The organism is Hymenobacter sp. PAMC 26628, from assembly GCF_001562275.1.
Lineage (GTDB): Bacteria > Bacteroidota > Bacteroidia > Cytophagales > Hymenobacteraceae > Hymenobacter.
In genome coordinates this window covers 1,764,930-1,822,600 of the sequence record NZ_CP014304.1, presented here as the reverse complement: position 1 = coordinate 1,822,600, position 57,671 = coordinate 1,764,930, and the positions used below count along the sequence as shown (strand labels likewise).

At 64.3% G+C, this 57,671-nt stretch carries 46 protein-coding genes and 3 tRNA genes (2 of these 49 cut by a window edge); 31 read left to right on the top strand and 18 right to left on the bottom strand.

The features are described 5' to 3' along the window. Positions 1-1,269: the 3' portion of a type I DNA topoisomerase gene (gene topA / locus AXW84_RS08050; protein ID WP_068231140.1), read on the top strand. It extends 1,254 nt beyond the left edge of the window; only the last 1,269 of its 2,523 coding nucleotides appear in the window; the start codon falls outside the window, past its left edge; its stop codon occupies positions 1,267-1,269. A gap of 112 nt (positions 1,270-1,381) precedes the next feature. Here the strand turns inward: topA and AXW84_RS08045 are convergent, their stop codons facing one another. Further along, the gene (locus AXW84_RS08045) at positions 1,382-2,878 is read right to left on the bottom strand and encodes a hypothetical protein (RefSeq protein WP_068231137.1); all 1,497 of its coding nucleotides are present in this window, start codon (positions 2,876-2,878) and stop codon (positions 1,382-1,384) included. A gap of 88 nt (positions 2,879-2,966) precedes the next feature. Next, positions 2,967-3,530, bottom strand: coding sequence for a Crp/Fnr family transcriptional regulator (locus tag AXW84_RS08040; protein WP_068231134.1), 564 nt, complete (start codon positions 3,528-3,530; stop codon positions 2,967-2,969). Between the two features lie 360 nt (positions 3,531-3,890). Between AXW84_RS08040 and AXW84_RS08035 the strand changes: the two genes are divergently transcribed. After that, positions 3,891-4,577, top strand: coding sequence for an SIR2 family NAD-dependent protein deacylase (locus AXW84_RS08035; RefSeq protein ID WP_068231131.1), 687 nt, complete (start codon positions 3,891-3,893; stop codon positions 4,575-4,577). A gap of 79 nt (positions 4,578-4,656) precedes the next feature. Next, the gene (locus AXW84_RS08030; RefSeq protein WP_082773771.1) at positions 4,657-5,646 is read left to right on the top strand and encodes a Ppx/GppA phosphatase family protein; all 990 of its coding nucleotides are present in this window, start codon (positions 4,657-4,659) and stop codon (positions 5,644-5,646) included. 143 nt (positions 5,647-5,789) lie between these two features. Here AXW84_RS08030 and ppk1 read toward each other — a convergent pair whose 3' ends face one another. Further along, on the bottom strand, positions 5,790-8,126 hold the full coding sequence (gene ppk1 / locus AXW84_RS08025) for a polyphosphate kinase 1 (protein ID WP_236943281.1): 2,337 nt from the start codon (positions 8,124-8,126) through the stop codon (positions 5,790-5,792). A 125-nt stretch (positions 8,127-8,251) separates the two neighbouring features. Here ppk1 and AXW84_RS08020 point away from each other — a divergent pair, with 125 nt between their 5' ends. After that, entirely contained in the window at positions 8,252-9,088 is an 837-nt protein-coding gene (locus AXW84_RS08020; protein ID WP_068231128.1) for a DNA translocase FtsK, read from the top strand. A 303-nt stretch (positions 9,089-9,391) separates the two neighbouring features. On the opposite strand, the gene gyrB is transcribed toward AXW84_RS08020, so the two are convergent. The 3 genes from gyrB to AXW84_RS08005 all read right to left on the bottom strand — a co-directional run bounded on the left by gyrB (position 9,392) and on the right by AXW84_RS08005 (position 11,722). Further along, entirely contained in the window at positions 9,392-11,377 is a 1,986-nt protein-coding gene (gene gyrB, locus AXW84_RS08015) for a DNA topoisomerase (ATP-hydrolyzing) subunit B (RefSeq protein ID WP_068231125.1), read from the bottom strand. 179 nt (positions 11,378-11,556) lie between these two features. Beyond that, positions 11,557-11,630, bottom strand: a tRNA-Arg gene (locus AXW84_RS08010). Positions 11,631-11,648: 18 nt separating this feature from the next. Further along, positions 11,649-11,722: transfer RNA gene (locus AXW84_RS08005), tRNA-Pro, on the bottom strand. 226 nt (positions 11,723-11,948) lie between these two features. On the opposite strand from AXW84_RS08005, the gene AXW84_RS08000 reads away from it, so the two are divergent. Genes AXW84_RS08000 through AXW84_RS07995 form a run of 3 tightly spaced genes read left to right on the top strand, consistent with a single transcriptional unit; the run spans position 11,949 to position 13,707 of the window. After that, positions 11,949-12,704 (top strand): ferritin-like domain-containing protein, encoded by a 756-nt coding sequence (locus tag AXW84_RS08000; RefSeq protein WP_068231122.1) that lies wholly within the window; start codon positions 11,949-11,951, stop codon positions 12,702-12,704. Positions 12,705-12,745: 41 nt separating this feature from the next. Continuing rightward, entirely contained in the window at positions 12,746-12,886 is a 141-nt protein-coding gene (locus AXW84_RS24665; RefSeq protein ID WP_157886884.1) for a hypothetical protein, read from the top strand. Continuing rightward, a complete protein-coding gene (locus AXW84_RS07995; protein ID WP_068231119.1) occupies positions 12,883-13,707 on the top strand; it encodes a ferritin-like domain-containing protein in 825 nt (274 codons plus the stop codon). The genes AXW84_RS24665 and AXW84_RS07995 overlap by 4 nt, the downstream gene beginning before the upstream one ends. Positions 13,708-13,825: 118 nt before the next feature. On the opposite strand, the gene AXW84_RS07990 is transcribed toward AXW84_RS07995, so the two are convergent. Then, positions 13,826-13,913 (bottom strand) — tRNA-Ser (locus AXW84_RS07990). A 146-nt stretch (positions 13,914-14,059) separates the two neighbouring features. Here AXW84_RS07990 and AXW84_RS07985 point away from each other — a divergent pair. The 10 genes from AXW84_RS07985 to AXW84_RS07940 all read left to right on the top strand — a co-directional run bounded on the left by AXW84_RS07985 (position 14,060) and on the right by AXW84_RS07940 (position 26,952). Then, a complete protein-coding gene (locus AXW84_RS07985; protein WP_068231116.1) occupies positions 14,060-15,034 on the top strand; it encodes a VWA domain-containing protein in 975 nt (324 codons plus the stop codon). An 86-nt stretch (positions 15,035-15,120) separates the two neighbouring features. Next, a complete protein-coding gene (locus tag AXW84_RS07980) occupies positions 15,121-16,149 on the top strand; it encodes a hypothetical protein (RefSeq protein ID WP_068231114.1) in 1,029 nt (342 codons plus the stop codon). A gap of 70 nt (positions 16,150-16,219) precedes the next feature. Continuing rightward, positions 16,220-17,401 (top strand): acetyl-CoA C-acyltransferase, encoded by a 1,182-nt coding sequence (locus AXW84_RS07975; RefSeq protein ID WP_269465517.1) that lies wholly within the window; start codon positions 16,220-16,222, stop codon positions 17,399-17,401. A gap of 71 nt (positions 17,402-17,472) precedes the next feature. After that, positions 17,473-18,900 carry a toxin-antitoxin system YwqK family antitoxin gene (locus AXW84_RS07970; protein ID WP_068231111.1) on the top strand — a complete coding sequence of 476 codons (1,428 nt, stop codon included), beginning with the start codon at positions 17,473-17,475 and terminating at the stop codon, positions 18,898-18,900. 57 nt (positions 18,901-18,957) lie between these two features. Further along, a complete protein-coding gene (locus AXW84_RS07965) occupies positions 18,958-19,425 on the top strand; it encodes a helix-turn-helix domain-containing protein (RefSeq protein ID WP_068227630.1) in 468 nt (155 codons plus the stop codon). Beyond that, the gene (locus AXW84_RS07960; RefSeq protein WP_082773621.1) at positions 19,416-20,081 is read left to right on the top strand and encodes an IS630 family transposase; all 666 of its coding nucleotides are present in this window, start codon (positions 19,416-19,418) and stop codon (positions 20,079-20,081) included. Before AXW84_RS07965 ends, AXW84_RS07960 begins: the two co-directional genes overlap by 10 nt. Positions 20,082-20,751: 670 nt before the next feature. After that, positions 20,752-23,235, top strand: coding sequence for an outer membrane beta-barrel protein (locus AXW84_RS07955; RefSeq protein WP_068231108.1), 2,484 nt, complete (start codon positions 20,752-20,754; stop codon positions 23,233-23,235). 96 nt (positions 23,236-23,331) lie between these two features. Then, positions 23,332-24,144, top strand: coding sequence for a hypothetical protein (locus tag AXW84_RS07950; RefSeq protein ID WP_068231105.1), 813 nt, complete (start codon positions 23,332-23,334; stop codon positions 24,142-24,144). 110 nt (positions 24,145-24,254) lie between these two features. Continuing rightward, the gene (locus tag AXW84_RS07945) at positions 24,255-25,529 is read left to right on the top strand and encodes a gliding motility protein GldB-related protein (RefSeq protein WP_068231102.1); all 1,275 of its coding nucleotides are present in this window, start codon (positions 24,255-24,257) and stop codon (positions 25,527-25,529) included. Between the two features lie 88 nt (positions 25,530-25,617). Next, the gene (locus AXW84_RS07940) at positions 25,618-26,952 is read left to right on the top strand and encodes a serine hydrolase domain-containing protein (protein WP_068231099.1); all 1,335 of its coding nucleotides are present in this window, start codon (positions 25,618-25,620) and stop codon (positions 26,950-26,952) included. 219 nt (positions 26,953-27,171) lie between these two features. Here AXW84_RS07940 and AXW84_RS07935 read toward each other — a convergent pair whose 3' ends face one another. Then, complete coding sequence (locus AXW84_RS07935) at positions 27,172-28,176, bottom strand: IS701 family transposase (protein WP_068231096.1); 1,005 nt, start codon at positions 28,174-28,176, stop codon at positions 27,172-27,174. An 80-nt stretch (positions 28,177-28,256) separates the two neighbouring features. On the opposite strand from AXW84_RS07935, the gene AXW84_RS07930 reads away from it, so the two are divergent. The 6 genes from AXW84_RS07930 (at position 28,257) to AXW84_RS07905 (ending at position 36,815) form a co-directional block, all read left to right on the top strand. Beyond that, positions 28,257-30,239 (top strand): M28 family peptidase, encoded by a 1,983-nt coding sequence (locus AXW84_RS07930; RefSeq protein WP_068231093.1) that lies wholly within the window; start codon positions 28,257-28,259, stop codon positions 30,237-30,239. A gap of 177 nt (positions 30,240-30,416) precedes the next feature. Beyond that, positions 30,417-31,898, top strand: a complete 1,482-nt coding sequence (gene hisS / locus AXW84_RS07925) for a histidine--tRNA ligase (RefSeq protein ID WP_068231090.1) — start codon at positions 30,417-30,419, stop codon at positions 31,896-31,898. A gap of 31 nt (positions 31,899-31,929) precedes the next feature. After that, positions 31,930-32,709 carry an SDR family NAD(P)-dependent oxidoreductase gene (locus AXW84_RS07920; protein WP_204248435.1) on the top strand — a complete coding sequence of 260 codons (780 nt, stop codon included), beginning with the start codon at positions 31,930-31,932 and terminating at the stop codon, positions 32,707-32,709. A 141-nt stretch (positions 32,710-32,850) separates the two neighbouring features. Continuing rightward, complete coding sequence (locus tag AXW84_RS07915; protein ID WP_068231086.1) at positions 32,851-33,951, top strand: aromatic amino acid lyase; 1,101 nt, start codon at positions 32,851-32,853, stop codon at positions 33,949-33,951. Positions 33,952-33,982: 31 nt separating this feature from the next. Continuing rightward, entirely contained in the window at positions 33,983-35,992 is a 2,010-nt protein-coding gene (locus AXW84_RS26300; protein WP_068231083.1) for a gliding motility-associated C-terminal domain-containing protein, read from the top strand. 226 nt (positions 35,993-36,218) lie between these two features. After that, a complete protein-coding gene (locus AXW84_RS07905; protein ID WP_071891115.1) occupies positions 36,219-36,815 on the top strand; it encodes a TlpA family protein disulfide reductase in 597 nt (198 codons plus the stop codon). Between the two features lie 72 nt (positions 36,816-36,887). On the opposite strand, the gene AXW84_RS07900 is transcribed toward AXW84_RS07905, so the two are convergent. Further along, positions 36,888-37,784, bottom strand: coding sequence for an SMP-30/gluconolactonase/LRE family protein (locus tag AXW84_RS07900; RefSeq protein ID WP_068231080.1), 897 nt, complete (start codon positions 37,782-37,784; stop codon positions 36,888-36,890). A 202-nt stretch (positions 37,785-37,986) separates the two neighbouring features. Here AXW84_RS07900 and AXW84_RS07895 point away from each other — a divergent pair, with 202 nt between their 5' ends. The 3 genes from AXW84_RS07895 to AXW84_RS07885 all read left to right on the top strand — a co-directional run bounded on the left by AXW84_RS07895 (position 37,987) and on the right by AXW84_RS07885 (position 40,168). Continuing rightward, positions 37,987-38,325: a YbaB/EbfC family nucleoid-associated protein gene (locus AXW84_RS07895; protein ID WP_068231077.1), complete on the top strand. Its 339-nt coding sequence runs from the start codon at positions 37,987-37,989 to the stop codon at positions 38,323-38,325. Positions 38,326-38,329: 4 nt separating this feature from the next. Then, positions 38,330-39,388: a glycosyltransferase family 2 protein gene (locus AXW84_RS07890; RefSeq protein WP_236943280.1), complete on the top strand. Its 1,059-nt coding sequence runs from the start codon at positions 38,330-38,332 to the stop codon at positions 39,386-39,388. Between the two features lie 330 nt (positions 39,389-39,718). Beyond that, complete coding sequence (locus AXW84_RS07885; protein ID WP_068231074.1) at positions 39,719-40,168, top strand: hypothetical protein; 450 nt, start codon at positions 39,719-39,721, stop codon at positions 40,166-40,168. Between the two features lie 54 nt (positions 40,169-40,222). Here AXW84_RS07885 and dnaG read toward each other — a convergent pair whose 3' ends face one another. Both dnaG and AXW84_RS26195 read right to left on the bottom strand, forming a co-directional pair. Further along, positions 40,223-42,286 carry a DNA primase gene (gene dnaG / locus AXW84_RS07880; protein WP_068231072.1) on the bottom strand — a complete coding sequence of 688 codons (2,064 nt, stop codon included), beginning with the start codon at positions 42,284-42,286 and terminating at the stop codon, positions 40,223-40,225. Between the two features lie 225 nt (positions 42,287-42,511). After that, complete coding sequence (locus AXW84_RS26195; RefSeq protein WP_257722081.1) at positions 42,512-42,640, bottom strand: hypothetical protein; 129 nt, start codon at positions 42,638-42,640, stop codon at positions 42,512-42,514. 235 nt (positions 42,641-42,875) lie between these two features. On the opposite strand from AXW84_RS26195, the gene AXW84_RS07875 reads away from it, so the two are divergent. Next, on the top strand, positions 42,876-45,851 hold the full coding sequence (locus AXW84_RS07875) for a leucine--tRNA ligase (protein ID WP_068231069.1): 2,976 nt from the start codon (positions 42,876-42,878) through the stop codon (positions 45,849-45,851). Positions 45,852-46,168: 317 nt separating this feature from the next. Here AXW84_RS07875 and AXW84_RS23140 read toward each other — a convergent pair whose 3' ends face one another. The 3 genes from AXW84_RS23140 to AXW84_RS07860 form a co-directional block, all read right to left on the bottom strand. Next, positions 46,169-46,501, bottom strand: coding sequence for a type II toxin-antitoxin system RelE/ParE family toxin (locus AXW84_RS23140; RefSeq protein ID WP_071891113.1), 333 nt, complete (start codon positions 46,499-46,501; stop codon positions 46,169-46,171). Continuing rightward, positions 46,467-46,727 (bottom strand): hypothetical protein, encoded by a 261-nt coding sequence (locus AXW84_RS24660; protein ID WP_068231062.1) that lies wholly within the window; start codon positions 46,725-46,727, stop codon positions 46,467-46,469. The genes AXW84_RS23140 and AXW84_RS24660 overlap by 35 nt, the downstream gene beginning before the upstream one ends. 99 nt (positions 46,728-46,826) lie before the next feature. Beyond that, positions 46,827-48,881, bottom strand: coding sequence for a S9 family peptidase (locus tag AXW84_RS07860; protein ID WP_068231059.1), 2,055 nt, complete (start codon positions 48,879-48,881; stop codon positions 46,827-46,829). Positions 48,882-49,159: 278 nt separating this feature from the next. On the opposite strand from AXW84_RS07860, the gene AXW84_RS07855 reads away from it, so the two are divergent. Next, positions 49,160-51,766 (top strand): M14 family metallopeptidase, encoded by a 2,607-nt coding sequence (locus AXW84_RS07855; RefSeq protein WP_236943279.1) that lies wholly within the window; start codon positions 49,160-49,162, stop codon positions 51,764-51,766. Positions 51,767-51,843: 77 nt separating this feature from the next. Here AXW84_RS07855 and AXW84_RS07850 read toward each other — a convergent pair whose 3' ends face one another. The 4 genes from AXW84_RS07850 to AXW84_RS25475 all read right to left on the bottom strand — a co-directional run bounded on the left by AXW84_RS07850 (position 51,844) and on the right by AXW84_RS25475 (position 53,623). After that, positions 51,844-52,494, bottom strand: coding sequence for an NAD(P)-dependent oxidoreductase (locus tag AXW84_RS07850; protein WP_068239052.1), 651 nt, complete (start codon positions 52,492-52,494; stop codon positions 51,844-51,846). A gap of 123 nt (positions 52,495-52,617) precedes the next feature. Next, positions 52,618-53,016 carry an Rrf2 family transcriptional regulator gene (locus tag AXW84_RS07845; protein WP_236943278.1) on the bottom strand — a complete coding sequence of 133 codons (399 nt, stop codon included), beginning with the start codon at positions 53,014-53,016 and terminating at the stop codon, positions 52,618-52,620. A gap of 56 nt (positions 53,017-53,072) precedes the next feature. Beyond that, complete coding sequence (locus AXW84_RS07840) at positions 53,073-53,435, bottom strand: MmcQ/YjbR family DNA-binding protein (protein ID WP_068231050.1); 363 nt, start codon at positions 53,433-53,435, stop codon at positions 53,073-53,075. 14 nt (positions 53,436-53,449) lie between these two features. Then, on the bottom strand, positions 53,450-53,623 hold the full coding sequence (locus AXW84_RS25475) for a DUF6728 family protein (protein ID WP_170214108.1): 174 nt from the start codon (positions 53,621-53,623) through the stop codon (positions 53,450-53,452). 497 nt (positions 53,624-54,120) lie between these two features. On the opposite strand from AXW84_RS25475, the gene AXW84_RS07835 reads away from it, so the two are divergent. The 3 genes from AXW84_RS07835 to AXW84_RS07830 all read left to right on the top strand — a co-directional run. Continuing rightward, the gene (locus AXW84_RS07835) at positions 54,121-55,464 is read left to right on the top strand and encodes a dicarboxylate/amino acid:cation symporter (RefSeq protein ID WP_071891107.1); all 1,344 of its coding nucleotides are present in this window, start codon (positions 54,121-54,123) and stop codon (positions 55,462-55,464) included. A 218-nt stretch (positions 55,465-55,682) separates the two neighbouring features. Further along, entirely contained in the window at positions 55,683-55,832 is a 150-nt protein-coding gene (locus AXW84_RS24655) for a hypothetical protein (RefSeq protein WP_157886883.1), read from the top strand. 444 nt (positions 55,833-56,276) lie between these two features. Next, on the top strand, positions 56,277-57,671 hold the 5' portion of the coding sequence (locus tag AXW84_RS07830; protein WP_068231047.1) for a TolC family protein. 369 nt of this gene lie beyond the right edge of the window; only the first 1,395 of its 1,764 coding nucleotides appear in the window; the start codon lies at positions 56,277-56,279; the stop codon falls past the right edge of the window.

Genomic DNA, 57,671 nt, shown 5'->3' with positions numbered 1-57,671 from the left:
GAAAGCAGCTTCTCGCGTGGCTTGCCGCCCCTGAGCGTGGGCCAGGCCCTGCCCTTGCAGCGCCTCAGCGCCACGGAGCGGTTTTCGGCTCCGCCGGCCCGCTACACGGAAGCTTCGCTGGTGAAGAAATTGGAAGAGCTGGGCATTGGCCGGCCTTCCACCTACGCCCCTACCATCAGCACAGTGCAAAAGCGCGGCTACGTGGAAAAAGACACCCGCGAGGGCAAGGAGCGCAAGTTCCACGTGCTAACGCTGGAGGGCCCCGAGGTGCAAACGGAAGTCAAGACCGAGAACTACGGCGCGGAGAAAGCCAAGCTGTTCCCGACGGACACCGCCATGGTGGTCAACGACTTCCTGGTGGCGCACTTCCCCACGGTGGTGGACTTTCAGTTCACGGCCAAGGTGGAGGACGAGTTCGACCAGATTGCCAACGGCCACGAGGATTGGACGAAGATGCTGACCGGCTTCTACGACAAGTTCCACGCGACCATCGAGGCCGGGCAGGACATTGAGCGCAGCACCTTGGGCAGCACCCGCGAGCTGGGCGTGCACCCCGAAACGGGCGAGAAAATAACCGCCCGCCTGGGCAAATACGGCCCCTACGTGGCCCTGGGCGACCCCGACGGCGAAGTAAAGCCCGCGTACGCCAACCTGCGCAAAGGCCAGTTCATCGAGAACCTGACCCTGGAGGACGCCCTGGAGCTGTTCAAGCTGCCGCGCATCGTGGGGCAGTTCGAGGACAAGGACATGACGGCCAACCTGGGCCGCTTCGGGCCCTACGTGCGCCACGACAGCAAGTTTTTCTCCCTCACCAAGGAGCAGGACCCGCACACCATCAACGCCGAGGAAGCCGTGGCGCTGATTGAGAACAAGCGCAAAACCGACGCCGAGCGCCTTATCAAGGCCTTCCCCGAAAATCCGGACATTCAAGTGCTCAACGGGCGCTTTGGGCCCTACATTGTGGCGGGCAAGAAGAACGTGAAGATTCCGAAGGGCGAAGAGCCCACCGACCTGACGCTGGAGCGCTGCCTGGAGCTGGCCGAGGCCACGCCCGACAAGCCCGCCAAGGGCGGCCGCTTCGGCAAGAAGGCGGCCCCCGCGAAGGAGGACAAAACCGACGAGCCAGCCAAGAAAAAGCCGGCCGCCGCCAAAAAGCCCGCGGCAAAGAAGGCCTCGACGGCCAAAGCCAAGGCCACTACTGCCGCGGCGGCCAAGAAACCAGCCGCGGCCAAGAAGCCAGCCGCGAAAAAAGCAGCGGTAGCCAAGTAGCTGCTCGCCCACCCTATTATTATTTAAAAGAAGACCCGCCTGCGGCGGGTCTTCTTTTTGTTTAGGCACCGCTAGGGGCCCCACAACGCAACTCGAAAGGCTTTTTAGCCGCTCAATACCGGCCACCCTGCCGCCAGCGGCCCACTACGGCTAGCCAAAACAAGCTGCCCAGGCAAAGCCAGGCAAACCAGTCGCCCCAGGCCCGGTAGGGCGTCCACACCTTTTGCACCGGCACGGTGGCCACGAACGCCTGCACGCTGGGCAGCAGGTGGTACTGGCTGCGCACCTCTTCGCCGTAAGCCGTAGTCAGGCTGCTTTTGCCCTGGCCCGTGATGCGAAACAGCGCGAAACCGTTTTCCAGGGCCCGTGCTGCCGCCATGCGGGCGTGCAGATCCCCAATGCCGGGCCAGTCAGCCGCCGGCGCAAACACGATGTCGGCGGCCCCGGCCTGCCGGATAAGGCTGGGGTAGTCAAAATCCGCGCAGATGGCCCCTGCGTAGGCCACGGCCCCCACCCGAAATACGGTGGGCGGCTGCTGCGCACCCACGGCCGGCTCTCGCCCGCTAACCGGCTTGTTCTTCATGTAGTCGTAAACGACGAGCCCCCGCGGGGAGAAGATAGTCAGGTGGTTGGTACCGGGCCGGGCCGGGAATCCTTGGTCCACCAGGAAATAGGTGACGCCCAGGTACAGGCCGTTGGCGGCGGCGAAGATGGCGTTGCGGGTGGCAAATGCGGCAGAGTCGGGCCGGTACACGACCAAGGCCGCCTCGTTCCAGATGGCCCACTGAGGCCGGTACCGCTGCGCGTACTGCCGGGTCTGGGCCAGGTAATAGCGGTGCGCCGCCGCGGCCTTTTGCCGGATAAGCGCGCTGTCAAGGCGCAGCGTCAGGTGCCGGTTTCCTACCACGTCTCGAAACCAAGGCCACGAGCGGGCGTCCTGAAATGTGAGGCCCAGCACGCGCACGCCCGCCCGCGCCGGTGCCTGCTGCCGCACCCGCAGCCATCCCCCGCCCAGGCACATGGCGAGCAGCCCCAGCGCCACCCCCACCGGCCACCCGCCGTGCTGGCCGGCCCGCCGCTGCTGCCCGGCCGCGAACAGCAGGCTGGCGGTGGCGTACAGCACAAACGTCACGCCATAAATACCCGTCCAGGCCGTCAGCTGCAAGAGGTACAGGTTGCCCTGCGAGTACCCCACCGAGCCCCAGGTGCCGTTGGGCCCCAGCGCCAGCACGTACTCGGCGCTGACCGCCGCCAGGGGCAGCAGCAGCCAGCGGGCCGCCGGGGGCACGCGGCTTGCCATCCCCTGGCGCAGCAAAAAGGGAAGGAGGTAGGCAGCCGCAAAAGCGAGATTGGTCAGGTGAAAGGCTGCCCCGGTTAAGTTGTTGACAGTGTGCTGGGTGCTGTAAACAAGGGTGAGACCCAGCACCCCCACGGCGTAGGCCACCCAAGGCCGCGCCTGGTGAAACAACACGAGCCATAGCAGGGGGGTCGCCCAGGCCAACAGCTCCCAGCCAGGGTGCTCGCTTAGCAGGTATTCCAGGGCCCCGAGCGGCCCAATAAGCAGGAGCCAGGCCAGCCAACGGCGCCCAGCAAAACGAAGAGAAAGCATGGGGCAAAGGTGCTGCCCGGAGAGGCCCAGGCTACTTGATTGCAATCAAGAAATGCGGTGCGGGCTGTTGGTTGCCAGCTCGCTTTGGCTAGCCCTTCGCTCGAACCCGGCTGAGCGTTTCTGGGGTGATGCCCAGGTACGAGGCAACCATGCCCAGCGGCAGGCGGCCCAGAATTGGCCGGTAGTGGGCGCAGAAGTGCTGATACTTCTCGGCCGGCGAGGTGAAGCGCAGCGAATTCAGTCGTTCCGACTGCTCGATAAACTGCGCGCTCATAATAACGCGCCCGAAGCGTTCCATCTCGTGAAATCGGTCGAATAGGTAAAGCAAATCGTCCAGCCCCAGCGAGTAGGCTTCCGTGGGCTCGATGGCCGCGATGGCGTAAGCGTCGGGCTCGCCCCGCATGAAGCTGTAGGCCGAGGTCATCCACGCGTTTTCTGCTGCAAAGCCATCGGTCACGAGTTTACCATCCTTATCAAAATAAATACGCACGAGCCCCTGCTCAATCCAGTAGGTGCGCCGGCACACAGTGTCGGCCGCGTGAAGCAGCTCGTGCTTGCCGAAGTGGTGGTGCTGCGCCCGCTGGCGCAATTCCTCCACTAGTGGCGGCGAGGGCGTGGTAAACTGCGCAATGTGCTGAAGAAACGCGTGCATAGGGTAGAGACAGCGGGGCTTGAGAAGCGAAGAGCAGCGCCGGAAAGGTACAACCCACATCATCCTGCTGGGCAGTTGGGACTACCGGACAGGCTTTCTGAACTGTGTTATTGCCTTTGCATGGTCATTGACCTGCAAAAGAAAACTGGATAAATTGCCTAACATGGTGGAAGCTTTACTGGACAAACAGCCCTGTCAATCGCTGAATGCGGAATTTCAGCATTTATTACATTCGTTATCAAATCTTTAACTAAAGCCAAAGTTCGAGCTATTGCGCATGGGCCCGGCATCTACCTTCAGCCCGTGGTTCTTGCGCCTTGCTTTACCAAGTACCCTATTATTTACTCAACCATTTTTCCAATGCAACACCTCGTCGTTCTTACTGGCGCCGGCGTTTCCGCCGAGTCCGGCATCCGCACTTTTCGCGACACCAATGGGCTGTGGGAAGACCACCGCGTGGAGGACGTGGCCTCGCCCGAAGGCTTTGCCCGCGACCCCGCGCTGGTACTCGATTTCTATAACCAGCGGCGGCGGCAGGCCAAGGAAGTGCAGCCCAACGCCGCGCATAGGGCCCTGGCGGGCTTCGAGGCGCACCCCGGCTGGCGCGTGAGCATCATCACCCAGAACGTGGACGACCTGCACGAGCGCGCCGGCTCGACGGACGTGCTGCACCTGCACGGCATGCTGAACCAGATGCGCACCGTGGCCGACGAAACCACGGTGTACGATTGCCCCGATGACATTAAGCTCGGCGATTTGGGCCCCGATGGCGCCCAGCTACGGCCGCACATCGTGTGGTTTGGCGAGATGGTGCCCGCCATCGAGGAAGCGGCCGAAACCGTGGCCACCGCCGACGCGCTGCTCGTGGTGGGCACCTCGCTGCAAGTGTACCCCGCTGCGGGGCTGCTGCACTACGCCCCGGCTGCATGCCCGGTGTTTGTCATCGACCCGCACCAGCCGCCGGCCGGCCGGCGCGGCGTGCGCTACGTAGTGGCCCCAGCCAGCACGGGCGTGCCCGAGGTGTTGGCCGAGCTGGGGGCCCCGTAGCTTCCGTTGCACGGGCACAGCCGGGGTTAGCCAGCCCGCGCTACCTTTGCCCGCTTCCAATCACCCAATTTTTTTGCCTGTGGAGTTTCCGCTTTGCAAACTGGCCGTTATCGACATCGGCTCCAACGCGGTGCGGTGCCAGATTTCGGCCGTGCTCAACTACGAAGGCAAGTTTCGGCTCAAGCGCGTCGAGTACGTGCGTTACCCTATGCGGCTCGGTGAAGACGTTTTCGCCACCGGCCAGATTTCGCCCCGCAAGGAAGAGAAGTTCGTCAAGTTCCTGCACTCGCTCAAGCTGTTAATGGAGGTGCACGAAGTAGCCCACCACCTCATCTGCGCTACTTCGGCCATGCGCGGCGCCACCAACGGCGCAGCCATCGCCACCCGCGTGCGTGAAGAGCTAGGCCTGCACATCCAGGTGATTGACGGCCAAGACGAAGCCTTTTACATCAACCGCGTCATCGAGCACCTGCTGGAAGACAACAAGCACTATTTGCACATCGATGTAGGTGGCGGCAGCACTGAGTTCAACATTTACCACGACCGCCGTAAGGTGGCCGCGCAGTCGTTCGAAATCGGCTCTATCCGCCGGATGCAGCAGGAAGAAAGCGGGGGCCCCAGCACCGGCGCCCAGGACGACCTCTGGGCCCGCATGGAGGCCTGGGTGCGCGAAAATGCCCGCCGCTACCACGTCACCCGCGCCATCGGCACGGGCGGTAACATCAACAAGCTCTACACCATGTCGCCGGCCGCGCCCAACAAAGCCGTAGCTCGCCGCAGCCTCGAAACCATCCTGGCCCGCCTCGCTAGCCTCACTATGGAGGAGCGCGTGAACGTGGCCATGCTCAACCCCGACCGCGCCGACGTCATCATCCCCGCCGGCCACATCTACCTCTCGGCCATGCACTGGGCCAACGTGAGCAGCATGATCGTGCCCGACATCGGCCTGAAAGACGGCATGCTCCAGGCCCTGTTCGAGGAGCATTTCGATGAAATCAGTCCCGCCAGCGGCCACCCCGCCCACCCGCCCGTGCCCGACGTGCAGAACATGCCCGCCGGCATGGAATAGTAGGTGCTCGACAGCTATACTCCAGTCATCCAGAATATCCTGCTTAAATGCGCAAAATGTTCAGGATGACAAGGGGGTGCGGTGGCTATACTTTGATACGCGCCCCCTACGTCTCAAGGTCCTCACCGGACCACATGCCCCAATTACTCCAGCCCAGCCTGCACCGCTTCGGCCTCGGCATTCACGCCGGTCAGGTTTTCCTCGTCGCCAATGCCTTCGCCAAAAGTCGAATCAGGGCCCTGGACTTCGGTTTGCGCGGCATTTTCGGCAGCCTCAGTTTCGGCGGCGACCAGCGCGGCGGCTACTTCCAGGCGGCGGGCCGTTTGCTGGGCCAGCAGGGCCAACAGGCCCTCGGGAGTAGCCAGGGCCAGCTGGGCTTCGTCGCGCTTGTAGAAGTCCTTGTGCACGTTCACGACGGGTTCGCCAGCGGCCGGGCGCTGCCGGATGTAGGCCCCGTCTTCGCGCATCACGTAGCTATTCTGGTTGTCCAGCAGATTGAGCATCAAGATGCTGATGGCTTCGCGCCGCAGCTGCGGGTTCACAATCAAGAACAGGGCCTCGATGCGGCGGTCAAAGGATCGTACCATCACATCGGCCGAGCCGGCGTATACGCGGGCGTCGCCGCCGTTGTGGAAGTAGAACAGCCGCGCGTGCTCCAAGTACTCGCCCACGATGCTGCGCACCTCGATGTTGTCGCTCAACCCCGGCCGGCCCGGCCGCAGGCAGCAAATGCCCCGCACAATAAACCGGATGGGCACGCCGGCCCTGGCCGCTTTGTAAAATTCGTCAATCAACTCCTTGTCTTCCAAAGAGTTCATTTTCATTACAATGCCACTGGGGTGGCCTTTCTTAGCGTGCTTCACCTCCTCGCGCACCAAATGGATGAGCTGCTGACGCATGTCCTTGGGGGCCGTGATGAGGTATTCATAGTCATCGGGCTGCGAGTGGCCGGTGATGACGTTGAAGAACTCCGACACGTCGTGGCCGTAGGTGTCGTTGGTCGTCAGCAGGCTTAGGTCGGTGTAGAGGCGCGAGGTTTGCTCGTTGTAGTTGCCCGAGCCGATGTGCACGTAGCGCGTCACCTTCTCCCCTTCCTTGCGGATGATCATCAGCAACTTGGTGTGCGTCTTGTACTTGCTCACCCCGTAAATCACGAAGCAGCCGGCCTTTTCCAGCCGGGCCCCCTCGCGGATGTTCTTCTCCTCGTCGAAGCGCGCCTTCACCTCAAACAGCACCGACACGTGCTTGCCGTTTTCAGCCGCCTTAAGCAGCGCCGCGCTCACCCGTGACTCGTCAGCCAGCCGGTAAATCGTCTGCTTGATGCCCAGCACCTGCGGGTCTTCGGCGGCTTGTTCCAGCAGCCGCACCATCGGCTCAATGCTGTTGTAGGGGTGGTGCAGCAGCACGTCGTGGTGCTTGAGGTACTCGAACAGGTTGTCCTCGGCGCCGTCGGGCAGGCTCAGCGGCATCACCGGCGCCGGCGCCTTGGCGCCCTTGCCCCGGAAATTAGGATGGCGAATAATTTGCCACAGCCCTTTCATGTCGAGCAAGGCACTGATGACGAAAATGTTGCCATTGTCAATATTCCACCGCTCGCGCAAAACTTCCATCAGCAGCAGCGAGGCGTTGGGCTCCACTTCTACGCGCACGACGCGGCCGCGCTTGCGGGTTTTCAGGCCCACCTGAATTTCCTTGATGAAGTCGTTGTCGATGTCGTCGGATTCTTCCAGCGTAAAATCCCCGTTGCGGGTGATGCGCAGCAGGTCGGCCGACAGGATTTCGACGTTGCGGAACAGCCGGGGGAGGTACTCGCGCACGATTTCCTCAATGGGCACGAAAATAACGCGGTCTTTACGCTGCAACTCAAAAAACCGCGTCAGGTTCTGCGGAATCTGCACGAAGGTGATGCGCTCCTGCCCTTTCTCCGCTTCCCCGTCCAGGCCCAGGGCCCCCGGATTGCTGGCCCGCGTCACCACCCCGAAAATGAGCATCTGGTTCATAATCAGCGGGAAGCCATGGTAGGCGTCGTACACCATCGGCGTGAGTAGCGGAAACACCGTGTTTTTAAAGAAGCCGTCGGCCTTACGCGCCTCAATCTCCGTCAAGTCGCTCACCCTCAAAATACTAAAGCCATTTTTTTCAAACACCGGCTTCAACTCGTTCACGTACGTCAAGCTCTGGTCGTTGACGAAGCGGTGGGCAAAATCGAGCAGCTTGCGCCGAAACGGCAGCTCCCGCAGCCCCGAATAGTCCACTCGCTCCTTCCCGTAATCGAGGTAGTTGTAGAGCGAACCCACCCGAATCATGAAGAACTCGTCTAGGTTAGAGCTAGTGATGGCCAGGAACTTGAGCCGGTCGAATAGGCTCTTACCCGCGTCCTGGGCCTGGTCGAGCACCCGGTAGTTGAACCGCATCCAACTCAAATCGCGGCTGATGTACTTGCTCTTACGGATAAGGTCGGCGGACTTGAACAGTTTCATAGGATAGTGGATTGACGCGGATTGTGGCGCGGGCGGGCACCGGGCAGTAAAATAACAACCGTCCGCGTACCTGCCCGGGCCGGGGCCCCAAATAAAAATACAACCCTAGCTGAAAACGACACGATTTGGCGCGGTGGCTCATCACCTTTGGGGCCCTCTTCAACCACCGTCATGTTCATCCCTACCCCGCCTGCCCACGCCTTAGCCGAAACCCTATCTCGGAGTGGGAGCAGCGGCCGGGCGTCGCTTTCGCCGCCGACCCGGCTACGCGGCCGCTCACCCTGGCCCAGCTGTTGCCGCTGTACGAACTCCTGCTAGTGGTTGAGGACGTGAATGTGGACGCCGGCGATGCCCGCACCACCCTGGCCGACGCCGCCAGCTTCGGCGTGGCCACGGCTACCGCCAGCGGCCCGGGCCGCGCGGCGCGGCTGGTAGCGGCCCTCCAGTTTCATCACTACGGACCCACCCCTGCCGGCCCGGACTGTATCGGTCTGCTGAGCATTACCGCCCACTCCGACGCCGATTTGGATATGGACGAACTGACATTTATTACGGAATTCGTACAAAACGCGCTAGGAGAAAACTTCGAAATGATTTTTGGGCATGGCTACCATGATGATTCAGCGGCTTCCGAATTGCGCGTGCATTTGCTCGTCGGCTACGGGGCCCGCGCACCCGCGGTTTTTGTTCGGCCCACCGTCATCCCCAACCCACTCCCGGACGCAGGCGGGCGCGACGCCTCTGCCGAAGCCGCCCGCCTGCTCGTGCGGCACCAACGTGGTAGTAGCGGGCTCATCCAGCGCGAGTTAAAACTGGGGTACAATCGGACTTGCTGCATCATGCAACAACTGCAGCAAGCCGGCATCATCGGCGCTTCGAAGGCAGGCCAATTCCCTCCCGTATTAATTACTGACGAAACGCAATTAGCCCAGCACTTGGCGGGGCTACCCAGCCTCCACTAATCTTGCTCCTAGAACGGCGGTTTTTAACCGTTACCAACTCCTCGGCCTGTAGCGGCGCCCATCCTGAGATGCTAGTCGTGGCTTTAATTTCTACCAGCATGCACGGGTCAATCCGCGCCATTATCAGCACCATAAAAGTTACTGGCCAATCTTAGCGAACTACACGGCGCTAATTACGCGCACTGCTCAGGAGTGACCTACCACGGGCTCCCAGGGCCCCTGGGCGGGATAAGTTGCCTCTTCGTGCCCCAGTAACAAAAGAAAAGGCCCGCTTTGCAGCGGGCCTTTTCTTTTGTTACCAAACTAAACGTCCAGCTTGGCGTACTTGGCGTTTTGCTCGATGAAATCGCGCCGGGGGGCTACTTCGTCGCCCATTAGCATCGAGAACAGGTGGTCGGCTTCCACCGCCGAATCCACGGTTACTTGCTTCAGCGAGCGGGTATCGGGCTGCATGGTGGTCTGCCAGAGCTGTTCGGCGTTCATCTCACCGAGGCCCTTGTAGCGCTGCACGTTCACCGTTTCGGGTTTGCCGCGGCCGAGCTCTTCTTGGGCCCGCTGGCGCTCCTCTTCGGTCCAGCAGTAGCGCTCTTCCTTGCCGCGCTTCACGAGGTAGAACGGCGGCTGGGCGATGTAGATGTAGCCGCTGTCGACTAGGGCCCGCATGTAGCGGAAGAAGAAGGTGAGGATCAGGGTGCGGATGTGCGAGCCGTCCACGTCGGCGTCCGTCATGATGATGACCTTGTGGTAGCGCAGCTTGGCCAGGTTCAGGGCCTTGGCGTCGGCTTCAATGCCTTTCTCTGGGTCAGCGGGCGTGCCGAAGGTCACGCCCAGGGCCGTAATCATGTTACGGATTTCCTCGTTCTCCAGAATGCGGTGCTCCTGGGCCTTCTCCACGTTCAGAATTTTGCCACGCAGCGGCAGAATGGCCTGGAACGCCCGGTTGCGGCCCTGCTTGGCGGTGCCGCCGGCCGAGTCGCCTTCCACGAGGTACAGCTCGCAGATTTCCGGGTCCGATTCCGAGCAGTCGGCCAGCTTGCCAGGCAGCGAGTTCGAGCCCAGCACGGTTTTGCGCTGCACCATTTCGCGGGCCTTGCGGGCGGCGATGCGGGCCTTGGCGGCCAGAATTACTTTCTCAACGATGATGCCGGCCTCGCGGGGGTTTTCCTCCAGGTATTGTTGCAGGATTTCGCCCACCACGGTGTTCACCGCGCCGCTCACGTCGGAGTTGCCGAGCTTGGTTTTGGTCTGGCCCTCAAACTGGGGCTCCTGCACCTTCACCGAAATGACGGCCGTGAGGCCCTCGCGGAAGTCCTCGCCCGAAATCTCCACTTTGGCCCTTTCGAGCTTGCCCGACTTATCGGCGTAGTTCTTCAGGGTGCGGGTGAGGGCGGCGCGGAAGCCGGCCACGTGCGTGCCGCCCTCGATGGTGTTGATGTTGTTGACGTAGGAGTAAATGTGCTCCTGGTAATCGGAGTTGTACTGCAAGGCCACTTCCACCGGCGTGCCGCCCTTCTCGCTCACCACGTGGATGGGCAGGGGCATGAGCACCGTGCGGGCGCTATCGAGGTACTGCACGAACTCGCTGAGGCCCCCCACCGAGTAAAATTCCTCGTAGCGGAAGCCGGTGTTGTCGGCGTTCTGCTCGCGGCGGTCGGTGAGGGTGATGCGGATGCCTTTGTTGAGGTACGAAAGCTCGCGCAGGCGGGTGGCGATGGTATCGTACTTGTAAACGGTTTCGGTGAAGATGCTGTCGTCGGGTAAAAAGTCTACCTGTGTGCCGTGCTCGTCGGTGTCGCCGATTTCCTTCACGGCGTACTGCGGCACGCCAATTTTATAGTCCTGCTCGTAGATGTGGCCCTTGCGGCGCACGGTCACTTTTAGGTCGGTGCTCAACGCGTTCACGCAGCTCACGCCCACGCCGTGCAGGCCCCCGGATACTTTGTAAGAATCTTTGTCAAACTTGCCGCCGGCGTGCAGCACAGTCATCACCACTTCCAGGGCCGAGCGGCCTTCTTTGGCGTGAAAATCGACGGGAATGCCACGCCCGTTGTCGCGCACGGTCACGGAGTTGTTTTCGTTGATGGTAACCTCAATACGGTCGCAGTGGCCGGCCAGGGCCTCGTCGATGGAGTTATCGACCACTTCCCACACCAAATGGTGCAGGCCTTTGACGCCCGTGTCGCCGATGTACATGCTGGGGCGCTTGCGCACGGCCTCCAGTCCTTCCAGCACCTGAATGCTATCGGCCGTGTACTCGGCAGGGGCTTTCTTTTCTGCTATTTCGCTCATGCAAAAGGGGATTAAAGCGGCTGCAAAAACCAGCCACTAAGAGAACAACCAAAAGTACCTTTTTTATTCCATTTGGCCTACTTTTTGGCCAGATTTCCCGGACCACAAAAAAGCCCTTTCCAGGGCTGGAAAGGGCTTTTTTAGGACCTCCGAGCCGGCTGAAAAGCCGGTTCAAAAAGTGGCCCCGTTTGGATTCGAACCAAAGACCGGCTGCTTAGAAGGCAGCTGCTCTATCCAACTGAGCTACGGGGTCGAAACCGGGGCAACTATGTCGGGGTGGCAGGATTCGAACCTACGACCTTCTGCTCCCAAAGCAGACGCGATACCGGGCTACGCTACACCCCGAAAACTTCCCATAGAGCCAATGGCCGGGGCCCTATGATGGGACAAAGGTACGGCAGAAACCCAGATGCACAACCCAGGCCCCCAAGATAGATTGGGCCTGGCGCCGCAATTTATACGGATGGCCACTCCGGATAATTACTGGTTTTCGTGCGTTTATGGCTATGTCAGCGCCTAATAGCCGTAGGGTTAAATACAGTTTATTTTCCCTTTCCATTCACACTTTTTTATGTCAAATCTCCCTTCTTCCCATCCATCAGCGTCCGAAACGGACGCCCCTGGCTTGCTGGCGCCCGTGGCCCGGCGCTCCTTTCTGCGCTACTCCAGCGCTGGTTTGGCCCTGGGCAGCCTCTACCTAGCCGGCTGCTCGAAAGACGACACCACGGGCCCCAGCAGCGGCGGCCTCATCGACGTGGGCACCGGCGATATTGGCATCCTGAACTATGCTTACGCGCTGGAGCAGCTCGAGGCCGCGTTCTACACCCAGGTGGTGGCCAATTCATACTTCACGAGCGTAGCTTCGGCGGCCGAGAAAGCCATTTTTTCGGATTTGAAGGACCACGAAATCATTCACCGGGAGTTTTTCAAGGCGGCCATCGCCACGGGCCGTATCACCGACAGCCTGGTACCGGATTTTTCGGGCATTGACTTCACGCAGCGTACTACGGCGGCAGGCTCGGCGAAAATGGGCGTACTGAACGCGGCCATGGCGTTTGAAGACCTGGGCGTGGCGGCTTACAACGGGGCGGGCCGCTTCATTAACAGTGCAGATTACCTCACGCTGGCCGGCAAAATTGTGTCGGTGGAGGCCCGGCACGCCGCCGTCATCCGCGAGCTGATAACTACCAACACCTTCGTGGCCAGCGATGTGGTGGACACGACCACCACCGGCCTGGAAAAATCGAAGCGTCCGCAGGTGGTGCTGGCCACGGCCAACAACTTCCTGATGGCAGGCTCCAAACTCAGCGCCAACAACTTCGCGTAAGGCCGCGCGCTCCCTCCTCCTCACTTTGCATTCCTTAGATCATGGACTTATTTAAAATCATTGACGACATCGCCAAGGTTGACCCCGAGGTGTACGACCGGTTTGACGCACGCCGCGCGGTGTTCCGCAACTTCTTGGGCTTCGGCAAAAGGTTTCCGCCGCCGCGCTGCCCCTGGCTGTGAGCACTTTGTTTACCAAGGCCTACGGCCAAACCGCCACGCTTGACCCCGTCATCGTGGCCACGCTCAACCTGGCGTTGCAGCTCGAATACCTCGAATATTATTACTACGATACAGCTTTGAACTCCAGCGGCTTACTCACCCCCGAGCAGACAACGGCTTTCACCATCATCCGCAACGATGAAAAGCTGCACATCAGCACCTTGCTCAGTGTGTTAAAAACCGCAGCCATTCCTGACCCCACCCGGGCCGGCTACGACTACACGACCTCGCAGAACAAGACCCGCTCGCCCCTGATGCCCGCCTTTGCCTCGCTGGGCGGCACCACTTCGCCTACCACCGGCATGTTCACCGACAACGCCACCTTCCTGCTGGTGGGCCAGAACTTCGTGGACACCGGCGTGCGCGCCTACAAGGGCGGCGCGGCCAACCTCATTAGCCAGAAGGACATCCTGGAAGCGGCCCTCAACATCCACTCGGTGGAGGCCCGGCACTCGTCGCGCATCCGCTCGTTCCGGCGCGGCGGCATCCAGGGCACCACGCCCCCAAAAAGCTGGATTACGCCCGACGAGACGCCCGGGGCCCTGCTGCCCAACAACGGCGTGGCCGGTGCGCCCGCCATGGTGAGCCCGTACGCCGCCGGCGCGGACGCCACCAAATACCCCGCCGAGAACAACGTGACCCAGGCCACCCTCGCGCTGACCACTAGCGGCATTGCCTCCGCTACGGCCGGGGCCGAGGCGTTCGACGAGCCCTTGGACGCGGCCACGGTGAAGGCCATTGCCAAGAATTTTGCGGCCAATCCTGCGGCGCTGTTTAATTAAGCGTCCCGCTATGCGGCAAAAAAGAAGCCCCGCCGATTGGCGGGGCTTCTTTTTTGCCCTTGGCAGTGCCCTGAAAAACAAAAAAGCACCGCCTGCGGGGTGCAAGCGGGGCTTTCTGTGGAGAGAGGGGGATTCGAACCCCCGGTAACCTTTAGAGCTACGGCAGTTTAGCAAACTACTGGTTTCAGCCACTCACCCATCTCTCCAATTGGCTGGCCGCTTCCGTCCGAAGCGGGTGCAAATATACGGGGCCGGTTGAAAAACCCGCGCCGCGGCACCAAAAAAATTATCTTTGCTGCGCCCCGGGCCTAGGCCCGGGGCCCCGGCCACTCCTTATCCACTTCGCCACTACTTGCTTACCTGGGCCTACCCTGATTTTGGCTTGCCGCTGGCGGCGGCGGCGCTGGCCCTGCTGCTGGTGCTGGCCTACGTGCTGCGCACCGGCCGGCTGGCGCGGGCCCTGGGGCAGCGCGCCGGCCGCTTGGCCTGGAAGCTGCCACTGCGCCTGCTGGCCGGGGCCCTGCTGCTGGCGGCCTGGCTGGGCCCGGCGCGCGGCCTAAGCCCGCAGCCGGTGCGCACGGCCGGCAAAGACCTGTGGCTGGTGGTGGACGTGTCGCGCTCAATGGACGCGCCCGACGTGGCCCCCACCCGCCTGCTGCGCGCCCAGGCCGAGCTGCAAACCCTGGTGCAGCGCTTCCCAGCCGACCGCCTGGGGCTGGTGGTGTTCAGTGGCGAAGCGGCCGTGCAGTGCCCCCTCACCTACGACCAGGAAGCCGTGCAAACCTTCCTCAACACGCTTAGCACACGCCTATTGCCGCCGGGGCCTACCGCCCTACGCGCACCGCTGGAGCTGGTGCTGGCCCGGCTGGGCCCCGCCGCCAGCCCGGGCCCAGCGGGGCGGGCCACGGCCGTGGTAGTCGTGAGCGATGGCGAAGACTTTGGCGAGAACCTGGAGCCTACCCTGCGCGCCCTGGCCCGCAGCGGGGCCCGGGTGTTTGCCGTGGGCGTGGGCACGGCGGTGGGGGCCCGGCTGCCGCTGCCCGGGGGCCGGCTGGTGCGCGACGCCGCGGGCCGCCCCGTGCTCAGCCGCCTGCGCGAAGCCCCGCTGCTGCAACTGGCGGCCCAAACCGGTGGCCAGTACGTAGCCCTGAACGACCGCCAGAACGGCTTCCCAGCCCTGCTGGCCGACCTGCGCGCCGTGCAGGGCGCTACGGAACAGGTGCGCACCGTGGCCGTGGCCGACAACCAGTACCGCCTACCTCTGGCCGTGGCCCTGGTGCTGCTGGCCTTCGACGTGGCCCTGACTGTAGTAGTCATTCGGCCTTGAGGCGAACCCGCGCTGGGCCGGAACTTCCGTTATTTGGGGCCCCGGGGCCCTAAATGGGCCAGTGCAGGGGCCCTAACCATTGGCGTATGTTGAAGTCGTTGCTCCTGTTGCTCCTGTTGCTGGCCCCGCCCACGTGGCGGGCGCTGACGTGGGTGCACGACCGCAACGCCACCGTAGGCCGTGGCCAAACCGCCTACGCCCGCGGCGATGACGAGGCCGCCGCCCAGGCCTTTGCGGCCGCCGCCGCGGCGCGCCCGGGGGCCCCGGGTTCGGCCGCGCTGCTGCTCAACCTGGGCCACGCCCAGCGCCGGGCGGGGCAAACGGCCGCCGCCCGCGCCACCTACGGCCAGCTGCTCGACCCCGCCGTGCCCCCGGCCCTGGGCAGCGTGGCCCGGCAGCAGCTGGCCGTGCTGGCCGCCGCCGCCGGCGAAACCGCGCCTGCCCTGGGGCTGCTGCGCCAGGCCCTGCGGCTCGATCCCACCAACGCCGGGGCCCGCTACAACTACGAGGTACTGAGCGCCTACCTGGCCCGGCACCGCGCCGCGCCGCGGCTGGCGGCTCCCACGCCCCCGGGGCCCTCGCCGGCCAAATCTTCCGGCCCAAAACCGCCGGCGCCCACCCCGCCGGCCGCCAACCAGCCCGCGGCCGGCACCAAGGCCGGCACCGACCGCGCCGGCCAAGTACCCGACCTCAATCGGCCCGCCCCCACGGCTCCGAGCGCCCCCAAAACCCGCCCCGATGCGGCTGGCCGGCCCGACCCGGCCCAGGCTAGCGCGGCCCCGGGCGCGGCCGCTAGCGGCCGCCGCGCGCCCAAGGCTGACGGGGTCGACGCGCCCGTGCCTACTGGTGCGCAGGCCGGTGCTACCCGCGGCCTCGACGAAAACACTGGCCTTGAAGGGGCCAGCGGCCGCAGCCGCGCCGCGGGGGCCGAAGCCGCCCGGGCCACCGACGCCCAGCTGCAAACCCAGCGCGAACGCCTCCAGGCCATGGATTTATCGCCGGTCCAGACCCAGCAGCTGCTTGATGCGCTGAAGGCCCAGGAGCAGCAGTACCTGCAGCAGGTGCCGCGCCGCCGCGCCGGGGCCCCCGCCCGCCGCGGCCAGCCCACGTGGTGAGGGCCCCGGGCGTACTTTTGGGGCCAATTGATGTTGTTTTCTCTATTCCCACCCACGTTTCGTTGAAACCATGCAGATCAAGGAAGTTGTAATTGTGTCGGCGGTGCGCACCCCGATTGGCTCGTTTGGCGGGGCCCTGGCCTCGGTATCGGCCACTGAGCTGGGCGCCATTGCGTTGAAGGGGGCCCTGGAGAAAGCCGGCGTGGCCCCGTCGGAAGTGCAGCAGGTGATTATGGGCAACGTCATTTCGGCCAACCTGGGCCAGGCCCCGGCCCGCCAGGCCGCCAAAAAAGCCGGCCTGCCCGACACCGTGGAGTGCACCACCGTGAACAAGGTGTGCGCCTCGGGCTCGAAGGCCATCATGTTTGCCGCCCAGGCCATCATGCTGGGGCAGGCCGACTGCATCCTCGCCGGCGGCATGGAAAGCATGAGCAACGTGCCGTACTACCTCGACAAGGCCCGCTTTGGCGCCAAGTACGGCAACGGCCAAATGATTGACGGCCTGATGAAAGACGGCCTTTGGGACCCCTACCACGACTACGCCATGGGCGTGGCCGCCGACCACACGGCCCAGCACTACGGCATCACCCGTGAGCAGCAGGACGAATTTGCCCGCGAGAGCTATACCCGCAGCGCCAACGCCGCCAAGGCCGGCAAAAAGAAGGACGAGATTGTGCCCGTCACCATCGAAAGCCGCGGCAAAACCACCGTCGTGGACGACGACGAAGAGTACACCAAGGTGCAGTTTGAGAAGCTGGCCGGCCTCAAGCCCGCCTTCGGCAAGGAGGGCACCGTGACGGCCGCCAACGCCTCCACCCTCAACGACGGCGCGGCCGCCGTGCTGCTGATGAGCCGCGAAAAGGCCGACGCGCTGGGCATCAAGCCCCTGGCCATCGTGCGCGGCTTTGCCGACGCCGAGCAGGCCCCGGAGTGGTTCACGACCTCGCCCGCGTTGGCTATTCCGAAGGCCCTGAAGCACGCTGGCATTGACGCCAAGGACGTGGACTTCTACGAAATTAACGAGGCGTTTTCGGTCGTGTCGCTGGCCAACAACCAGCTGCTCAACCTCGAAGGCACCAAGGTGAACGTGTACGGCGGCGCCGTGAGCCTGGGCCACCCGCTGGGGGCCTCGGGGGCCCGCATCGTGACGACGCTGCTGAACGTGCTGCACAACGAGGGCGGCAAAATCGGCGTCACGGGCATTTGCAACGGCGGTGGCGGCGCCTCGGCCATCGTGCTGGAGGCCGTGTAGACCCCGGCCCCGTTTTTGACTACGCCAGCGGCCGCGCACTATTGCGCGGCCGTTTTGCGTTCTTGCGGCTTATGAAATATTTGGTTTTCCTGTTTGCCCTGTTTGCCCTCACGGCCCACGCTCAAAAAGTCAAGCGGTTCGTGACGTACTACGACTCGACCAAAACCGCTAAGCGCGAAGTATATACCGCCGTGGTAGCCGGCGATACGCTGCCCCAGGGCACCTACCGGCGCTACTACCGCAGCGGCCAGCTGGAGCAGCAAACCAGCTTCCGCGAGGGCAAGCGCGACTCGGCCTACGTCGAGTTTCACCCCAGCGGGGCCCGCCGCCTCGAAACCACCTACCGCGCCGGTGTGCGCCAGGGCCCCTTCAAAACCTACTACGCCAACGGCAAGGTGGCCCAGGAGGGCAGCTTCGACAACGACGAGCCCAGCGGCGAGCTCACCTACTACCACCCCACCGGCGAGGTGAAGCTGAAAACCGTGCTCGCCAAGGGCCAGCCCAACGGGGCCCTGCGCCAGCTCTACGCCGACGGCAAGCCCCAGGCCGACATCACTTACAAAGATGGCCAGCCCGAGGGCGCCGTAAAGTTTTACTACGCCAACGGCCAGGTGCAGAGCGAGGGCACCCTGCACCGCGGCCTGCTGGCGGGGCCCTACAAAACGTACTACCCCACCGGCCAGCTCGAAACCGAGGTGCAGGCCGACGCCAGCGGCCGCGGCGGCTACCGCAGCTACTACCCCAGCGGCAAGCTCCAAACCGAAAGCACCTACGCCCCTGCCCCGGTTGTGCAACGCGCGGTGCGCAACCCGCTCGGCGACGACCTGGCCAAGCGCGTGGCCCCCACCACCAGCGGCACCGCCAACCTCGACGGCCCCGCCACGAGCTACTACGAAAACGGTCAAATCAAAACCAAAACCACCTACCGCATGGGCGTGCCCACGGGCCACGCGCAGGAATTTTCCGAGGCCGGCAAGCTGGAGCTGGAAACCGACTACGCCAACGGCGGGCGCGACCGCAAGGTGACGCGCTACGGCGCCGCGGGGCCCCTGCCGCTGGCCGAAGAAACCTACAAGAACAACCGCGCCGCCGGCACCTGGCGCACGTTTTTCCCCAATAGCAAGCAGGTGCAAAGTGTGGCGCTGTACAACCCCGCCGGTAAGCTGGCCGGCGAGCAGCTCACCTACTTCGCCGACGGCAAGGTGGCCAGCCGGCTGGTGTACGAGAACGGCTTCGCTACCGGGCTGGGCACGGAAAACTACCCCTCGGGCAAGCTAAAGGCCGAAACCACTTACGCCCACGGCCTGAAGACGGGCCCCTACCGGCAGCTGCGCGAAGACGGCACGCTGGCCGTGCGCGGCGCCTTCCGCAATGGCAAGGAAACCGGCGTGTGGACTTACTTCGGGCCCGACGGCGTGGCCGTGGAGAGCCGCAAAACCTTTCAGAACGGCCTGGAGGTGCCGGCCGGCACCAAGCGGCCCGCGCTCCGCAAGAAGTAGCGTCAGGGGCCCTAGTAGGATAAATCTAGTATCTTGTCGGGTAAAATGACCTGACAAATGGCGAAGTATTATGTCTTAGCGCTGAGGGCCGAAGAACAGGCCTCGCTAACGGAACTCGTGCAGCAGCGGCGCGTGGCCAGCGCCCGGCTTGTGCGGGCTCAGTGCCTGTTGGCCGTAGCTACAAACGGCTTGAACTGGAGCGACACCCAGACTAGCCAAGCCTACGGCGTGAGTACGCGCACCCTGGAGCGCCTGCGCCAACGCGCCTGCGAGGCGGGCGTGGAGGCCGCCCTGCTGGGGCAGCCCCGCCAGCAGTGGCCGGCCAGTAAGTACACCGGGGAGGTGGAGGCGCACCTGGCCGCGGCGGCCTGCTCCACCCCGCCCGAAGGGTACGCCCACTGGACATTGCGCTTGTTGGCCGCTCACCTGGTCACGCTGCAGGTGCTGCCCGAGGCCAGCCCGGCGATGGTGGGGCGGGTACTAAAAAAAATGCGTTACAGCCCTGGAAGCGACAGATGTGGGTGATTCCACCCGCTCAGAACGCGGCCTTCGTCTGCGCCATGGAACGGGTGCTTGACGTCTACCAACGCCCGTACGACCCAGCCCAGCCAGTCGTGTGCCTGGATGAGTCGCCCAAGCAATTACTACGCGAAAGCCGCGTGCCACTCCCGCTGCCCGATGGCAGCACCCGCTACGACTGCGAGTACCACCGCCAGGGCGTGGCCCAGGTGTATATGCTGCACGAGCCGCTGGCCGGTCGCCGCCGGGTGCAGGTCGAAGACCGCCATGACCGACTCACGTTTGCCCGGGCGGTAGCCCGCCTGCTGGAGGAGGACTACGCCCAAGCGACGCGCGTGACGCTGGTGCTCGACAATTTGTCGGCGCACCAGCCCGCCGCTTTTTACGAGATTTTTGACCCGGTACGGGCGCACGCCCTGTTGCAGCGCGTGGAATTTGTGTTCACCCCCAAGCATGGCTCGTGGCTCAACATGGCTGAAATCGAGTTTGCCGCCCTGCTCACCCACGGCCTGCCGCAGCGCGTGCCCGACCGGCCGACGCTGGAAGCGCACTGCTACGCTTGGCAACTAGCGCGCAACCAACTGGGGGCACCCACCAACTGGCAGTTTACAACCGAGAAGGCCCGCATCAAACTCAAACGGTTGTACCCGACAACCGGCTAGATTTGACCTACTAGTGGCTGTTTAGGTTGGAAAGAGATATGTTAGAACGTCATGCTGAGCGCAGCCGAAGCATCTCTACTGCTCCACTAATCATGATTACTGCTGCGGGAAAGATGCTTCGGCTGCGCTCAGCATGACCGCTTTTACTAACTCGAACAGCTTCTCAATCATTTTTTTGCCGCCGGACTTTCGGGTCCGGCGGTTTTTTTATGCGCTTTTGGCAAAACCGCTGTAACGAATGCCCCGGGGGCCCGGTACCCCGGCGGGTGCTGCTTGCGACCAGGAATGGCTTGAGACGGCCGCAAACCCGCAAAAAGATTCGCTGCCCGGGCAACCGTGGGCCCGGTTAGCGCATCTAGAAACCCGGGCACGACGCGGCGGCGAATTTCGTTAAAATTTTTATTGCTGATTATCAACACTTAAGGTAATAATCATCTTAGTTAACGAATATTTAATATCCTAGTACCTTGTATCACAAAGTACCTAACATACCTTTGTTCTGTCGATGACCCAGTACCTGTCGACACCGGCCAGCCGAACGGGCGGGCCTCCCCCGAGAAACCCTTTCCTCCCCGGTGCCGCTGCTGGCCCCGGCCCTTGCCCCAGCGGAACCGCGGCCGCTGCCAAGCCCGGGGCCCCGACGCAGCTTAAACGCTACAACCCACTCACCATGACCTTCTTGCATACCTTTTGCCAGCCCTTGCGGGGCCTGGCCCTGCTCCTTACGGCCCTGCCCCTGGGCCTCCACGCCCAGCAAGCCGGCCCGGCCCAAGTGAGCGGCACCCTGGTGGAAGCCGCCAACGGCCAGCCCCTGCCCTTCGCCGACGTGCTGCTGCTGCGCGCCGCCGATTCGACGCTCGTGACGGGGGCCCAAACCGGCCTCGACGGCACCTTTAAGGCCGAGCACCTGGCCCTGGGGCGCTACATTTTGCGGGCCCAGGCCCTGAACTTCAAGCCCGTGCGCCGGGTGTTTGCCCTGTCGGCCGGGGCGCCGGCCCTGGCCCTGGGGCCCCTGAAGCTGGCCGCCAGCACCACCCAGCTGGGGGAGGTGCAGGTGGTGGCCCAGAAGGCCGTGGTGCAGCAGGAGCTGGGCAAAACGGTGATTAACGTGGAGAAAGACCTGAGCAGTGTGGGCGGCACGGCCGTGAACGTGCTCCAGAACGTGCCCTCGGTGGCCGTGGACGCGACCGGCACGGTGAGCCTGCGCGGCTCCAGCAACCTCACCATCCTGATTGACGGCAAGCCGGCCGGCACCAGCAACGGGGGCCCCGGCCCGCGCCTCGACCAGATTCCGGCCTCGCAGATTGCCCAGGTGGAGGTGATGACCAACCCCTCGGCCAAGTACGATGCCAGCGGCGCGGGCGTCATCAACATCATCACGAAGAAGAACAAGAAAGACGGCTGGAACGGCCAGGCGGCCCTGAACCTGGGCACCCGTGACAAGTACGCTCCGAGCCTGAGCCTGAGCCGCCACCACGGCAAGGCCACCTGGAACCTGGGCTACGACGGCAACGACCAGGTGTACCGCACCCGCACCAACAGCTCCCAAACGGCGCTCCTCACCGACGGGGCCACCACCAGCAGCCTGTTTACGACCCAGGACGGCACCGGCCGCCAGCACAACCGCAACCACAGCCTGAACCTGGGCCTGACCTACGACCTGCCCAAGGAGCAGACGCTCAGCTTGAGCGTGCAGCCGCACTGGGAGCACCAGACCGAAACCGACAACCAGACCCTGACCCAGCAAACGGTGGGCTCGCCCGGCGTCATCACCCAGTACGGGCAGGAGCTGGCCGACGTGAAGGTGAAGGTGTTGGAAAGCTCGGCCGACTACCGCCGCACCTGGGAAGCCCACAAAGGCCGCGAGCTGACGGCCAACGCCGGCGGAGTGCTCATCGACGCCGCCGTGCCGGTAAGCCAGCTGCTGACCGGGGGCCCCAAGCCGGCCGGCTTCACGCAGGCCCAGCAGGTGAACGCCCAGATTTTTTTCGGGCAGGTGGACTTCACCCGGCCCCAGGCCGACGGCAAGGGCAAGTTTGAGACCGGCGTGAAGCTGCAAACCCTGCACAACACCGGCAGCACCGCCATGCGCAAGCCCACCGACGCCGGCGGCGACTTCCAACTCGACCCCGTCAACTCGTTCGACTACGCCTTTACGCAACTGATGCCGGCCGCCTACGCCACGTTCCAGCGCACGCTGAGCCACGGCTGGAGCGCCCAGGGCGGCCTGCGCACCGAGGCCACGTTCTTGAAAGGCGGCGTGGAGAACCGCAACGCGGCCATCGGCAAAAGCTACGTCAGCCTTTTCCCCTCGGCCACCGTGGCCAAGGAGCTGGGCAAGGAGCCGGGCCAGAACCGCTTGCAGTTCAGCTACGCCCGCCGCCTGAACCGGCCCGACTTCATGCAGCAGCTGCCCATCCAGCTCTACCAAGACCCGCGCAACTACCGCCAGGGCAACGCCGCCCTGCTCCCCGAGTTCAGCCACAACGTGGAGCTGGGCCACCAGCTCAACCTGGCCGGCGGGGCCAGCCTCACCAACACGGTGTTTGCCCGCTTCACCCAGAACGCCATTCGCCGGATACGCACCATCGACACGGCTGCCACCCGCACCAACAACGTGGGCGTGGTGACCCGCGAAACCTTCGACAACGTGGGCACCACCAACAGCTTCGGCTTCGAAACGACCTGGGCCCAGCCCCTCACCAAGTGGTGGCGCGTGTCGGCCAGCGGCTCGCTCTACTACTCGCAGATTGCCGCCAACGCCCTGAACACCGCCAACCGCGCCGCCCTGGCCGGCACCGCCCGCCTGGCCAACAACTTCACGCCCCGCAAGGGCCTCGACGTGCAGCTCACCGGCGACATCCGCTCCACGGTGCTCACGGCCCAAGGCCGCCAGCTGCCCACCGGCGGCCTCGACCTGGCCCTGCGCCAGCAGCTGTTCCAGGAGCGCGCCGCCCTCACCCTGCGGGTATCGGATGTGCTGAACACCCAGGTGCGCCGCACCGAGCTGGCCACGCCCGAGCTGCAAACCAGCCTCTACAACAAGTACGAGACCCGCGTGGCCTGGCTGGGCTTCACCTGGTACATCGGGGCCAGCAAGCCCGGCAAAAAGATTGACAACGGCCCCAGCGGCGGCGGCGGCTTCGGCGGCTAGGGCCCCCGCGGGGGCCCCGGTGGGGCCCCAGTTTCTTCACTTCTCACCTTCATTTTCCTCCCCTTTTCACTTCTTCACCTTTTTTCTTCCTGCACCATGAAAATTGCCTCTTTGTTCCTGACCGCCGCGTTGCTCGTTCCCACCGCCGCTACTTTCGCCCAATCGCTTTCGGCCACTGCCACCGCTTCGGGGGCCCCGGCGGCCGCGCCCGCGGCGTCCGTTACCTACTTCGGCACGGTGCCGTCGAACGATGCCGCCCACGAGCAATTTGCCCGGATGCGCCAGGCTTTTGCGCAGTGCCAGCCCACGGTGGTGTTCTTTGAAAACCCCGACCTGGGCACCGACAGCACCGAAGCCGCCACCATCGGCCGCATGGGGCCCGCCGGCTACGCCCGCTTCCTGGCCCAGCAGCAGCACGTGGCCACCCAGCGCCTCGACGACGTATACGCCGAGTACGCCTACCTCCAAACCAAGCTCGCCCCCGAGCCCCTGAAGCTGTACTGGCTACTGCGCCAAACCCAGCAGTTCCGCCAAGCTACCGGGGCCCCCAAAGACCTGGTGCTGCGGGCCACCAAGGCCTTCATCACCAACGGCGCGCACGACCTGCCCGGCAGCGAGCAAGTGGTGCGCACCCCCGCCGAGCTGCGCACGGCCTACCGCACCTACTGCCCCACGGGCGGCGCGTGGTGGTCGCTGCCCGCCACGGCCTTCGGCGCGCAACCCACTGGGGCCCCGGACTTTGTGCTGAACGCCACCCGCGCCGTGAACGAGTACCGCGCCGCGCGCCTGGCCACCCAAGTGGCCGCCGCCGTGCAAGCCGGCCAGCGCGTGCTGGTGGTGCTGGACCGCGCTCACCTGCCCGCCCCCGCCCAGCCCGCCTACGCCGCCCAACCGCGGGTGGGCCGCTAAGCGCCGCGCGTTTCATCAAATAAACCGCCGCAGGGCCCCCGGACCAGCTGGTCCGGGGGCCCTATTCATACCTTGCAAATCGAATATTTCCACTTTTCCATCCTTTGGCAATGAAATACCTGTTGCTGTTGCTGCTGTGGGCCGCGGCCCTCCCCGCCCCGGCCCAGCCCAAAACCCGCGTGGATTCGCTGATGGCCCGGGCCGAGCAGGGCCTGGGCCGGCAGGACTATCCCGCCGCCATTGCCGCCTACCGGCAGGTGGTGGGGGCCCCCGGGGCCAGTCCGCGCTACCGGGCCAATGCCTTTTACAACACCGCCTGCTGCTACGCCCTGCTGCACGACGCGCCGCAAGCCTTCGGCAACCTGCGCCAGGCCATCGGGGCGGGCTACGCAGACGCCGCCCACCTCGCCGCCGACACCGACCTGAACGCGCTGCACGCCAGCCCACAGTGGCCCAAGCTGCTGGCCCAGGCCCGCCAACAGGAGGAAAAAACCCGCATCCGCCGGCCCGAGGACGTGCAGCTGGTGACCACCGACATCGACCACTTCTGGGCGGCCTACGCCGCGGCCCGGCGCGACACGGCGGGGGCCCCGTCCATTTTCCGGCGCGACTATTTCGCCAGAGCCTCCCCGGGCTTGCAGGACTACGCCCAACTGAAAATTGCCAGCGACGCCGAGTTTGCGCAGTGCATCTTGCAGCGGCCCAAGTACTACGGCTCCATCCGGTCCAGCACGGAGGCCATTGCCGCCGAAAAACCGAAAGTCGTGGCCGCTTTCCGGCGCTTTCAGGCATTGTACCCGGCGGTGCGGTTTCAGAACGTCTACTTCGTCATCGGCGGCTGGGTATCGGGCGGCACCGTATCGGACGCGGGCCTGCTCATTGGGGCCGACCAAATCGCCAACGGCCCGGGCGTGAACACCACCGAGCTGAGCCTGCTCCAGCGCAACCGCTGCGCCCCCGTGGCCGAGCTGCCCGCCCTGATGGTGCACGAGCTGGTGCACCGCAACCAGGGCCCCCAGGACGGCACCCTGCTCAGCTACGCCCTCAGCGAAGGCATGGCCGACTTCGTGGGCGAGCTGATAACGGGCTCGCTGGGCAACAACGCCCGCCTGCACCCCTACGGCAACGCCCACGAAGCAGCGCTGTGGGCCGCCTTCCAACGGGAAATGCTGGGCACCAACTCGAAAAACTGGATTGCCAACGGTCCCCAGGAAACCCCCGAGAAGCCCTGCGACCTGGGCTACTACGTGGGCTACCGCATCGTGCAGGCCTACTACAACCGGACCCCCGATAAAAAACAGGCCCTGGTCGACATCCTCAACGTGCACGACGCCAAAGCCTTCCTGGCCCAGAGCGGCTACACTGGGGCCCCCGCTGGGCGCTAGTTTTCCCCGGGCCGCTGTAATGCCGCGGCCGGCGCGGCGATTCATTCCCAACACTCTTCTTGCACTCCCCTTCTTTCTTTCACCTGCTATGCTGCCCCGCGCTACTCCTTTCCTCGTCGGCCTGCTGGGCCTTACCGCCGTGGCGTGCCGGGCCCAGCAGCTCAATACCGCTAAGCTCGACAGCTTGCTGACGGCCCTGGCCGCCAACCATAAGATGATGGGCAGCCTGGCCCTGTCCAAAGGCGGGCAGGTGGTATACCGCCGCGCCTTCGGCGATGCCCGGCTGGCGCCCAGCGCCCCGGCCACGCCCAATACGCGCTACCGCATTGGCTCCATCACAAAGACGTTCACGGGGGTGATGATTTTTCAACTCATTGAGGAGAAAAAGCTGACCTTGGAAACGCCGCTGGCCACGTTTTTTCCGCAGGTGCCCGGCGCCGCGGCCATCACCATCGACCAGCTGCTGAGCCACCGCAGCGGCCTGCACAACTTCACCAACGACCCGGCCTTTCCGGCCTTCATGACGCAGCCCCACACGCAGGCCGAGTTGATGGCCCTCATCGCCGGGCCCAAGCCCGATTTTGCCCCCGGCACCAAGGCGGCCTACAGCAATTCCAACTTCGTGCTGCTGGGCTACATCGTGGAAAAACTCACCAAAATGCCCTACCCGCAGGCCCTGCAAAAGCGCGTGCTGGCCCGGGCCGGCCTGAAAAACACATTCTACGGCGGCAAAATCAACCCCCAAAACCAGGAGGCACTGTCGTACGAAACCGGCCCCGGCGGTTGGCAGTTGGCCCCGGAAACCGACATGAGCGTACCCGGCGGCGCAGGAGCCCTAGTGTCGACGCCCGCCGACCTCGACCGCTTCTTCGAGGCGCTATTTGGCGGCAAGCTGGTGGCGGCCAGCAGCCTGGCCACCATGCAAACCCTGCGCGACGGCTACGGCCGGGCCCTGTTTGCCACGGCGGTGGGGCCCCAGAAAAGCTATGGCCACAACGGCGCCATCGACGGCTTCCACTCGGCGGCCGGCTACTTTCCCGCCGATAAGCTGGCCGTGGCCGTGTGCAGCAACGGCGTCGCCGGCTCCTACTCCGCCGACCAGCTCATGGCCGACGCGGCGCGCATTTATTTCGGCCAGCCCTACAAAATTCCCAGCTTCAAAACCTTTACGCCCGCCGCCGCCGACCTCGACCGCTACCCTGGCACCTACGCCAGCCCCGGGTTCCCGCTAAAAATCACGGTGGCGAAGGGCGGCGCCAGCCTCACGGCCCAGGCCACCGGCCAGGGGCCCCTGCCGCTCGAAGCCGTGGGCCCCGGCGCGTTCACCTTCGACCCGGCCGGCATCCGCCTGGAGTTCGACGCGGCTAAGCCCACCTTCACGCTCACGCAGGGCGGCACCACCCACGTTTTTACCAAGGAGTAAGCTGTTCCAGCGCCTGGAGGCAGCGGCTCGTTGTTCATGCTTCCCCATTCAGGCAACGCGACGTCTTGCAAGACCGCGTTGCCGGGAATTTTCTGCCACCATGCTGCTAGCCGCTTTGAGGCGCTAATAGGGCGGTGGCATTTTTTTAGGAAATAATAGTTTAATGCCTATACCTATTACTTACATTTACTGCTGGTTTATTTTTTTTAAATCTAGGACTTACGCAAAAGCCAGCGTTGGCTGCATTAATTCATGGCGCATATACGCATCCAAAAACCCTTGTTTAAGTTGATAAACGGTCTTTTGGGTCTGGTAGGCAGCTTGTTTGAGGCGGGTCCAGGCCCGCATAGCCAGGGCACTATGGTTGCGCTGGCTGCGGGCCAGCCGGCACTGGCAGGCTTGCACGCCGGTGAGTTGCTTGAGTTCGCGGTGAAACTGCTCAATCGTCCAGCGGACGCTGCTTTCGTGTTCGGCAGCGGCCGTGTTCAAGGGCTCGACCTCGTTGGGGAGGAGGTAGTCCGTCCGGTGGGGGGACACCAGTACGCGGAAAAGTTTCAGTTTGCAGTCCTTGGGCATGCCCTTCACTTTCAAGATTTTTCCGACTTCCACCTCTGCGGCCGACCAAGACAGGCAGCTCACGGGCTGATAGGGCTGCTGGCCGCCGGAATCGTCGACGAGGCGGTTGCTTTTCAGCGGGCAGTAAAACGTTTTGCCGGCGGCCAGCAGCCACTTGAACAAGGCCGTGGTCGCGTACCAGCTGTCCATGAGCACCGTGCGGTACGAAATGCCACGTGGCACCAGTTGCGTCAGCCTCTCGGCCACGTGGTCCAGCTTGGTCTTGCCCTCGGTGGCGGGGGCGAAGAGGCGATAGTCAATGAGCCAGAACTGGTCGGTTTCGGGGTTGACGTACACGCAGGTGACCAAGCCGATGCCGGCAATGATGCCGTGGGCATTGCCGCTGTACTGGCGGCGCACCAACTCGATGCGCCGACTATGGTGCTTGTCGAGTACCGTGTCGTCAAACAGGACGTAGCCCCGCGCGCTCAACACCACCTGCGGGCGCACCTGCTGCCAGAGCTGGCGCGGCGTGAAGTGACTGGTCTTGAGAAAGTAGCGCACGTTGTCGTGCGTCAGGCCCTCCAAGTGCTCGGCCAGGTACGTGCCGGTGTAATTCACTTGGCTGCTCACCAAAAACTGCCCGTAAAGTTGTGCCGTCACTTTCATGGGTTTTCTTTTCAAGTTACGCCTTTTGCGTAAGTCCTAAAATCAATTCTTCTCACCCTTTTATTCCGCGCACCCCTCGCATGCAAGCAACCTTTACCTACTGCGCCTTGGCAGCCGGCCTGCTGGCCCTGGCGGCTACTACGCCGGCCATGGCTCAGTCGACTGCCCCCGACGGGCCTACCAAAATCAAGACCAAGCACAAGCGCGGCCAGGAAACTGCCCCGGCAGCAACGGCGACCAGTGTGGCCGCCGCCCCTACCCCCACCGACTACTCGCTGCCCTACGCCGCCAGCATCACGCCCGACGGCCTGAAGCAAGACCTTTCGGTACTGGCCTCCGATGCCTACGAAGGTCGCGAAACGGGCAAGAAAGGCCAGAAAATGGCCGCCGACTACCTCGCCAAGGCATTTGCGGCCGATGGATTGACGGGCCCCGTTGCCGGGTCCGACAATCCCTACCTCCAGCATTTCGATATGACTCGCATGAGCTTGGACGCCCCGGCCAGCGTGCTGAAAGTGGGCCCCAAGACCTACCAGGGCAACAAGGACTTCTACGCCATTGTCACCGATGCGTTTGCGGTGCCGGTTACCCTGAAGCCGGTGTTTGTGGGCTACGGCATTAAGGAAGAAAAGTATTCGGACTTTGCCACCGCCGCCGACTACAAAGGCAAAGACGTGGTGCTGCTGCTGGGCGAGCCCCTGAACGCGAAGGGCCAGTCGCTGCTGGGCGCCGACGGCAAACCCAGCCCCTACGCCCCCGCCGACTATGCTGGTTTAGTCAGCCGACAAGGCGCGCTGGCCCCACTCGGGGCCCGTTCCTTCACGCTGATTATGCCGACGGCGGCGTCTTTGGCAGCAGTGCCCCAGGCGTTTGGGCAAGTGCTTGGCATTGACCAGCTCTCGTTTGTGGGCAAAAAGCAGCAGGACGGGCCGAACTTTTTCTTTGTTTCGCCCGAGCTGGGCGCCCAGATACTGGGCACCACCCCGGCTGGCCTGGCGCAGTATCGCAAAGCCGTGGCCAAGTCTGGCAAGCCGGTTGCTTCGTCCTTCAAGCCCGCGCCAGTCGAGGCAAAGGCCGTGCTACGCAACGAGCCCTTCACCACCGAAAACGTGCTGGGCTACCTCGAAGGCAGCGATAAAAAAGACGAAGTCATTGTAGTGTCGGCCCACTACGACCACCTGGGCATCAAGTACGGCGAGGTGTACAATGGCGCCGACGACGACGGCTCGGGCACGGTGAGCGTGCTGGCCATGGCCCGCGCCTTCGCCCAGGCCAAAAAAGACGGCCATGGCCCGCGCCGCAGCCTCTTATTCTTGGCCAACACTGGCGAGGAAGAGGGAGCGCTGGGCTCGCAGTATTACACCGACCACCCCGTGTTCCCACTGGCTAACACCGTGACGGACCTCAACATCGACATGGTGGGCCGCGTGGATAGCCTGCACCAAGGCAAGGGCGACTACGTGTACCTGGTCGGCGACGACCGGCTCAGCACCGAACTGCACACCTTGAGCGAAGCCACTAATCAGCAGTACAACCCGGTGGCTCTCGACTACAAATACAACGACCCCAACGACCCCGAGCGCGTTTACTACCGCTCCGACCACTACAACTTCGCTAAGCACAATGTACCCGTCATCTTCTACTACAGCGGCATGCATCCCCAGTGGCACCAAGCCACCGACGACGTGGCCCTGATTGACTTTCCGGCCATGGCCCGGCGCGACCAACTCATCTTCCACACCGCCTGGGCCGTGGCCAACCGCGACCAGCGCATTATGGTTGATGAGAAGTACCGCACCACGGGCTTTGTGCCTACTCCCGCCGACCTCGACCGCTACGCGGGTACCTACGCCAGCCCCCAGATACCGCTGAAGATTACGTTTGCCAAAGACGGTACTACCCTTAAGGCCCAGGCCACCGGCCAGCCCGCTTTCTCCATAGAGCCCGTGAGCCAGGGCGTTTTTAAGTTCGACCAAGCGGGCATTCGCGCCGCGTTTGACCTGGCTAAGCCGACATTCGTGCTCCAGCAGGGGGGCAAGGAATTTACGTTCACAAAGGAATAGCCGGCTGGGTACCTCCTGGTACAGGAGCTTTGGCCCCGAAAACACGCGCGGCCGACTGCGTGCGCGCTAGGCAGGTGGGCCAGCGCGGGCCGGTTCACGCCCAGCCGCGGCCGCCCCAACTTTCGACGTGGGCGCACCAAGCCCGCGCTACCCGGGAGCCCTACCTTTGCGGCCGTAATGGAAAAACCCAGCATCCCGCAAGGCACCCGCGATTTTGGCCCGGCCCAGGTGGCCCGCCGCCAGCACATTTTTGGCGTCATCCGCCGCACGTTCGAGCAGTTTGGCTACGCGCCCATCGAAACGCCGACCCTGGAAAACCTCTCGGTGCTGACGGGCAAGTACGGCGACGAGGGCGACCAGCTCCTGTTTAAAGTGCTGAACTCGGGCAACTTCCTGGTGAAGGAACGGCGCGGCGAAATTACCCCGCTCGTGACGGCCGACGACCTCGCCCAGGGCCCCCGTGCCGTGCTGCCCAAAATCGCCGAGAAGGGCCTGCGCTACGACCTCACCGTGCCCTTCGCCCGCTACGTGGCCATGAACCGGGCCGCCCTCACCTTCCCCTTCAAGCGCTACCAGATGCAGCCCGTGTGGCGCGCCGACCGCCCCCAGCGCGGCCGCTACCGCGAGTTTTGGCAGTGCGACGCCGACGTGGTGGGCACCGACTCGCTGCTCTGCGAAGCCGAAATTGTGCTGATGATGGCCCAGGTGCTCAACGGGTTGGGCCTGGTGGACTTCACCATCAAAATCAATCATCGCGGGGTGCTGCGCAACATTTACCAGGCGCTGGGCGGCGAGGGCAAAGAGACAGACTTGTTCGTGGCCATCGACAAGCTCGACAAAATCGGGCGCGACGGCGTGAGCAAGGAGCTGCTCGAAAAAGGCTTTACGGCCCCCACCATCGACACGCTGTTCGAGCTGCTGACGGTGGGCGGTGGCTACGCCAAGAAGCTCCAGCGCCTGCTGGTCGGCTTCGTGACGGCCGGCGTGGAGCCCGACGGCCAGCGCCCGGGCCCCAACGAGCCCACCGACGAAGCCGACGATTCGCAGGATGCCTACTACCGGGGCCTCAACGAGTTGGCCGCCGTGCGCGACCTGCTGCAAGCCTCCGGCTTTGCCCAGTTCGACCGGCTGGAGTTTGACCCCACGCTGGCCCGGGGCCTCTCCTACTACACGGGCTGCATTTTTGAGGTAAAAATCAACAACGTGGCGATGGGCAGCGTGAGCGGCGGCGGGCGCTACGACAACCTCACCGGGGCCTTCGGGCTGCCGGATGTGTCGGGCGTGGGCTTCTCCTTCGGCGTGGACCGGCTCTACGACTGCCTGGAGGAGCTGGAGCTGTTCCCGGCCGGCACCGGTACCCTCACCCGGGTGCTGCTGGCGCAGTTCGACGCGGCCTCGCTGGCCGCCGGCCTGCCGCTGCTGGCCCAGCTGCGCGCCGCCGGCGTGCCCGCCGAACTGTACCCCGACGCGGCCAAGCTCAAAAAACAGTTCCAGTACGCCGACCAGAAAGGCATCCCGTACCTGCTGCTGGCGGGCCCCGACGAGCGCGCCGCCGGCCAGGTGAAGCTGCGCGACATGCGCGCCGGCCAGGAGCAGCTGCTCTCGGTGGCCGAAGCCGTGGCCGTGCTGGCCCAGGAAGTAACCCCTAGGTCCTTGTGATTTTGTACTACCACTCAAACGCATCGCCTACGTGACGAAGGACTTAATGGGTAAGCGGGCACTGGTTACCGGCGCTTCCAGCGGCCTGGGGCTGGCCATGGCGCGGGCCCTGGCCGCGGCCGGGGCAACGGTCGTCGCCACGGCCCGGGGCCCCGAGCGGCTCGCGCAGGCCCGGGCCCAGCTGCACGGCGAAGGCCTGGACGTGCAGGTACTGGAACTGGACGTGCGCGACGAGGTCTCCATCGCGGCGGCCGTGCAATGGGTGGGCACGCACTGGGGTGGCCTGGATTTGCTGGTGAACAACGCCGGCATTGGGATGCGCACCGTGAACCCCGATTTTCTGACCCGGCCGCAGCCGTTTTACGAAGTGAGCGCCGAAGGATTTCGCGACCTCGTGGACACGAACCTAACGGGGTACTTCCTGGTAGCCAAGGCCTTCGTGCCGCTGTTTTTGCAGCAGCAGCGGGGCAAGATTGTGAACATCTCGATGAACCACGAAACCATGCGCCGCCGCGGCTTCGTACCCTACGGGCCGTCGCGGGCGGGGGCCGAGTCGCTGTCGCTCATCATGGCCGAAGACCTGCGCGAACACGGCATCGACGTGAACATGCTGCTGCCCGGCGGGGCCACCGATACCGGCATGATTCCCGACGCGGCGAAGGCGAAAATTGCTGGCCAGTTTCAACTGCTGAGCCCCGATGTAATGGCCGAACCAATTGTATTTCTGGCCGCCGATGCCAGCAACGGCATTACGGGCCAGCGCATCGTCGCCACCGAATTCGCGGCCTGGAAAGCCCACCTCACCTCGTAGCAGAAACCGCGGCTGGGCGGCAAACGCCGCCCGTCGGGTGCGCCGCTGCCGAAGCCCGTGCGCCGCTGGCTCCGCTGGAGGGGGCACTGGCCCCGGCCATTCAGTAGCGAACGGCTACCGCCCCACTTCACCAGCCATTCCATGTCCGCCCATCTCCTCACGCCCGGCGCCCCGCTCACCCTTAGCACCTTGGCCGAGCTGCGGGCCAGCGGCGAAACCGTGGCCCTGGGCCCCGAAGCAGCCGCCCGCTTCGCCCCCGCCGGGGCCCCCGCCGCCGAGCCCGAGCTGGCCGCCCTGCGAGCCCAGGCCTGCGGCACGGGCCCCGAAGCGCCCCAGCCCCTGGTGCGCCTGATGCTGCTGCTGGCCGCGCAACAGGCCGTCAACCAACCCACTGGCCTGCCCCGCCCCACGGTTGAGCGCCTGCTGGCCATGTACAACCGTGAGCTTTTGCCGGTGGTGTTCGAGCAAGGCGGCGACGACGCGGCCCGGGCCCACCTGGCCCTGCCGCTGCTGGGCGAGGGCGAAATCAATTACCAGGGCTACCGCCTGGCCACGGCCGACGCGTTCAGCCTGTTCAGCTGGGAGCCGCTGGCCCTGCGCGCCGGCGAGGCGGAGGCCCTGCGGCGCGGGGCCCCCTTCGCTTTGGCCTACGCCGTGGATGCGCTACTACGCGCCCGGCACCTGGCGCGGGCCGCGGCGGCCGTGCGGGTCCTGTTAGCGCCAGCCGAAACGGTCGAAGAAACGGCATTCCAAACCGTACTGAACGCGGCGGAGCAAGCCGTGACTGGGGCCCTAGGCGGTCAAGAATCGGCCCCGCTGGCCCCCGCGCTGGGGCAATTGGTGGCGGCCGCGGCGGCGCTGGGCCAGGCAGCCGCGACCCGCGCGGCGCAGTATGTGGCGGGGCCGGGGCTCGGTGCGGCCGCGCTGGGCTTGGCGAAACATACCGCTACCAGCAGTCAGCTAGTGGCCGCGGAATCCGATGCCTACGCTGCTTTACGCACCCGCCAAGTAGTGGAAAACGCCGAGCAGCTGCTGGGCGTGGAGCTGCTGGCGGCGGCTGGGGCCCCGGCGGTGGAGCTTGTAGCGGGGGCCACTAGCCCGGGCGAAATGCTGTTGGCGGCCTTCCGGGCGGCGGTGCCCGGCGGGGGCCCCGGAGCGGCTCCGTACCCGGCGCTGCGGCAGGCGGCGGCGTTCGTGCGCCGCTACGCGTGGCCCGTGGCCGGCTCGAACGGTGTGCAGTAGCACGGGGGCCCGCCGGCGCGTATTTTTGGGCATGAAGCTGACGCTCCCCGGTTTATTTTTCCTTTTACTAATGGGCCTGACGTGGGGCCTGGCGCCTGCACGGGCCCAAGCCCAGAACTGCGCCCAGCCTCCGCCCACCGACTGCAACGGCGTGCCGTTTGCCGTCGTCGATGCCGCCACCGGGCAGGAGGTGCAGGCGCTGTGCGTGGGCAAGGCGGTGCGCTTTGTGCCCTGCGCCAGCCGCGCCGTATCGCCCGATCTGACGTATTATACGGCCCTGCCGGGCACCAACGTGTACCCGCCCAGCTGCCTGATTTCGCCCACCGGGGCCAGCACCGTGTACCGCTACACGCCCACCGCGCCGGGCCCCGTCACCATCTCCGAAAACGCCAACACCACGCTGGCCAACGGCGGCGTCATCGGCACGTTTTACACCCGCGTGCTCACGGCCTACGCCACCGTGCCGCCGCCGTTCGCCATCGCCCCCTGCCCCGCCGGCGTGGCCCTGGTCACGGTGACGGATGCCGTGTACGACCGCTACACCGTGCGCGCCGGCAGTGGGCCCGAGGTGCCCGTGCTGCGGCGCAACCTGCCGCAGGTGGTGGCGCTGGCCGGGGCTACTACCGTCACGGTCACGGGCTACTACAACTTGGTGGGGCCCTGCACCAGCTCCAATACCCAAACCATCCCCACCCTAGCGGCCGCCCAGGCCCCCGCCCTGAACACCCTGACGCTGAGCGCCCCCGCGCCCAACGGCGAGCTGAGCCTGGCCGTGGGCCAGCTGCCGGCCGGCTACCTCTACAGCTTGCAGCGGGCCCCGGCCGGTACCGCTGGCCCGTTCCAAAACGTGGCCGACGTGCCGCCGGGCAGCACCAGTGTTGCCCTGCCCAACGCCGTGGCCGGCGGCTACCGCCTGCTGCGCACCGACTACTGCCAAACCGCCACCGTCGCCTCGGCCACCCGCTACACCCTGGGCCTGGCGGTGGCCTCGGCGCAGGGCCGCAACCAGCTGCTGTTAACCAACGCCAACCCTAGCCCGGGGCCCTACGCCGTGACGCGCAACGGCGTGGCCATCACCAATCTGACTCCCATCAACGGCGGACTGGAGGACCCCAACGTGGTGTGCGGCACCCGCTACACCTACCGCGTGAGCACCGACGGCGGGGCCGTGCTGTCCAACGAAGCCAGCCTGGTGGCCACCTCCAACGTGGCCCCGCCCACGCCCCGCCTCGTGGCCAGCTTCAACCTGCAAAACCGGCCGACGCTCACCCCCAGCCTGCCCGGGGGCCCCGTGCCGGCCGGGGGCACGCTGCACTACCGCCGCCTGCCCAGCGCGGGCCCCGTTTCCGATTTCCTCACGGCCACCACCGGGCGCACCGTCACCGACTCGACCGGCGCGGCGACGCTCACCGCCGTGTGCTACTCGCTGCGCCTCACCGACTTGTGCGGCAACACCTCGGCCGAAAGCGGCGTGGCCTGCCCGAGCATCCTCACCGCCCAGGCCCTCGACGACGACGCCACCGCCGTGGGCCTGAGCTGGTCAGCCTTCAGCGGCCCCGACCCCAGCCAGCCCGCCGCCTACGCCCTCCAAACCCTGGCCCCCGACGGCACAGCGCTGGCCACGGCCGCCCCCACCACCGCCCTCAGCACCACCGATGCCCAGCCGCCGGCCGACCGCCAGGTGCTGCGCTACCGCCTGCAAATCAGCGGGGCCGGCATCCCGGCGGGCACGTTCAGCTACTCCAGCGTGGCGCAGGTGCCGCGCCGCGCCCGCCTGCTGCTGCCTAACGCCTTCACCCCCAACGGCGACGGGCTGAACGACGTGTTTGAAGTGAAAGGCCGGTTTTTGGAAAATTTCGTGCTGATCGTCGTTGACCGCAACGGCCAGCAGGTGTTCCGCGCCACTGACCGCGCCAGCACCTGGGACGGTACCACCAACGGCCATGCGCCCGTGAACGGCGTGTACGTGTGGCGCTTCGAGCAAACCGACGAAACCGGCCAAACCTTACGCCAAACCGGCACCGTCACGATTTTAAAGTAAGGCGCTATCCGACAGGGCTGTCGTACTGAATGCTGTGAAGCGCCTTATCACCGCCGAACGACTTGTACTACCCTGATAAGATGCTTCACGGCGTTCAGCACGACAGCCCCTATTCGGCAGGCCCATAAGTAGCGCAGTCGCTGCGAATCCACGCGTTGCGCCGCCAGCACCTTTTTCCGCCCGTTCAACGCGCTGACTCGCAGCGTCCACGCTACTCCCCGTTGCCATGTCTTTCCTGCAACGCCACCGTGCCAACCTCACCCAAGGCCTGCTTTGGGGCAGCCTGGCCGTGATGTTTTTTACTGACCTCAAGGCGCCCGTGGTGGGCACGCTGCAACGGGGCTTGCTAGCTACCGGGCTTTGGCGGCCTACGTTGCCCGCCGACCAGCCCGCCCATGCCGGGGCCCCCAGGCCGCTGCCCGACGCGCCGCTCTACACCCTCGACGGCCGCCCCACCAACCTGCGCCGCTTCGCCGGTAAAGTGGTGGTGCTGAACCTGTGGGCCAGCTGGTGCCCGCCGTGCCGCGCCGAAATGCCCGCCCTCCAACACCTGTACGGCCAGGTAGACACTGCCCGCGTGGCCTTCGTGATGGTATCGCTCGACGAGAATCCCACCCGGGCCCGCCGCGTGGTGGAGCAGGCTGGCTACACGTTCCCGGTGTTTTTCCCGGCCGCGCCGCTGCCCAAAGTGTTCGACACGAAATCCATCCCCACCACCTTCGTGCTGGGCGCCGACGGCACCGTGGCCGTGCGCCACGAAGGCATGGCCGACTACGACACGGCCGAATTCCGCGCCTACTTGCAGCAGCTGGCCAGCCAGTAGCGTGGCTGCTGCGAGTTCGCGCGTGCTAACACGTTCATCGCGCGGACTCGCAGCGTCCACGCTACTACCGTTTTACCGCAAGCCTTTTACCCGTAGGGGCAGCGTGTACACGGCTTCGGAGGCGGTGATGAACAAGGTTTTCAGGTCTTTGCCGGCGAAGCACACGTTGCCGGTCCAGGCCCCGGGCACGTCGATGTGGGCAATTTTCTGGCCCTGGGCGCTGTACACCGTTACGCCCTGGCCGGTGAGGTAGAGGTTGCCTTTGCTATCAAGGGCCATGCCGTCCGAGCCCTGTGCCACAAATAGTTGGCGGTTGCTAAGGCGGCCGCCGGGGCCAATTTGGTAGCGGTACGTTTTGTTGGCTTCGATGTCGGCCACGAATAGCTGGCGGCCATCGGGCGTGCCCACGAGGCCGTTGGGCTGGCGCAGCTGGTCGGCGGCCAGCACCGGCGCGGGGGCCCCGGGGGCCAGGTAGTACACGTTTTGGGCAGTCAGGTCGGGGGCCGTGCGCGCCCAGTAGTCGCGCTGGTAATAGGGGTCGGTGAAGTAGATGCCGCCGCCTTTGGGGTTCACCCACAGGTCGTTGGGCCCGTTGAAATGGTGCCGCTCAAAGCCGTCGGCCAGCACCGTCACCTTGCCGGCGGGGCTGATGGACCAGAGCTGGTTTTGGGCATCGGCGCAGGCCAGCAGGTTGCCTTTGGCGTCAAAATCGAGCCCGTTGGCCCGGCCCGAGGGCGAGAGAAACACCGTTAGCTGGCCATCGGTGCTGTACTTCCAGATTTTGTCGTTGGGCTGGTCGGTGAAGAACACGTTGCCGGCGTGGTCCACCGCGGGGCCCTCGGTGAATTTGAACTGCTTGGCTACCAGCGTGAGGCGTGCGCCGGGAGCCGCCACGGCCTGGGCGTTAGGCGCGGGGTACACGGTATCGGCCACGGCCAGGGCCCCGGCCAGCAAGAAAGAAACCATCATGGCAAAAAGTAGTTGAAGCAGCAAATAAACCCGTTTACGGGGCGGGGCATCGGCTGGCTGCTGCGGCTACCTTTACGCTCCGCGCCCGGCGGGGCACTTATTGGGCCTCCCGCGGGTATATACGGGCGGGCCCCGGCGCTGCCGGAACGTCCACCTTTTTTTCAAAACAAGGCCTACACGGGCTTACCAACGACTTTTTGCTATGGCATTCGACATGATGGGGATGATGGGCAAGGTGAAGGAGCTGCAAGAAAAAATGCAGCAGGCCCAACAAGAAATGCAACACCTCACCGCCACCGGCGAGGCCGGCGGCGGCCTGGTGCGCGCCACCGCCAACGGCGAGCGCAAGCTCCTGAAAATTGAAATCGACGACAGCTTGCTCACCGTGCAGGACCGCGACATGCTGGCCGACCTTGTGGTGGCCGCCGCCAACAAGGCCCTGGAGGCGGCCGGCGAGCAGGCCCGCCAGGAAATGCAGCGCAAAACCAGCGGCCTGATGCCCAACATCCCCGGCCTCGACCTGGGCAACTTCGGCGTTTGAGCCCTTGGCGGCGAACCAACCTTTTCCCGGCCGGGCCGGGGCGTGCGCCGATGTGGCCATTGTGGTGCTGAACTGGAACGGCGCAGATTTCCTGCGCCGTTTTTTGCCCGGCGTGGTGGCGCACGCCGACGGGGCCCGGGTGGTGGTGGCCGACAACGCCAGTACCGACGATTCGGTGGCGCTGCTGGCCCGTGACTTCCCCACGGTGGAGCTGCTGCTGCTGGAGCGCAACTTCGGCTTTTGCGACGGCTACAACCACGCCCTGGCGCTGGTCGATAGCCCGTACTACGTGCTGCTAAATTCCGACGTGGCCGTAACGGCTGGCTGGCTGCGGCCTTTGCGCGCCCTACTGGAGGCACACCCAGGCATCGCCGCCGTGCAGCCCAAAATCCTGGCCCACGCCGACCCCACGCGGTTCGAGTACGCCGGCGGCGGCGGCGGCTACCTCGACCGGCTGGCCTACCCCTTCTGCCGCGGCCGCTTGTTCGACACCACCGAAGTGGACGCCGGCCAGTACGACGACGCGCGCCCCGTGGCCTGGGCCAGCGGGGCCTGCTGCCTGGTGCGGGCCAGCGCCTGGCGCGCATTGGGCGGCTTCGAGCCCGCGTTTTTTGCCCACATGGAGGAAATCGACTTTTGCTGGCGCCTCCAAAACGCGGGCCACGAGGTGTGGTACCACGGCGGCAGCGCCGTGCACCACGTGGGCGGCGGCACGCTGGCCAAAACCAACCCCCGCAAAACCTACCTCAACTTCCGCAACGGCTTGGCGCTGCTCTACAAAAACGCGGCCCCAGGCGAGCTCATGGGGCCCCTAGCCCAGCGCCTGGTGCTGGATTGGGTGGCCGGCCTGCGCTTTCTGGCGGGCGGCCACCTGGCCGACGCCCGCGCCGTGGCCCGGGCTCACTGGCACTTCTTTCAAAAGCGCGCGTACTGGCGCGCCCGCCGCGCCGCCGCGGGGCCCCACCTGCGCGTGGCGCAGCGCCCGGGGGCCTGGGCTGGCAGCGTGGTGTGGGCCTATTTCGCCCGCGGCAAGCGCCGGTTTGCTGAGTTGGGCCTGCGTTAGCCAGCTCCGGCCGGGCTGGTGATAATAGGGCCCAAGAGGTCGCCTTCGTTAGCAATAAATTTATATTGCATGGGGAATTATTTATTTTATAACCTTGAAGGCAGTCAGGGTTAATACAATTTATTAGGCCACCAATTCGTATTTAAAATTATTTTTCGCTTTATTTACTTAAAATAGTTTTATTTTTATTCTCTGTGCCATTACGCGAGTCGACTTGCACTTTTACTTTTTTCTAGATTTGATATATTCGGCATTGGCTGGTTCGTTCCTACCGCTAGGTATCCGCTTATTTTTCGATTCAAGATTTTACCACGTTATACTATTCCCGCTATGATTGCGCGTTTTATCTCTTGCACCTGCTTCGTGGCGGTTTGCATCGTGTGGGCGGGCCCGGCCCGGGCGCAGGCGCAGCCGGCCGCTCCGGTTGCCTCCGCTGCGTCGGCCGGAGCCCCGGCTAACGTTACCCTAACCGGCCGCATCGACACGCCCAAGGGGCCCTTGGGCGGCGCCGTGGTGCGGCTGGTGCGCACCAAGCAAACCTGCGCTACCAACGCGGACGGCCTCTTTTTCTTCATCGTGCCGGCCGATGCGGGGCCCGTGGCCGCCGTAGCCGCCTACGATGGCGCGGCTGAGGTACCGTTCACCATGCAACCCGGCGGCCCGCTGACCGTGGTAAACATGGCCCCTGCCAAACTTACCAGAGCCAACCAGAAGCAGCTCAACGCCCGCATCAAGCGCGCGCACCGCGAAACCAAACGCTCGCTGAAACAACTCAAGTAGCGCGGTTTGCGGTTAGGGCCCCCACGCGGCGCTTCAGGCGCGGGGCCCCAAAGCCTAAGCGCCGCGCGGAATAACCGTGCCCAGCAGCGCCGCCAGCTGGTTGTCGAGTTGCTTCAAGTCCTTGATGGCGCGCAGGTTCTCGAACAGCTCGGCGTCGTCAAGCATGGGTTGGCGCAGGGTTTCGAGGCGGCGGTTCAGCTCGCGCTGCACGTGGCATTTGTTGAGGCGCAGCACGGCGTTGTCGCAGGCCACTTTGGGCATGTCCACTTCGTTGAAGACGTAGATTTCCTTCACCCGCCAGTTGGGGCTGATGTCGTAGCGCTCGGTGGCCAGGTCCGACACCAGCAGGCGGATGTCGGTCCGCGCGTGCTGGCCCAGCTGCCGCGCCTCGGGGAAGCGGCCGGCCAGCAGCTCCTCGCGGCACAGGGCCCACAGCTCGGCGTAGAGCGGCGTTTTGAACGGCTCCTCCTCCAGCTGGCCCAGCAGGTACTGGGCCACGCTCACGTCGGTGTCCACTTCGCGCGCGGCGTAGAGCACCAGCAGGCGCAGCACTTCGCGCTCACAGGCTTGCAGCAGGTCGGTTTGGGCAGCATCTTCGTCAGTCTCCGTGGGCGCGGCTGGCGATGTCGCGGCGGGGGCCCCGGGCTCGAAGGCGCCGTACATGGCGGCTTCGGCTTCCTCCTCAGCCGTGAGGGCGCGGGTGGCGGCCACCGGCGGGGCGGGGCGCCCATTGCCGCTGCTACTGCCGCCGCTGGGGGCCCCACCCTCGGCCGGGCGGGGGGCCCCGGCGGCGGGCTTCACCAGCTTGTTGTACTCGGTGATGAGCACCTGTTCGTCAATGCCGAACGCGGCCGACGTTTGCTGCAAAAACACCTGGCGCTTGATGGCGTCGGGCACCTTGGCGATGCTGGTGAGCACCTGCCGGATGGCCTCGGCCTTCTTCACCGGGTCGCCGGCCGCGTCGCGGGCCACCAGCGTGGTTTTGAAGGTGATGAAGTCCTGGCTGCTCTTTTCGATGTACTCGGCGAAGCGCTGGTCGCCCACCTTGCGGATGTAGCTGTCGGGGTCGTCGCCGTCGGGGAACAGCACGACGCGCACGTTCAGGCCGCCTTCGAGCAGCAGGTCGGTGCCGCGCAGGCTGGCCTTGATGCCGGCCGCGTCGCCGTCGTAGAGCACCGTCACGTTGTCGGAATACCGCTTGATGAGCCGGATTTGGCCCTCGGTGAGCGACGTGCCCGACGAGGCCACCACGTTTTTGATGCCGCCCTGGTAGAGGCTCAGCACGTCGAGGTAGCCTTCCACGAGGTAGCACACCTCCTCCTGCCGGATGGCCTGGCGCGCCTGGAACAGCCCGTAGAGCACGTCCGACTTGTGGTAAATCTCCGACTCGGGCGAGTTGAGGTACTTCGCCATCTTGTCGTCGCGCTTCAGGGTGCGGGCCCCGAAGCCCACCACGCGGCCCGAAATGTTGTGAATCGGGAACATGACGCGGCCCCGGAACCGGTCGTAGCGCCGGCCGGTGTCGTGCCCCTGGTCGTCTTCGCGCTTGATGACGAGGCCGGTTTTTTCGAGGTATTTCAGCTCATAGCCGGCCGCGGTGGCGCTTTTCAGCAGGTCCTCCCACTGGTCGAGCGAGTAGCCCAGCTCGAAGGTTTGGATGGTGGCCAGGTTCAGGCCGCGCTCCTTGAGGTAGCCGTAGCCCACGCTCATGCCTTCCTCGGTGTTTTGGAGCAGGCGGTGGTAGTGGTCTTTGGCCCAGCTCGACACGATGAACTGTGAGTCGCGCTCGTTCTGCACCAACTGCTCTTGGGGCGTTTTTTCCTCCTCCTGAACGGTAATGGCGTACTTCTTGGCCAGGTACTTCAGGGCCTCCACGTAGGAGGTGCCTTCCACGTCCATCACGAACTGCACCACGCCGCCGGCCTTGCCGCAGCCGAAGCATTTGTACAACCCCTTGGCGGGGTTGACGGAAAACGACGGCGACTTTTCGTTGTGGAACGGGCACGGAGCCCACAGGTTCTGGCCCTTGCGCTTGAGCTGCACAAAGTCGCCGACGACTTCCACGATGTCGGCGGTTTGAATTATTTGGTCAACGAGTTCTTTGGGGATGCGGGCCATGAACGGTGGGCAGGGTCATTAATTAAGCTGGCCCGGCCCTGCAAAGTTCGGCCAGCTGTGGCTACTGGCCAGACGCGGCACTCAATGTATCGCTCAGTCAGGCAGTCAATGGCAGAGCCTCAAGGCCTTCCTAAAAATATTTGCATCTTTGCGCAACTCCATGTGGCTGGGCCCACGTTACAGCCCCAAGCGGGAAGGGCGCGAACCCTCCCCGCCGGCTACTGGTTAGTGGTACAGCAGCACGTAAGTACCGCCGGCCAGCACTAGCCACCGACCAAGCCGCAACAGCAGCTTAACCGGGAGCCTGACGACGATTACTACGTAATCATCGCCGTCGTTTGGTTTTTTCTCCATGAGTTTCGAACTTTATGGGGAGAAAGAATCACCCACTTCGAAGCCCGTGGTCTGCCAACCACGGGCTTCGCTCGTTTCAGCCGAAGCCGAGAAGCGATGCCGTGGCGGCGGGAGACTACCGCACAGTGGAGCAAAACTACGCCTGGGAAGGCCAGCAGCGTGCAGTCCCGCCGCGTTTGTGTTTCGTCCCCTAAGCGAAGGCGTTACCTTTGCCGGAATTACCAACGCCAAGCCAATGCCCGCCTACCGTCCCGAAGAGATTGAAAAAAAGTGGCAAGCCCACTGGAAAACGCACCAGACCTTCAAGGCCGACAACCACTCCAGCAAGCCCAAGTACTACGTGCTCGACATGTTCCCGTACCCCTCGGGGGCGGGGCTGCACGTGGGGCACCCGCTGGGCTACATCGCCTCCGACATCGTGGCCCGCTACCAGCGCCTGCAGGGCCGCAACGTGCTGCACCCCATGGGGTTCGACTCGTTTGGCCTGCCCGCCGAGCAGTACGCCATCCAGACCGGCCAGCACCCGGCCGTGACGACGGAGCAGAACATTGAAACATACATCCGGCAGCTCCAGCAGCTGGGCTTCAGCTACGACTGGAGCCGCGAGGTGCGCACCTCCGACCCGCAGTACTACAAGTGGACGCAGTGGATTTTCCTCCAGCTGTTCAATAGCTGGTACAACCTGGATACCGACCAGGCCGAGCACATCCGCACCTTGCAGGCCAAGTTTGCCGAAGGCGGCAGCGCGGGCATCCGCGCGGCGGGCGGCGATGAAGAGCGGCACGAGTTTTCGGCCGGCCAGTGGCAGAGCTTCACCGAGAAGCAGAAGCTCGCCGCCATCCTTCCCTACCGCCTGGCCTACCAGCAGGACACCTACGTGAACTGGTGCCCGGCGCTGGGCACGGTGCTCAGCAACGACGAGGTGAAGGACGGCCTTTCGGAGCGCGGCGGCTACCCCGTCGAGCGCCGCCTGATGCCGCAGTGGAACCTGCGCATCACCGCCTACGCCGACCGCCTACTCCAGGGCCTCAACGCCCTGGACTGGCCCGACGCCGTGAAGGAGATGCAGCGCAACTGGATTGGCAAGAGCATTGGGGCCGAGGTTACCTTCCCGGTGCAGGGCCACGAAGGCACTGACATTAAGGTGTATACCACGCGGGTTGACACCATCTACGGCGCTACGTTCCTGGTGCTGGCCCCCGAGCACGAGCTAGTGGACCAGCTCACCACGCCCGGCCAGCGCGCCGCCGTGGACGAGTACATCGCCGCCACCAAGCGCCGCTCGGAGCGCGACCGCATGGCCGACGTGAAGGCCGTGTCGGGCGTGTTCACGGGGGCCTACGCTGCCAACCCCGTGGATGGGGCCCCCGTGCCCATCTGGCTCGCCGACTACGTGCTGGCCGGCTACGGCACCGGCGCGGTGATGGCCGTGCCCAGCGGCGACCAGCGCGACTACCTCTTCGCCAAGCACTTCGACCTGCCCATCCCGGCCATTTCGGACGCCCAAAAGGACCTCCACCAGCAGGCCGACCCCACCAAGGAAGGCCGCTACATCAACTCGGGCATCGTCAACGGCCTCACTTACAAGGAGGCCACCACCACGCTCATCGCCTTTTTAGAGGAAAAAGGTCTCGGCAAGGGCAAGACCAATTTCCGCCTGCGCGACGCCATTTTCGGCCGCCAGCGCTACTGGGGCGAGCCCATTCCGGTGTATTACAAGGACGGCACCGCCTACGGCGTGGCCGAAGCCGACCTGCCGCTCGTGCTCCCCGAAATCGACGAGTACAAGCCCACCGAGCACGGCGAGCCGCCCCTGGGCCGCGCCACCGACTGGAAGTACCGCGGCCAGCACGAGTTCGAGCTGAGCACCATGCCCGGCTGGGCCGGCTCGAGCTGGTACTACCTCCGCTACATGGACCCCGAAAACGCCGACCGTTTCGTGGGCGAAGAAGCCGAGAAATACTGGGGCCAAGTGGACCTCTACATGGGCGGCGCCGAGCACGCCACCGGCCACCTGCTCTACTCCCGCTTCTGGTACCTGTTTCTGAAGGATTTGGGCCTGGTAACGGGCACCGAGCCGTTCCAGAAACTAATTAATCAGGGGATGATTTTGGGCCGGTCAAATTTCGTGTATCGGCTGAATGTCAGTTGGCATAAACACGGTAAAGACGGCAGTTCTGAGCAATTAATTAGCCCGCCAGTTTTTGTGTCAAAAAATCTGCTTGACAGGTGGATTGCTAATAATTATGAATTTTCAGGAACAGATTGGTTGATATGGAAACCGGTATTGAATAAAATCGGAGATAGTTTTTCCAGTCCAGCAGAGACATTCACATACAATGAAGGCATGCAAACTATGAAGTTTGACACTAATGCCTTTTACACTCCGCTCCACGTTGATGTGAGTATTGTTCATAATGATGTACTCGACACAGAAGCATTCAAGAAATGGCGTCCCGATTATGCTAAGTCAGAATTTATTTTTGAGGAAGACGGACGTTATGTCTGCGGCTCGGAAGTCGAGAAGATGTCGAAGGCCAAATTTAACGTTGTCAATCCCGACGTTTTGGTGGCTCAATACGGCGCGGATGCGCTGCGGCTGTACGAAATGTTCCTGGGGCCCCTGGAGCAGTTCAAGCCCTGGAATACCAACGGCATCAGCGGCGTGGGCAGCTTCCTCAAGAAGTTCTGGCGCCTGTTCCACCCCGAGGATGGGGCCCTGGCCGTGACGGACGAGCCCGCCGCGCCCGCCGAGCTGAAGGCCCTGCACCGCGTCATCCAAAAGGTGGCGCACGACATTGAGAAGTTCAGCTTCAACACCTGCGTCAGCACCTTCATGATTGCCGTGAACGAGCTGACGGCCCTCGGCACCCACAAGCGCGCCATCCTGGAGCCGCTCACGCTGCTGCTCTCCCCCTTCGCCCCGCACCTGGCCGAGGAGCTGTGGGCCGAGTTGGGCCACGCGCCCGGCAGCATCAGCCAGGCCGCGTACCCCGAGTTCCGCGAGGAATTCCTGGTGGAAGCCAACGTAACCTACCCCGTGGCCATCAACGGCAAAGTGCGCGACCAGCGCCAGTTCGCCGCCACCGCTACCGCCGCCGAAATCGAAACCGCCATCCGCGAATCGGACTTCCTCACCCGCTTCGGCGAAGGCAAAGCCGTGAAGAAAGTAGTAGTAGTCCCCGGCCGCATGGTGAACGTGGTGGTGTAATTATTAATTATTACACAGTTTATCATGCTGAGCTTGCGAAGCATCTTATCACAAAGCTGTTTAGGAAGTCAGGAAATTCAAAATTGAACGTCATGCTGAGCTTGTCGAAGCATCTCTACCGCAGCAGCAATTAATAAATTAGTCAGCGGTAGAGATGCTTCGACAAGCTCAGCATGACGTTCTAAGGGCTTTTTAAACAGCTTCCGCATTGAAACGGCAACCGTGCAACCGTGATAAGATGCTTCGCAGGCTCTTAGCATGACGGAATTAAATAAAAACGAAAAAGCCCGCTGCAATTGCAGCGGGCTTTTTCGTTTTTACAGCAAATCATTCTCTCGCAACAAGTCATCACGCTCATTGTCCGAAATAGAATCTTGCTCCGATTTATCATAAATCGTGAGCAGGAATATTTGCTCACCGATTATTTTGACGCAAGTAATTACACGGGCACCGCCGCTCTTGCCTTTGCCTTTCGCCGCTATGCGGACGCGCACTTTATAACAGTCGCGGCCCAGCGGTTCGCCAGCTTGTGGATTAGCTAAAAGCTCTTCCCCAAAAGCAGTTAAATCTTGTTCAAATGAAGCAAATCGCTTGACTAAAGGCTTGGCAGTGCGCTTAAAGCTCTTGGTCAGGACTATTTCGAAGCTCATGTATATATTCGTCAAGCGTTTGCAATTTAATTTTTCCCTGTTGGTGCAACTCCACTTCGTGGAGCGCCTCGCGGAAATCATCAATCCACTCCTGCTGCGCGGGCGTGTATTGCTTGGGCTTGGGCGGGGCTATGGGCTTGGCTTTAATGGAGAACGGCAGCGCCTTTACCAGTTTCATAAAGGGCGCGTAAAACTCGTCGGGGACGGTGAGGATGACTTGGCGCATGATGCAAGATACAAGTAGATAGTGCTTACAAGCAGCGCCTGCCATGAGTTCAGTCAAGCACTGCCTTGGCGCGAACCACTACGTTCGCGCTACTCCTCACTACTGCCCGGAGGCTGTGGCCGTGCCCTTGGGCATCAGGTACTTGTTGTACCAGTTCAAGTAGCGCACGTAGCGGTCCTTCACGTAGCTGGGCGTGGTGACGCCGTGGAACTGGCCGGGGTAGATGACGAGCTGGGTGGGCACGTTCAGGCTTTTGAGGGCTTGGTACATTTGCTCGGTGTTGAGCAGGGGCACGTTGAAATCCTTCTCGCCGCACACGAAGAGCGTGGGGGTTTTGATTTGGTCGGCGTGGAAGAACGGGTACGAGACGCGCAGGTACACGTCGGTATTTTTCCAGGGCGTGCCCAGCTCGGTTTCGTAGTCGCGGATGTACTGGTCGGTGCCGTAGCCGGCCAGCACGTTGCCGATGCTGGCCCCGCTCACGGCGGCCTTGAAGCGCTGGTCGCGGGCAATGACTTGGTCGGTCATGATGCCGCCGTAGCTCCAGCCGCCCACGCCGAGACGGTCGGGGTCGGCCAGGCCTTGCGCCACGGCGTAGTCCACCACGGCCAGCACGTCGTCGGTGTCCTTGTTGCCCCAATCGGCAAAAATGGCCTTGCTGTACTCCAGGCCCCGGCCCGAGCTGCCGCGCGGGTTGGCCACCACCACGGCGTAGCCGTTGGCGGCAAAGTATTGCCACTCAAACGCAAAGCCGTAGCCGAACTGCGCCACGGGGCCCCCGTGGATGCGCAAGATGGCCGGGTACTTGCGGCCCGCCTGGTAGCCCACCGGCTTGATGGTGAAGCCGCTCACCAGCGTGCCGTCCTTGCTTTTGGCCTGGATGGGCTCGACGGCACCGAGCGTGACGCCCTTCAGCCAGGCGTCGTTCTGTTTGGAAAGTGGCTTCAGCCCCCCCTTCTTATTCAGCGCAAACACCTCGGTGGGCTGCTGGGGCTGGCTGCTGAGCACCACGAGCTGTCCTTTGCTGGCCAGGGCGAAGCCGCCCACCTGGCGGGCCCCCGCCAGCACTTTCTCGGGTTTGCCACCGGCGGCCGGCACCCGCATCAGCGATTCGGCGCGGTCGTCTTCGAGCAGGAAATAGACGCTTTTGCCGTCGGGGACCCACTCGGGCTGGGTGGTGTTGCGGTCGAGGCCGGCGGTGAGGGGGCGGGCGGGGCCCCCGGCCACGTCCACCACCATGAGCTGGTGCAGGGCGTATACGAGCTGCTCCTTGGGCCCCCCTTGCACGAAGGCAATATGCCGGCCGTCGGGGCTCCAGGCGGGGCGGCTGCCGTAGTTGGGCGCGCTCTCGGGCACGTCGGTGGCGAGCAGCGGCCGGGCGGGGGCCCCGGCTTGGGCGTCAATCAGGAACAGGTCGTAGTTGTCGTGGCGGTCGGGGTCGGGGCCGCGCTTGCTGCTGAAGGCCAGCTGCTTGCCGTCGGGGCTCCAGGCGGGCAGGTGCTCGTCGTAGGGCCCCGGGGTGAGGCACACGAGCCGGCGCGTGGCCACGTCGAACACGTACAGGTGCTGGCGCTGTTTGTTCAGGTAGCCGTCCACGTCCTGCTTGAACTGGAAGCGGTCGATGACGATGGGGGGCGCGGTTTTCTTCTTGGCTTTCTGGGCGGCGGTGAGCGAGTCGGGGTCGGCGTCCTTGAGGATCATGGCGATGCGCTGGCCGTCGGGGCTCCACACGTAGTCCGACACGCTGCCTTTCAGCTTGGTGACTTTCTCGGCCTCGCCGCCGGCGCGGTTCAGCAGCCAGAGCTGGGCATTGCCGCCGTCGTCCTCGCCGCGGCTCGACACGAAGCTCAGGTACTTGCCGTCGGGGCTGAAGCGGGGCTTGCTTTCGCTGGCCGGGTTGGTGGTGACGCGCAGGTTCTGGCTGCCGTCGGTGCGGGCCATCCAGATGTCGGCGTCGCGCTTGTCGGTGGCCGTGTCCACGCGGGCCACGGTGTAGGCCACCCAGGCCCCGTCGGGCGACAGGTTGGGGTCGGCCACGTCGCGCATCTGGGCCAGGTCGCGCAGGCTCAAGGGGCGCGGCGCGGGGGCGGTTTGGGCCCCGGCGGCCAGTGGTGGCAAGGCCAGGGCGGCCAGCAAGGGTAGCACGTTCTTCATAGGAAGTAGGATTACTAAAAGCTCCGAAGGCCCGGGCCGGGAGGCTCTGCGGCCGCCGCACGGGCAGCCGTGCCCGGTTGGTTTGGGCCCCCAAGTTGCAAAAAATAGTGCGTTTGCCGGCTGGGGCCCTAAAAGACCACCCTGCGTCTTCTGGAAAAATCCTGGTTTTTCCGTGGCAAAAGGCTAAAGCGTGCGGCTACCCGGCGGCCACCCTGCATCTTTGCCGGCGGCAGGCTCGTCCTTGCCTCGCCCCGACCCTTCTATTTCTTTTCAATTTGATGGTTTCTCTACTCTTGCGCGGGCAAGCGGCGATGCGCGCCCTGCGCGGCGCCGGCCGCGGGCTGCTGCTGGGCCTGGCCTTGCCCCTGGCCAGCGCCGCCCAAACCGCCCCGGCCGACGCCGCGGGGCCCCTGCTCACCCCCGATCAGTTCCTGGGCTACCCACTGGGCAGCCAGTTCACGCCCCAGGCCGAGGTGCTGCGCTACGCTGCCCACGTGGTGGCGCACTCGCCCGGCCGCATGAAAGTGGTGCCCTACGGCAAAACCTACGAGAAGCGGACCCTGGAGGTCATCGAGATTGCCAGTGCCGAAAACTTCGGCCAGCTCGATGCCATTCAGCACAACGGCCGCCGGCTGGCCAGCCTCGAAAGCGGCACCGCCAGCCGCCAAATGCCGGCCGTGTGCTGGATGAGCTACAACGTGCACGGCAACGAAGCCAGCTCCTCCGAAGCTGTGATGCAGGTGCTTTACGACCTGGCCAACCTCCAGGACCAGCAAATCCAGGGCTGGCTGAAGAATACGGTCGTACTGATTGACCCCTGCGTGAACCCCGACGGCCACGACCGCTACGTGAACTGGAACAACAGCGCCCGCAACCGAGTGCCCAACGCCTCGCCGGACGCCTGGCAAAACCGCAACCCCTGGCCCGGCGGGCGCTACAACCACTACTACTTCGACCTGAACCGTGACTGGGCCTGGCAAACCCAGCAGGAAAGCCGCCAGCGCATCGTGCTGTATAACCAGTGGCTGCCGCAGGTGCACGCCGATTTCCACGAGATGGGCCCCAACAGCTCGTACTACTTCTCGCCGGCCGCCAAGCCCTACCACGCCGACATCACGCCCTGGCAGCGCAAGTTCCAGGGCATCATCGGCGACTACAACCGGGCCGTGTTCGACAAGAACAACTGGCTGTACTTCACCCGCGAAACCTACGATTTGTTCGCCCCCACCTACGGCGACACCTGGCCCAGCTTCAACGGCGCCATCGGCATGACCTACGAGCAAGGCGGCCAAACCGGCACCGCATATGGCCGCGCCGACGGCGATACCCTCACGCTGGCCCAGCGCATTGCCCACCACCACGCCGCCAGCCGCGCCACCCTCCAGGCCACGTCCGAGCGCCACGACGACCTGCTGCGCGAGTTCCAGGCCTACTTCACCGACGCCAAAACCAAGCCCCGGGGCCCCTACAAAACCTTCGTGCTGGCCTCCGGCAACGACCCCGGACAGCTGAAAATGCTGACCCAGTACCTGGAGCGCCAGCAAATCAGCTACGGCTTCGCGCCCAAGAAGCTGCGCACCCGCGGCTACAACTACGCCTCCGGCAAAACCGAGGACGTGGAAATTGCGCCCCACGACGTACTCGTGAGCATGTACCAGCCCAAATCGACGCTCGTAAAAGTGCTGTTCGAGCCGCGCCCGCAGCTGGAAGATTCGCTCACCTACGACATCACGTCGTGGGCCCTGCCCTACTCGTTTGGGGTGAAGGCCTACGCCCTGGCCCAGCGCCTCGACGCCTCGGGCCCCACGCCCACCCCGGCCGTGGTGAAGGGCAGCGCCGCCGCCCCCACCGACAAGCCCTACGCCTACCTCGCCCGCTGGAACAACTTGCAGGACGTGCGCTTCCTCAGCCAACTGCTTCAGCAGAAGGTGAAAGTGCGCTTCGCCGAAAAGGATTTTGAGGCCGAGGGGCAGAAGTACGCGCCCGGCACGCTCATCATCACCCGCACCGGCAACGAGGCCCTGGGGCCCAAATTTGACCAGATCGTGCGGGCCCAGGCCGACTCGGCGGGCACGGTGGTGCAGGCCGTGAAAACGGGCTTCTCGACCACCGGGCGCGACCTGGGCTCGGGCACGGTGCACTTCGTGAAGCAGCCCGTGGTGGCCGTGGTGGCGGGCCCCGGCATCGACGCCACGGCCTTTGGCGAGGTGTGGCACTTCTTCGAGCAGCAGCTCGGCTACCCCATCACGGTGCTCGGCACCGATTACCTGAGCCGGGTGAACATGGCCAAAATCGACGTCCTGATCCTGCCCGACGGCAGCTACGCCGACATCTACCCCGACAAGGCCCTGGAAAGCCTCAAGGCCTGGGTGCGCGGCGGCGGCAAGCTCATCGCCATGGAAGGCGGCATGAAATTCCTGGCCAACAAGAAGGATTTCCTGCTGAAAGCCAAGGCCGCCGACTCCGTGGCCCTCAAGAAGGAGGAAAAGGCCAACCCCTACCTGCCGCTGCGCCGCTACGGCAACGCCGACCGCGAAAGCACGGAGGACCAGGCCCTGGGTACCATCTACCGCGTGCAGCTCGACAACACGCACCCGCTGGCTTTTGGCTACGGCGGCACCTATTCGGCCCTCATTCGCACGCCGCTCAGCTACCGCTTCCTAAGCAAGGGCGGCTGGAACGTGGGTGTCATCAAGAAGGACGGCTACTACTCGGGCTACGCCGGCACCAAGGCCCGCAAGGAGCTGGTGGATACGCTAGTACTGGGCGAGCAGGACCTCGGCCGCGGCCAGGTCATCTACCTCGGCGACAACCCGCTGTTCCGCGCCTTCTGGCAGAGCGGCAAGCTGCTGTTCGGCAACGCCGTGTTCCTGGTCGGGCAGTAGTCCCGGGGCCCTACGCCAACAAAAAGCCCCGCCGATTTGCATCGGCGGGGCTTTTTTGCGCGCACAGCCAGGGCACCCTAATAGGCGGCCGTGAAGCGCTGCTTGCTGAATTTGGGCTGTTCCACCTCGTCCAGCACCGCCACGGCCAGGTCTTCGCCCGAGAGCACGCTGCGGCCGCTAGCGTCAAACACCGGGCTGTCGGTGCCCAGGCGGTAGTGGCCGGTGCGGCCGGTGTCGATGCCCTGGTGCATTTCGATGGCGGGGCTGAAGAACGTCCAGTCGAGCGTGGTGTTCTGTTTCAGCACGTTCAAGTAGTCGCGGGCCGCGGTAGCGCCCGCCTTTATTTCGGCCGGGAACTGGGGCCCATCCACCAGCTGCTGGCCGTCGATGAAAAGGCTGCCGGCCCCGCCAATCACCACCAGGCGCGGCACCCCCGATTGCTCGGCCGCCGTTTCGATGTCCTTCGAGCCCGCCAGCGAATCGGCGTAGATGTTGGGATTGTCCCAGCCCGGGTTGAAGGCGCTCAGCACCACGTCGTGGCCAGCCAGCTGCGCGGCCAGGGCCCCCACGTGGGTCACGTCGCCCTGCACCACGGTCAGGTGGTCGTGGGCTACGGTAAGCTTGGCGGGGCTGCGTACGATGGCGGTTACTTGGTGGCCGCGCATCAGGGCTTCGCGCAGCAAGTTGGAGCCTACAAAACCGGTAGCGCCGATAAGAGCAATTTTCATGGCCTTCAATTGATTGGGTGAATGATTTGAGCGCAGCACGGGCCCACGCACCAGCGCTGTTGGCAAAGTTAAATGCGTTAAACAGGTTGTAACCACAGTTGTTACAATGAGTATCAAAAAAAATCAACTGCCAGCCGGCAATGCCAGATCGGTCACTACCTGGGCCAATGTCACGCGGGCCAGCTCCCGCTCCAGGGCCGTTTGGGCGCGCGCCAGCGTCGCGTCCAGCGCAGCCTGAATGTTGCGCCCCACGGCGCACCGCGGGTTGGGCGAGGCATGCACGTGGAACAGCTTGCCTTCGGCCACCACTTCAACGGCCTGGTACACGTCGAGCAGCGAAATGCTGGCCGGCGCACGCCGCAGAAATGTACCGCCTGCCGCCGCCCGCACCTCCACCAGCCCCGCTTTTTTGAGCTGGCCCAAGATGCGGCGGATGACCACCGGGTTGGTGTTCACGCTGCCGGCCATGCGCTCCGAGGTAAGCAGCACGGCGGGGCCCTGGCTTGCCAGGAGCGAAAGCACGTGCACGGCTACGGAGAAACGACTGCTAATTTGCATTATGTGCGGGGCCCCAGGGGCTAGTCTTCGAGGGCACGGGCTAGGGCGGCCCGCGCGGCTTTGGGCAGCGCGGCGGCCACCAACTGGTACGATTCGGCCGTCCAGGCCCGCACCTTGGCGTCGGGGGCCCCGGTGCCGATGAGCACCGTGTTCCAGTGCTTCTTGTTCATGTGGAAGCCGGGCAGTACGTAGTCGTGCTGCTCGCGCAGCTCGGCGGCCCGCTCGGGCTCGCACTTCAAATTTACACTGCCAAAGGTTTGCAAATCGGTGAGGGCAAATATTTTGCCGCCCACTTTAAACACCAACGTGTCGGGGCCAAACGGCGTTTCTTCCGTGGCGCCCGGCAGACTGAGGCAATAAGCGCGAAAATCCTCAATGTTCATTGCTACGCGCTGTACTACAACACGTAGCGGAAGAACATTATCACCAGGCACACCAGGAACATTGCCAAGCTGAGCTTATTGATGAAGTGCATGGTTTTGAGGTTGAAGTTGGTTTTGCGGGCGGGGTCGTTCTTACGGAAGAAATACCCGAAGGCGGGGCCGAAATTAAAGAGGTCTTTACCGTTCATGGCGGGGCTGGTTAGGGGTCGGTAATGTAACACCGGGGGCCCCGGAAAGATTGGCAAAACGCCGAATTTATTGCGACTTTGCGGGGCCCCGCAGCCGGGCTGCCCGACTGGCGAAGCCGCGCCCGGCCTACTTTTACCGCCCGTTCCCGCTGCCTTGCCTTTTCGCCGCCTACATGCTCAAGCTTTTGGTGAATATTGCCTGCATACCCAATGCAGCCGCCACCAGCGTGTGCTTGCCAACACTGGGGGCCCTGCCCGCGCCCCCGCCGCGGCTGTGCGTGGCAGCACGGCCAAGCACCCGGCACTAGGGCCGAAGGGCGGGGCCACGAAGCTTATTTCGACTGGTACGTTGCGGTGCGCATCAACATTTCGTTGGTCGTATTTGCGGGCGATAAAAAGCTTCGGGCCACCTCCCGCCTCAACCACGATGTAGCGCCTGCCGCGGGGCCCCACGCCCGCACCTTTACTTGCCTTCCCACCCTTTTGATACGTTTGTTATGAAACGTTTGTATTCGAACCTCACCGTGCAGGTGCTCACCGCCATTGCCCTGGGCGTGCTGGTCGGGGCCCTGTTTCCCACGTTTGGCGCGGCCCTCAAGCCCATTGCCGACACGTTCATCAACCTCATCAAGATGCTGATTGCCCCCATCATCTTCCTCACGGTGGTGCTGGGCATCGCGGGCATGGGCAGCCTCAAAAAAGTGGGCCGCGTGGGCGGCAAGGCCCTGCTGTACTTCGAAATCGTGACCACGCTGGCCCTGGGCCTCGGCATTTTGGTGGCCAACCTCACCAAGCCCGGCGTGGGCGTGCAGGCCGTGGCCCAGGCCGTGCTGCGCGACGGCAAGAAGACGGAGGAAGCCGCCAAGTTCACCTCCCAGGCCGGCGAGATGAACTGGGTGGAGTTCTTCACCCACCTCGTGCCCAGCAACGTGGTGGAGGCCTTTGCCAAGGGCGACATCCTGCAAGTGCTGCTGTTTGCGGTGCTCTTCGGCCTGGCCCTCAACCGGATGGGCAAAACGGCCGAGCCGCTGGTAAAAACCTTCGACCGGCTCTCGCACGCCATGTTCGGGGTGCTGGCCCTGGTGATGAAGCTGGCCCCGCTGGGCGCGTTCGGGGGCATGGCCTTCACCATCGGCAAGTACGGAATCGCCACGCTGCTGCCGCTGGGCAAGCTCATGCTGGTGGTGTACGCCACCATGAGCTTGTTCATTTTCGTGGTGCTCAACTTGATCCTGCGCTACTACAAGCTGCGCCTGGGGCCCTACCTGAGCTTCATCAAGGAGGAAATTCTGCTGGTGCTGGGCACCTCGTCGTCCGAATCGGCCCTGCCCCGCATGATCGACAAGATGGAGCGCTACGGCTGCTCGCGCTCGGTGGCCGGCCTGGTCATTCCCACCGGCTATTCTTTCAACCTCGACGGCACGTCCATCTACCTCTCCATCGCGGTTATCTTTCTGGCCCAGGCTTTTAACATTCCGCTCTCGCTCACCCAGCAGCTCTCGCTGATTGCCATCCTCGTCGTCACGAGCAAGGGCGCGGCGGGCGTCACCGGGTCGGGCTTCATCGTGCTGGCCTCCACACTGGCCGCCACCAAGGTCATCCCGGTCGAGAGCGTGGCTCTGCTGCTGGGCGTCGACCGCTTTATGAGCGAGGCGCGCGCCATCACCAACGTCATCGGCAACGGCGTGGCCACGCTGGTCATCGCCAAGAGCGAGGGCGAGTTCGACGAGGCCCGCCACCAGCTGGCCCTGCAAGGCCGCTCGGTGCCCGAAGCCCAGCGGCCCGAGCCGGCGGCCGAGCTGCCCCTCGTGGCGCAGCAGCCCGACCTCATGGCCCGCTAGGGCCCCGGGCGTTCGTTCCTTTCCAACGGTTGTTCTTTTCTGTCTTGGCCTGCAGCCGGGCCGCGCTTCGCCCTTGCCGACGCGGCCCAACCCACCCAAACCGGCTACTTGCTGCCCCACCGCCTGCTGGGACCTAAGGCCCGCATGCAGCCCTGCACCAGCTATACCCACGGCCGCTACAAGGGCCTGCGCCGCGAAGACGGCACCGCGTCCAGGACGTGCATTTGTTTGACGGCGGCGTGAACGTGCTGCTCGACGGCCACCAAGCCAAAATCACGCTCAATTACCGCGCCCGCCCCGATTTCACCAACGTGAACGACGTCAGGTACCGCCCCGAAATAACGATGCAGATGCCGGCCATTCTGTAGCCGGGGCCCCCAGAACAGGGCCAAAAAAGGGCCGCGTGAATTATTGGTTCGCGCGGCCCTTTTCATGTTATGCCCACGCCCCACGCTCGCGCCAGGCAAGCCCTACGGGTAGCTGCTCCTGGGCCGAAACTTCCAGGCGAATCACCCGCTGCTTTATGAGCGAAGCGCGCGCTACCCGCCCCGCTGGTGGTGGCCCCAAGAGCGAGGGCGAGTTTGACGAGGCCCGGCACCAACTGTCGTTACCGGGCCCCTGGTGGCGGGGCCCCTACCCACACCGACCCGCACTACTCAGCAGTAGCGGGTACTAAATGCGCATGTTTGTCCTCACTTACGGTTCAGGTAAGCCAGAGGAGCCGGGATTTTTTTCTAAACACTCCAGCCAACTACGGGTTTTTCGCGTTCAAACCGACATTAAAAGGGTATTAAAGCCTATTGCTGGCGTGTATGCGAAATCTATTCTTTCCGCCGGGCCGCTATTACCGAGCCGCGGCCGCCAGCCTGGGACTGCTAGCCGTAACGTTGGGCGCGGCGGCGCAGTCGAACCCGGCGGCTCCACCGGCCACGCGGCCCGCCCCGGCTGGTAGCGGCCAGCCCAGCGGCATTGGGGGCCCTCCCGTGGGCCAGCAGCAGCAGCAGGAATTGCAGCAGCGGCAGCAGCAAATGCAGCAAACTGCCCAGGAGCGGCAAATGCAGCGGCCGCCGGACGGGCCACCCAACCCAATGCCCACGGGGGCCGGGCAAATGGCGCCAGCGGGCCAGGTTGCCCCAAGCCCCGGCGGCACCGGCACGGTGGGCGAACCCAGCGGCACCACCACGCCGCAGGCCTCGTTTGGTGGAGCCCCGCGCGGCGGCGGCATGATGGGCGCTTCCACTGGCGCGGCCCGCGTGCTGGCCGTGGCCCCGGCGCAGCTCAGCCTGCCCCAAGCCGTGGCCATCGGCCTGGAAAACAACCTCACCACCCTGCTCGCCGCCGAGCGGGCCACGGAAGCGCGGGCCCTGCGGCAGCAGGTGCGCTCCTTCCTGCTGCCCAACCTCAACGGCACGGCCTACCAGCAAAACCGCACCCTCAACCTGGTCGCGCAGGGCCTGGCACCCAGCGGCGGCCAGGACATGACGGGCACCGGCATGGGCGGTGGTACCGGCGGTGGCGCGGCCGCGGCCCCCACCATTCCGTCGTTCGTGGGGCCCTTCAACACGTTTGACGCGCGGCTCAACTTCTCGCAGGCCCTGCTGAACCTGGCCGCGATGCGCGAGTACAAAAGCAGTACCGCCGCCGTGCGCGTGGCCGACCTCACCGCCGAGCTGGCCCGCGAGCAGGTGGCCACGTTCGTGGCCCTGGCCTACCTCACCGCCCAGCGCGGCACCCTGGAAGTGCGGGCCGCCCGCGCCGACCTGGTGCTGGCCGAAGCCCTGCGCCAGCTGGCCCAAAAGCAGCGCGACGCGGGCGTGGCCGACGGCATCGACGTGGTGCGGGCCGAGGTGCGCGCGTCGCAGCAGCGCCTGCGCCTAATCCAGGCCGAGGCCAGCGCCACCCAGGACCGCCTCGACCTGGAGCGCGCCGTGGGCCTGCCCCAGGGCAGCGCCACGGCACTCACCGATACATTGGTGGCCCGCGCCGAGGCCGTGCCCACCGTGGAACAAGCCCTGGCGCCGGCCCAAGCCGCCCGGCTGGATGCGCGCATCGCGGAGCAAACCATCGCCCAAAAAGAACTGGACCGCCGCGCCCGCGCCGCCGCCCGCTACCCCATCATCAGCGCAGCCGGCGACTACGGGCAGTCGGCCGTGACGCCCTTTAAAAGCGACCGCATCACCCGCACCTACGGCGTGACGCTGAGCGTG

Excerpts from the sequence above, each read along its gene's own strand:
- AXW84_RS08045 (WP_068231137.1), bottom strand. The coding sequence starts at position 2,878 with ATGCTTTCTCTTCGTTTTGCTGGGCGCCGTTGGCTGGCCTGGCTCCTG.
- AXW84_RS08040 (WP_068231134.1), bottom strand. The coding sequence starts at position 3,530 with ATGCACGCGTTTCTTCAGCACATTGCGCAGTTTACCACGCCCTCGCCG.
- AXW84_RS08035 (WP_068231131.1), top strand. The coding sequence starts at position 3,891 with ATGCAACACCTCGTCGTTCTTACTGGCGCCGGCGTTTCCGCCGAGTCC.
- ppk1 (WP_236943281.1), bottom strand. The coding sequence starts at position 8,126 with ATGAAACTGTTCAAGTCCGCCGACCTTATCCGTAAGAGCAAGTACATC.
- gyrB (WP_068231125.1), bottom strand. The coding sequence starts at position 11,377 with ATGAGCGAAATAGCAGAAAAGAAAGCCCCTGCCGAGTACACGGCCGAT.
- AXW84_RS08000 (WP_068231122.1), top strand. The coding sequence starts at position 11,949 with ATGTCAAATCTCCCTTCTTCCCATCCATCAGCGTCCGAAACGGACGCC.
- AXW84_RS24665 (WP_157886884.1), top strand. The coding sequence starts at position 12,746 with ATGGACTTATTTAAAATCATTGACGACATCGCCAAGGTTGACCCCGAG.
- AXW84_RS07980 (WP_068231114.1), top strand. The coding sequence starts at position 15,121 with ATGTTGAAGTCGTTGCTCCTGTTGCTCCTGTTGCTGGCCCCGCCCACG.
- AXW84_RS07975 (WP_269465517.1), top strand. The coding sequence starts at position 16,220 with ATGCAGATCAAGGAAGTTGTAATTGTGTCGGCGGTGCGCACCCCGATT.
- AXW84_RS07970 (WP_068231111.1), top strand. The coding sequence starts at position 17,473 with ATGAAATATTTGGTTTTCCTGTTTGCCCTGTTTGCCCTCACGGCCCAC.
- AXW84_RS07965 (WP_068227630.1), top strand. The coding sequence starts at position 18,958 with ATGGCGAAGTATTATGTCTTAGCGCTGAGGGCCGAAGAACAGGCCTCG.
- AXW84_RS07960 (WP_082773621.1), top strand. The coding sequence starts at position 19,416 with ATGTGGGTGATTCCACCCGCTCAGAACGCGGCCTTCGTCTGCGCCATG.
- AXW84_RS07955 (WP_068231108.1), top strand. The coding sequence starts at position 20,752 with ATGACCTTCTTGCATACCTTTTGCCAGCCCTTGCGGGGCCTGGCCCTG.
- AXW84_RS07950 (WP_068231105.1), top strand. The coding sequence starts at position 23,332 with ATGAAAATTGCCTCTTTGTTCCTGACCGCCGCGTTGCTCGTTCCCACC.
- AXW84_RS07945 (WP_068231102.1), top strand. The coding sequence starts at position 24,255 with ATGAAATACCTGTTGCTGTTGCTGCTGTGGGCCGCGGCCCTCCCCGCC.
- AXW84_RS07940 (WP_068231099.1), top strand. The coding sequence starts at position 25,618 with ATGCTGCCCCGCGCTACTCCTTTCCTCGTCGGCCTGCTGGGCCTTACC.
- AXW84_RS07935 (WP_068231096.1), bottom strand. The coding sequence starts at position 28,176 with ATGAAAGTGACGGCACAACTTTACGGGCAGTTTTTGGTGAGCAGCCAA.
- AXW84_RS07930 (WP_068231093.1), top strand. The coding sequence starts at position 28,257 with ATGCAAGCAACCTTTACCTACTGCGCCTTGGCAGCCGGCCTGCTGGCC.
- hisS (WP_068231090.1), top strand. The coding sequence starts at position 30,417 with ATGGAAAAACCCAGCATCCCGCAAGGCACCCGCGATTTTGGCCCGGCC.
- AXW84_RS07915 (WP_068231086.1), top strand. The coding sequence starts at position 32,851 with ATGTCCGCCCATCTCCTCACGCCCGGCGCCCCGCTCACCCTTAGCACC.
- AXW84_RS26300 (WP_068231083.1), top strand. The coding sequence starts at position 33,983 with ATGAAGCTGACGCTCCCCGGTTTATTTTTCCTTTTACTAATGGGCCTG.
- AXW84_RS07905 (WP_071891115.1), top strand. The coding sequence starts at position 36,219 with ATGTCTTTCCTGCAACGCCACCGTGCCAACCTCACCCAAGGCCTGCTT.
- AXW84_RS07900 (WP_068231080.1), bottom strand. The coding sequence starts at position 37,784 with ATGATGGTTTCTTTCTTGCTGGCCGGGGCCCTGGCCGTGGCCGATACC.
- AXW84_RS07895 (WP_068231077.1), top strand. The coding sequence starts at position 37,987 with ATGGCATTCGACATGATGGGGATGATGGGCAAGGTGAAGGAGCTGCAA.
- AXW84_RS07885 (WP_068231074.1), top strand. The coding sequence starts at position 39,719 with ATGATTGCGCGTTTTATCTCTTGCACCTGCTTCGTGGCGGTTTGCATC.
- dnaG (WP_068231072.1), bottom strand. The coding sequence starts at position 42,286 with ATGGCCCGCATCCCCAAAGAACTCGTTGACCAAATAATTCAAACCGCC.
- AXW84_RS26195 (WP_257722081.1), bottom strand. The coding sequence starts at position 42,640 with ATGGAGAAAAAACCAAACGACGGCGATGATTACGTAGTAATCGTCGTC.
- AXW84_RS07875 (WP_068231069.1), top strand. The coding sequence starts at position 42,876 with ATGCCCGCCTACCGTCCCGAAGAGATTGAAAAAAAGTGGCAAGCCCAC.
- AXW84_RS23140 (WP_071891113.1), bottom strand. The coding sequence starts at position 46,501 with ATGAGCTTCGAAATAGTCCTGACCAAGAGCTTTAAGCGCACTGCCAAG.
- AXW84_RS24660 (WP_068231062.1), bottom strand. The coding sequence starts at position 46,727 with ATGCGCCAAGTCATCCTCACCGTCCCCGACGAGTTTTACGCGCCCTTT.
- AXW84_RS07860 (WP_068231059.1), bottom strand. The coding sequence starts at position 48,881 with ATGAAGAACGTGCTACCCTTGCTGGCCGCCCTGGCCTTGCCACCACTG.
- AXW84_RS07855 (WP_236943279.1), top strand. The coding sequence starts at position 49,160 with ATGGTTTCTCTACTCTTGCGCGGGCAAGCGGCGATGCGCGCCCTGCGC.
- AXW84_RS07850 (WP_068239052.1), bottom strand. The coding sequence starts at position 52,494 with ATGAAAATTGCTCTTATCGGCGCTACCGGTTTTGTAGGCTCCAACTTG.
- AXW84_RS07840 (WP_068231050.1), bottom strand. The coding sequence starts at position 53,435 with ATGAACATTGAGGATTTTCGCGCTTATTGCCTCAGTCTGCCGGGCGCC.
- AXW84_RS25475 (WP_170214108.1), bottom strand. The coding sequence starts at position 53,623 with ATGAACGGTAAAGACCTCTTTAATTTCGGCCCCGCCTTCGGGTATTTC.
- AXW84_RS07835 (WP_071891107.1), top strand. The coding sequence starts at position 54,121 with ATGAAACGTTTGTATTCGAACCTCACCGTGCAGGTGCTCACCGCCATT.